The organism is Methylotenera sp. (assembly GCF_030684185.1).
In the GTDB taxonomy this organism is placed as follows: Bacteria; Pseudomonadota; Gammaproteobacteria; order Burkholderiales; family Methylophilaceae; genus Methylotenera.
Genome location: NZ_JAUXOY010000014.1, coordinates 573,378 through 631,048, shown reverse-complemented (window position 1 = coordinate 631,048; position 57,671 = coordinate 573,378). Strand labels below are relative to the sequence as shown.

The 57,671-nt window shown below is 43.0% G+C and carries 58 protein-coding genes and 1 pseudogene (2 of these 59 cut by a window edge); 23 read left to right on the top strand and 36 right to left on the bottom strand.

Annotation, left to right across the window (positions count from 1 at the left end; all coding sequences use genetic code 11):
* The 4 genes from Q8J82_RS05740 to Q8J82_RS05725 all read right to left on the bottom strand — a co-directional run.
* Positions 1 to 857, bottom strand: the 5' portion of a protein-coding gene (locus Q8J82_RS05740) for an AMP-binding protein (RefSeq protein WP_305327918.1). Its footprint begins 676 nt before the window's first position; the window shows 857 of its 1,533 coding nt (coding positions 1-857); its start codon is at positions 855 to 857; the stop codon falls past the left edge of the window.
* A gap of 15 nt (positions 858 to 872) precedes the next feature.
* Positions 873 to 1,517 carry a thermostable hemolysin gene (locus tag Q8J82_RS05735; RefSeq protein ID WP_304908946.1) on the bottom strand — a complete coding sequence of 215 codons (645 nt, stop codon included), beginning with the start codon at positions 1,515 to 1,517 and terminating at the stop codon, positions 873 to 875.
* 254 nt (positions 1,518 to 1,771) lie between these two features.
* Positions 1,772 to 2,251, bottom strand: a complete 480-nt coding sequence (locus Q8J82_RS05730) for a hypothetical protein (protein WP_305327917.1) — start codon at positions 2,249 to 2,251, stop codon at positions 1,772 to 1,774.
* A 16-nt stretch (positions 2,252 to 2,267) separates the two neighbouring features.
* Entirely contained in the window at positions 2,268 to 3,260 is a 993-nt protein-coding gene (locus Q8J82_RS05725; RefSeq protein WP_305327916.1) for a hypothetical protein, read from the bottom strand.
* Positions 3,261 to 3,388: 128 nt separating this feature from the next.
* On the opposite strand from Q8J82_RS05725, the gene Q8J82_RS05720 reads away from it, so the two are divergent.
* The 9 genes from Q8J82_RS05720 to ubiM all read left to right on the top strand — a co-directional run bounded on the left by Q8J82_RS05720 (position 3,389) and on the right by ubiM (position 13,208).
* Positions 3,389 to 5,077, top strand: coding sequence for a HAMP domain-containing sensor histidine kinase (locus Q8J82_RS05720; RefSeq protein ID WP_305327096.1), 1,689 nt, complete (start codon positions 3,389 to 3,391; stop codon positions 5,075 to 5,077).
* Positions 5,078 to 5,098: 21 nt separating this feature from the next.
* The gene (locus Q8J82_RS05715; protein WP_305327915.1) at positions 5,099 to 6,484 is read left to right on the top strand and encodes a sigma-54 dependent transcriptional regulator; all 1,386 of its coding nucleotides are present in this window, start codon (positions 5,099 to 5,101) and stop codon (positions 6,482 to 6,484) included.
* A 282-nt stretch (positions 6,485 to 6,766) separates the two neighbouring features.
* Positions 6,767 to 8,203 carry a cytochrome-c oxidase, cbb3-type subunit I gene (ccoN, locus tag Q8J82_RS05710; protein ID WP_304889996.1) on the top strand — a complete coding sequence of 479 codons (1,437 nt, stop codon included), beginning with the start codon at positions 6,767 to 6,769 and terminating at the stop codon, positions 8,201 to 8,203.
* A gap of 11 nt (positions 8,204 to 8,214) precedes the next feature.
* Positions 8,215 to 8,841, top strand: a complete 627-nt coding sequence (ccoO, locus tag Q8J82_RS05705; protein WP_304889997.1) for a cytochrome-c oxidase, cbb3-type subunit II — start codon at positions 8,215 to 8,217, stop codon at positions 8,839 to 8,841.
* A 32-nt stretch (positions 8,842 to 8,873) separates the two neighbouring features.
* On the top strand, positions 8,874 to 9,011 hold the full coding sequence (locus Q8J82_RS05700; protein WP_304889998.1) for a cbb3-type cytochrome c oxidase subunit 3: 138 nt from the start codon (positions 8,874 to 8,876) through the stop codon (positions 9,009 to 9,011).
* A 42-nt stretch (positions 9,012 to 9,053) separates the two neighbouring features.
* The gene (ccoP, locus tag Q8J82_RS05695) at positions 9,054 to 9,959 is read left to right on the top strand and encodes a cytochrome-c oxidase, cbb3-type subunit III (protein ID WP_304889999.1); all 906 of its coding nucleotides are present in this window, start codon (positions 9,054 to 9,056) and stop codon (positions 9,957 to 9,959) included.
* A 198-nt stretch (positions 9,960 to 10,157) separates the two neighbouring features.
* Entirely contained in the window at positions 10,158 to 11,684 is a 1,527-nt protein-coding gene (ccoG, locus tag Q8J82_RS05690; protein ID WP_305327914.1) for a cytochrome c oxidase accessory protein CcoG, read from the top strand.
* Between the two features lie 69 nt (positions 11,685 to 11,753).
* Positions 11,754 to 12,026 (top strand): FixH family protein, encoded by a 273-nt coding sequence (locus Q8J82_RS05685; RefSeq protein WP_304890001.1) that lies wholly within the window; start codon positions 11,754 to 11,756, stop codon positions 12,024 to 12,026.
* A gap of 3 nt (positions 12,027 to 12,029) precedes the next feature.
* A complete protein-coding gene (gene ubiM, locus Q8J82_RS05680) occupies positions 12,030 to 13,208 on the top strand; it encodes a 5-demethoxyubiquinol-8 5-hydroxylase UbiM (RefSeq protein ID WP_305327913.1) in 1,179 nt (392 codons plus the stop codon).
* On the opposite strand, the gene Q8J82_RS05675 is transcribed toward ubiM, so the two are convergent.
* Positions 13,205 to 14,080, bottom strand: coding sequence for a radical SAM protein (locus tag Q8J82_RS05675; protein ID WP_305327912.1), 876 nt, complete (start codon positions 14,078 to 14,080; stop codon positions 13,205 to 13,207). The genes ubiM and Q8J82_RS05675 overlap by 4 nt on opposite strands.
* 72 nt (positions 14,081 to 14,152) lie before the next feature.
* Complete coding sequence (gene fnr, locus Q8J82_RS05670; protein WP_304890004.1) at positions 14,153 to 14,884, bottom strand: fumarate/nitrate reduction transcriptional regulator Fnr; 732 nt, start codon at positions 14,882 to 14,884, stop codon at positions 14,153 to 14,155.
* A 271-nt stretch (positions 14,885 to 15,155) separates the two neighbouring features.
* Between fnr and hemN the strand changes: the two genes are divergently transcribed.
* Positions 15,156 to 16,544: an oxygen-independent coproporphyrinogen III oxidase gene (gene hemN / locus Q8J82_RS05665; RefSeq protein ID WP_305327966.1), complete on the top strand. Its 1,389-nt coding sequence runs from the start codon at positions 15,156 to 15,158 to the stop codon at positions 16,542 to 16,544.
* 209 nt (positions 16,545 to 16,753) lie between these two features.
* Here hemN and Q8J82_RS05660 read toward each other — a convergent pair whose 3' ends face one another.
* The 8 genes from Q8J82_RS05660 to Q8J82_RS05625 form a co-directional block, all read right to left on the bottom strand.
* A complete protein-coding gene (locus Q8J82_RS05660; RefSeq protein ID WP_305327911.1) occupies positions 16,754 to 17,449 on the bottom strand; it encodes an OmpW family protein in 696 nt (231 codons plus the stop codon).
* 281 nt (positions 17,450 to 17,730) lie between these two features.
* Positions 17,731 to 19,113 (bottom strand): 23S rRNA (uracil(1939)-C(5))-methyltransferase RlmD, encoded by a 1,383-nt coding sequence (gene rlmD / locus Q8J82_RS05655; protein ID WP_305327910.1) that lies wholly within the window; start codon positions 19,111 to 19,113, stop codon positions 17,731 to 17,733.
* A 189-nt stretch (positions 19,114 to 19,302) separates the two neighbouring features.
* Entirely contained in the window at positions 19,303 to 20,076 is a 774-nt protein-coding gene (locus Q8J82_RS05650; RefSeq protein WP_305327102.1) for a 3'-5' exonuclease, read from the bottom strand.
* Positions 20,077 to 20,098: 22 nt separating this feature from the next.
* Positions 20,099 to 20,515 carry a YdbL family protein gene (locus Q8J82_RS05645; protein ID WP_305252257.1) on the bottom strand — a complete coding sequence of 139 codons (417 nt, stop codon included), beginning with the start codon at positions 20,513 to 20,515 and terminating at the stop codon, positions 20,099 to 20,101.
* Between the two features lie 10 nt (positions 20,516 to 20,525).
* Complete coding sequence (locus tag Q8J82_RS05640; RefSeq protein WP_305327164.1) at positions 20,526 to 20,720, bottom strand: hypothetical protein; 195 nt, start codon at positions 20,718 to 20,720, stop codon at positions 20,526 to 20,528.
* A gap of 49 nt (positions 20,721 to 20,769) precedes the next feature.
* The gene (locus Q8J82_RS05635; protein WP_305327909.1) at positions 20,770 to 22,536 is read right to left on the bottom strand and encodes a hypothetical protein; all 1,767 of its coding nucleotides are present in this window, start codon (positions 22,534 to 22,536) and stop codon (positions 20,770 to 20,772) included.
* Between the two features lie 107 nt (positions 22,537 to 22,643).
* Entirely contained in the window at positions 22,644 to 23,543 is a 900-nt protein-coding gene (cysM, locus tag Q8J82_RS05630) for a cysteine synthase CysM (RefSeq protein ID WP_305327908.1), read from the bottom strand.
* Between the two features lie 11 nt (positions 23,544 to 23,554).
* Positions 23,555 to 24,055, bottom strand: coding sequence for a disulfide bond formation protein B (locus tag Q8J82_RS05625; RefSeq protein WP_304908477.1), 501 nt, complete (start codon positions 24,053 to 24,055; stop codon positions 23,555 to 23,557).
* A gap of 72 nt (positions 24,056 to 24,127) precedes the next feature.
* Between Q8J82_RS05625 and xseA the strand changes: the two genes are divergently transcribed.
* Entirely contained in the window at positions 24,128 to 25,369 is a 1,242-nt protein-coding gene (xseA, locus tag Q8J82_RS05620; RefSeq protein ID WP_305327907.1) for an exodeoxyribonuclease VII large subunit, read from the top strand.
* Positions 25,370 to 25,484: 115 nt separating this feature from the next.
* On the top strand, positions 25,485 to 25,976 hold the full coding sequence (locus Q8J82_RS05615) for a hypothetical protein (RefSeq protein ID WP_304908479.1): 492 nt from the start codon (positions 25,485 to 25,487) through the stop codon (positions 25,974 to 25,976).
* A gap of 394 nt (positions 25,977 to 26,370) precedes the next feature.
* Here the strand turns inward: Q8J82_RS05615 and Q8J82_RS05610 are convergent, their stop codons facing one another.
* Both Q8J82_RS05610 and Q8J82_RS05605 read right to left on the bottom strand, forming a co-directional pair.
* Positions 26,371 to 26,985, bottom strand: coding sequence for a cation diffusion facilitator family transporter (locus Q8J82_RS05610; protein ID WP_304890085.1), 615 nt, complete (start codon positions 26,983 to 26,985; stop codon positions 26,371 to 26,373).
* A gap of 99 nt (positions 26,986 to 27,084) precedes the next feature.
* Positions 27,085 to 27,312: pseudogene (locus Q8J82_RS05605) on the bottom strand (transposase); the annotation flags it as partial.
* 206 nt (positions 27,313 to 27,518) lie between these two features.
* On the opposite strand from Q8J82_RS05605, the gene Q8J82_RS05600 reads away from it, so the two are divergent.
* From Q8J82_RS05600 to Q8J82_RS05585, 4 genes are read left to right on the top strand one after another with little or no spacing between them, the layout of a single operon-like run.
* Positions 27,519 to 27,863, top strand: coding sequence for an ArsC family reductase (locus tag Q8J82_RS05600; RefSeq protein ID WP_304890084.1), 345 nt, complete (start codon positions 27,519 to 27,521; stop codon positions 27,861 to 27,863).
* Complete coding sequence (dapE, locus tag Q8J82_RS05595) at positions 27,860 to 29,017, top strand: succinyl-diaminopimelate desuccinylase (protein WP_305327906.1); 1,158 nt, start codon at positions 27,860 to 27,862, stop codon at positions 29,015 to 29,017. The genes Q8J82_RS05600 and dapE overlap by 4 nt, the downstream gene beginning before the upstream one ends.
* A gap of 9 nt (positions 29,018 to 29,026) precedes the next feature.
* Entirely contained in the window at positions 29,027 to 29,986 is a 960-nt protein-coding gene (gene prmB, locus Q8J82_RS05590) for a 50S ribosomal protein L3 N(5)-glutamine methyltransferase (RefSeq protein WP_304908481.1), read from the top strand.
* Positions 29,983 to 31,164, top strand: coding sequence for a class I SAM-dependent methyltransferase (locus Q8J82_RS05585; protein ID WP_305327905.1), 1,182 nt, complete (start codon positions 29,983 to 29,985; stop codon positions 31,162 to 31,164). Before prmB ends, Q8J82_RS05585 begins: the two co-directional genes overlap by 4 nt.
* 80 nt (positions 31,165 to 31,244) lie before the next feature.
* Here the strand turns inward: Q8J82_RS05585 and rluB are convergent, their stop codons facing one another.
* The 7 genes from rluB to Q8J82_RS05550 all read right to left on the bottom strand — a co-directional run bounded on the left by rluB (position 31,245) and on the right by Q8J82_RS05550 (position 37,264).
* Entirely contained in the window at positions 31,245 to 32,369 is a 1,125-nt protein-coding gene (gene rluB / locus Q8J82_RS05580) for a 23S rRNA pseudouridine(2605) synthase RluB (protein WP_305327904.1), read from the bottom strand.
* Between the two features lie 110 nt (positions 32,370 to 32,479).
* A complete protein-coding gene (scpB, locus tag Q8J82_RS05575; RefSeq protein WP_304890087.1) occupies positions 32,480 to 33,031 on the bottom strand; it encodes an SMC-Scp complex subunit ScpB in 552 nt (183 codons plus the stop codon).
* Between the two features lie 13 nt (positions 33,032 to 33,044).
* Positions 33,045 to 33,830, bottom strand: coding sequence for a ScpA family protein (locus Q8J82_RS05570; RefSeq protein ID WP_370653513.1), 786 nt, complete (start codon positions 33,828 to 33,830; stop codon positions 33,045 to 33,047).
* Between the two features lie 9 nt (positions 33,831 to 33,839).
* Positions 33,840 to 35,042 (bottom strand): tryptophan--tRNA ligase, encoded by a 1,203-nt coding sequence (locus Q8J82_RS05565; RefSeq protein ID WP_304890075.1) that lies wholly within the window; start codon positions 35,040 to 35,042, stop codon positions 33,840 to 33,842.
* A 49-nt stretch (positions 35,043 to 35,091) separates the two neighbouring features.
* The gene (locus Q8J82_RS05560) at positions 35,092 to 35,727 is read right to left on the bottom strand and encodes a site-2 protease family protein (RefSeq protein WP_305327903.1); all 636 of its coding nucleotides are present in this window, start codon (positions 35,725 to 35,727) and stop codon (positions 35,092 to 35,094) included.
* Between the two features lie 30 nt (positions 35,728 to 35,757).
* Positions 35,758 to 36,384 (bottom strand): L-threonylcarbamoyladenylate synthase, encoded by a 627-nt coding sequence (locus tag Q8J82_RS05555; protein ID WP_305327902.1) that lies wholly within the window; start codon positions 36,382 to 36,384, stop codon positions 35,758 to 35,760.
* Positions 36,385 to 36,418: 34 nt separating this feature from the next.
* Entirely contained in the window at positions 36,419 to 37,264 is an 846-nt protein-coding gene (locus tag Q8J82_RS05550; RefSeq protein WP_304908162.1) for a 3',5'-nucleoside bisphosphate phosphatase, read from the bottom strand.
* Positions 37,265 to 37,446: 182 nt separating this feature from the next.
* Between Q8J82_RS05550 and Q8J82_RS05545 the strand changes: the two genes are divergently transcribed.
* From Q8J82_RS05545 to feoB, 6 genes are all read left to right on the top strand, one after another.
* Positions 37,447 to 38,001 carry a septation protein A gene (locus Q8J82_RS05545; protein WP_304890071.1) on the top strand — a complete coding sequence of 185 codons (555 nt, stop codon included), beginning with the start codon at positions 37,447 to 37,449 and terminating at the stop codon, positions 37,999 to 38,001.
* Complete coding sequence (locus Q8J82_RS05540) at positions 38,001 to 38,303, top strand: YciI family protein (RefSeq protein ID WP_304908161.1); 303 nt, start codon at positions 38,001 to 38,003, stop codon at positions 38,301 to 38,303. The genes Q8J82_RS05545 and Q8J82_RS05540 overlap by 1 nt, the downstream gene beginning before the upstream one ends.
* Before the next feature lie 31 nt (positions 38,304 to 38,334).
* A complete protein-coding gene (locus tag Q8J82_RS05535) occupies positions 38,335 to 38,595 on the top strand; it encodes a BolA family transcriptional regulator (protein ID WP_304908160.1) in 261 nt (86 codons plus the stop codon).
* 61 nt (positions 38,596 to 38,656) lie between these two features.
* Complete coding sequence (locus Q8J82_RS05530) at positions 38,657 to 39,445, top strand: peptidylprolyl isomerase (protein ID WP_305327901.1); 789 nt, start codon at positions 38,657 to 38,659, stop codon at positions 39,443 to 39,445.
* A 158-nt stretch (positions 39,446 to 39,603) separates the two neighbouring features.
* Entirely contained in the window at positions 39,604 to 39,840 is a 237-nt protein-coding gene (locus Q8J82_RS05525; RefSeq protein ID WP_305327900.1) for a FeoA family protein, read from the top strand.
* 62 nt (positions 39,841 to 39,902) lie between these two features.
* Entirely contained in the window at positions 39,903 to 41,693 is a 1,791-nt protein-coding gene (gene feoB, locus Q8J82_RS05520; protein WP_304892058.1) for a ferrous iron transport protein B, read from the top strand.
* 69 nt (positions 41,694 to 41,762) lie between these two features.
* Here feoB and Q8J82_RS05515 read toward each other — a convergent pair whose 3' ends face one another.
* The 5 genes from Q8J82_RS05515 to sucC are packed head-to-tail and all read right to left on the bottom strand — an operon-like array spanning position 41,763 to position 46,862.
* On the bottom strand, positions 41,763 to 42,101 hold the full coding sequence (locus Q8J82_RS05515) for a P-II family nitrogen regulator (RefSeq protein ID WP_304892059.1): 339 nt from the start codon (positions 42,099 to 42,101) through the stop codon (positions 41,763 to 41,765).
* Between the two features lie 30 nt (positions 42,102 to 42,131).
* Positions 42,132 to 43,745 carry an NAD+ synthase gene (locus Q8J82_RS05510; RefSeq protein WP_305327899.1) on the bottom strand — a complete coding sequence of 538 codons (1,614 nt, stop codon included), beginning with the start codon at positions 43,743 to 43,745 and terminating at the stop codon, positions 42,132 to 42,134.
* Positions 43,746 to 43,791: 46 nt separating this feature from the next.
* The gene (locus tag Q8J82_RS05505; RefSeq protein WP_305327898.1) at positions 43,792 to 44,778 is read right to left on the bottom strand and encodes an ankyrin repeat domain-containing protein; all 987 of its coding nucleotides are present in this window, start codon (positions 44,776 to 44,778) and stop codon (positions 43,792 to 43,794) included.
* 45 nt (positions 44,779 to 44,823) lie between these two features.
* The gene (gene sucD / locus Q8J82_RS05500; protein ID WP_304890253.1) at positions 44,824 to 45,702 is read right to left on the bottom strand and encodes a succinate--CoA ligase subunit alpha; all 879 of its coding nucleotides are present in this window, start codon (positions 45,700 to 45,702) and stop codon (positions 44,824 to 44,826) included.
* On the bottom strand, positions 45,699 to 46,862 hold the full coding sequence (gene sucC / locus Q8J82_RS05495) for an ADP-forming succinate--CoA ligase subunit beta (protein WP_304890254.1): 1,164 nt from the start codon (positions 46,860 to 46,862) through the stop codon (positions 45,699 to 45,701). The genes sucD and sucC overlap by 4 nt, the downstream gene beginning before the upstream one ends.
* Positions 46,863 to 47,008: 146 nt before the next feature.
* Here sucC and serB point away from each other — a divergent pair, with 146 nt between their 5' ends.
* Positions 47,009 to 47,848, top strand: a complete 840-nt coding sequence (gene serB / locus Q8J82_RS05490) for a phosphoserine phosphatase SerB (RefSeq protein WP_304890255.1) — start codon at positions 47,009 to 47,011, stop codon at positions 47,846 to 47,848.
* Positions 47,849 to 47,862: 14 nt separating this feature from the next.
* Here the strand turns inward: serB and Q8J82_RS05485 are convergent, their stop codons facing one another.
* The 8 genes from Q8J82_RS05485 to purL all read right to left on the bottom strand — a co-directional run.
* Complete coding sequence (locus Q8J82_RS05485; RefSeq protein WP_304890257.1) at positions 47,863 to 48,678, bottom strand: ferritin-like domain-containing protein; 816 nt, start codon at positions 48,676 to 48,678, stop codon at positions 47,863 to 47,865.
* Positions 48,679 to 48,717: 39 nt separating this feature from the next.
* On the bottom strand, positions 48,718 to 49,602 hold the full coding sequence (locus Q8J82_RS05480) for an SMP-30/gluconolactonase/LRE family protein (RefSeq protein WP_304890258.1): 885 nt from the start codon (positions 49,600 to 49,602) through the stop codon (positions 48,718 to 48,720).
* Positions 49,603 to 49,649: 47 nt separating this feature from the next.
* Complete coding sequence (locus tag Q8J82_RS05475) at positions 49,650 to 50,219, bottom strand: hypothetical protein (RefSeq protein ID WP_304909191.1); 570 nt, start codon at positions 50,217 to 50,219, stop codon at positions 49,650 to 49,652.
* A gap of 39 nt (positions 50,220 to 50,258) precedes the next feature.
* The gene (locus Q8J82_RS05470; protein WP_304891868.1) at positions 50,259 to 51,506 is read right to left on the bottom strand and encodes a sorbosone dehydrogenase family protein; all 1,248 of its coding nucleotides are present in this window, start codon (positions 51,504 to 51,506) and stop codon (positions 50,259 to 50,261) included.
* Positions 51,507 to 51,538: 32 nt separating this feature from the next.
* A complete protein-coding gene (locus Q8J82_RS05465; protein ID WP_305327897.1) occupies positions 51,539 to 52,813 on the bottom strand; it encodes an NAD(P)/FAD-dependent oxidoreductase in 1,275 nt (424 codons plus the stop codon).
* Positions 52,806 to 53,222 carry a class I cytochrome c gene (locus Q8J82_RS05460; RefSeq protein WP_305327117.1) on the bottom strand — a complete coding sequence of 139 codons (417 nt, stop codon included), beginning with the start codon at positions 53,220 to 53,222 and terminating at the stop codon, positions 52,806 to 52,808. Before Q8J82_RS05460 ends, Q8J82_RS05465 begins: the two co-directional genes overlap by 8 nt.
* Before the next feature lie 87 nt (positions 53,223 to 53,309).
* Positions 53,310 to 53,807 carry an ankyrin repeat domain-containing protein gene (locus Q8J82_RS05455; RefSeq protein ID WP_304909193.1) on the bottom strand — a complete coding sequence of 166 codons (498 nt, stop codon included), beginning with the start codon at positions 53,805 to 53,807 and terminating at the stop codon, positions 53,310 to 53,312.
* A gap of 48 nt (positions 53,808 to 53,855) precedes the next feature.
* On the bottom strand, positions 53,856 to 57,671 hold the 3' portion of the coding sequence (purL, locus tag Q8J82_RS05450) for a phosphoribosylformylglycinamidine synthase (protein WP_305327896.1). It continues 132 nt past the right edge of the window; only the last 3,816 of its 3,948 coding nucleotides appear in the window; its start codon lies beyond the right edge, outside the window; the stop codon is at positions 53,856 to 53,858.

Here is a 57,671-nt window from a genome sequence, read left to right as displayed (position 1 = left end):
CCACCAACGGCAACAAACCTTAAATAAGGCGGTTTTGAATAGCCGGATTCTATCGCTGTTACCAACGCGGCAAGCAGCTCTGGAGTCAGCACTGTTGTTGTAGCTTTTGAAGCGTTTAATGCTTCCATCATAGTTGCAACATTCAAGCCCGTTGCACCAGTTAACCCCACCTGTGAGGATGGCATTAAAATGGCTGTTGCCCCCGCCAAAAGCGGTACATACAAGCCAGCAATATTTTCCAGCAAGGTAGATAGCGGCAATATATTTAAGTGCCGATCTGTTGGCCGTGCCTTAGTCACTTCTAATAATGAGTGTGATACCCGGTTCAATGCAGCCGCATCTAAACACACACCTTTTGGCTTACCGGTTGTGCCTGATGTGTAAGTGATTTTAGCCGTTCCTGCTGGAAGTTCACTTACCTTTTCTGAATCAAGAATAAGTTCTGTAAGTACCTTGTCCCCTATCAAATATTGCTTTTCCTGCAATATTTTTTTCCCGTACAAATCGAGCATTTGCTTAAATAAAATAGGCTGGTCACTCAATACTACATTGATGCCTGCGTCATCAATTGCATGAGCGGTCTGTTCTGCAGAAAAGAAATAAGGCAGCGGAACAACTGGTAAATTTAATTGCATAGCGGCTAAATCAACGATTGCCCATGCTGGGGAATTATCCATCGCAATGCCTAATACATTTGCATTAGCACGATTTAGCCTATATCTCGTCAATTCTATTGAAACTACCAAGTCCGCATACGTTAAGGTTTCTGTTGCCCTGCCTTGTAAAGCAATTTTATTGGGAGACTCTGCAGCAAACTGCGCTATCGCAGTCAGAGTGGATTGATATTGAGAATTCAAGATATTGAAACCTATTTATAAAGTAGGCTGCATACGGCGGATGGCCACCACTTGCGGACGTTCGTTGTAATAAGTCCCCCAAGCCGCGCGCTCTTGCTCTGGAATACGATGAATATTGGCTTCACCCAATAATTGCAAAGACATATTGAGCTTAATTAAGGAGTTGCGTAACACTGATATTCCGGTAAATACGGCCCATTCTGAATGTGTGCTATGTAAATACAGACTTATGCTGGCAAGTAAGCTTCGTACATTTACAGGGTCCGCAACTGCTAAATTCCCCACCTCTAAAACGGACTCGCGATCAATTGCAGTATGATTGTGCTGTGACAAAAGCGCTTCAATCGGGGCATCTAAATAAGTCTCTAAAAACAATTTTTCCTGATCGGCGTGTCGCAACCCGCAAACTGCCAGCAAATTACCTTTAGCATCACGAACACTTAATAGTTTAGGCATGAAGTGACTGATTTCTGCCTTGTGCGCACGCCTGAATATAGTGCGCACAAAATCTTCCAACTCTGCTCTGTCTGGCGCGTTTAGCCCTGAAATTGCGGTTACTACAGGTTGCGAACCATGCAAATGAATAGCGGCACTTTTACAGCCCGCAGTTGCCGTATCCATTGGGATAGTTAAATCATTTAATTGTTGTGCATACAACATAAAACACTCCTTTACGAATGCTTTAAATAGCTGCAAGGAGTATGCCACCTAAGGGATTAATTGATAATTTTAAAGATAAACCATTAAAAATCATCATGTTAATATATTTTTCACATAGATTAGTATTGCGTTATAACTTACTAAAAGCTGCAATTTTTGTAGACTTGCAGTGAAAATCGCGTGTCCACCCTGCAAATTTCGTAGGGTTTTCAAGTGCTTTTCATTAAATTACTTCTTAATAAATACAGTCACACCTATTCAGGACAGTTCAATTCCGGAGCGCTGCTTAATAGATTGCGACCAGCGCTAATCCAAGCAATCGGCTTAACTCGATCATCAAGCTTGCAAGCATCGATATATCCTATACCACCAGGTGAATCTGCCACAAATCTAAGCATAGCCTCTTGAGAGCTCACGACGTAAGGTGGTGAAATGCCATGGAAATATAATCCGTTCCAATAATCAGCTTGTGTTTCTGGCATACTTTTTAAAATAGCGAGTGAAAACTGAATCCTGATTGAGTTGTTTGAGGCGTAATTCAAAGTCTGTATGCGCTTTCCATCCGCCCAATATAATTTTTTACGCCAAAATATCAACGAAAGCTCGCTACTGCCTATCTGATGAATAGTTTGGTTATGCGGCACAATCACCGCAATCACATCTGCATTGGCTTTAACTACAAAGCCACATAGCAACAGAGTCGCAAACAATTTTAGAAATGGGAACTTGTGCATCAGCATCATTTACGCATTAAAATAAAATGGCAAACGAAGCTAGCAAGCCCTTAGGCGATTCCGCTCGTTCTTCATCGCCAGCCACATACTCTATCTTAAGTATTCTGCTAGGTGTCATACGCCATGCAGTGCCTAACAGCCAGCGCTCACTCGAACCTTCAACAGGATGCTTGAAACTTTCTACCCGCGCAACAGCAAACCACCGATTACCAAGTGGCGCAATTCCCTGCAAATAGACACCATTGCCGCCATCATTATCTTTATTGCTATAACGCTGAAAAGCCTCTCCACTAAATTCCCAGTCTTCATGCTTAACTAAGAAATCTAAGCCCACCATATGAAATTTAACGTTACTCGGAATTTTCTCGCTGAACTCCATTAGAGAAATTCCCCAATTTACTTTTCCGGAAAGGTTGAGGCGAACACCTTTGGTATCTTCAAAAGGAATTTCTCCTTTATCATTATCTTGATCTTTTAACACCTCGGCAAATACACTGTACTCAAGTGCATTACCAGTTAACGGCACCGCTCCGTAAAACATCAAGCCATTGCTAAATAATGGAAATAGCCGACTAGTGGCTAGCGGGCGCGAAGATGTCCAAACAAGGGGTGCTGCATGAAGTAGATTCCAGCGGCCTGTTGGGTTTAAGAATCGCCCGGCGCGAAGGTTAGCCTTTTCGGATAAGTTGTAGTCCACATATAGTCGCTCTAAATCGAAATAAAAATTTTTTCCAACAACGGTATGGTCATCATTAAAACTTAGCGGCCGCTCCAACTCAAGTTCAGTGAAAAAACGAAAACGGCTGCTATTTTCCCAGCTAACTATCAGGCTAATTTCATTCACTGCACCATCAGCTTTTCCTCCAGGGTGAACATTAACGCCTGCACTTGAATAACCACCTAGATTAAAATTATCCCATATTGATGAATCAATGGGTTCAGCCGCCTTAGCATGACCAACGGCTAAAACGATTATCAAACTGATAAAAAATAGCAGTGATTTACGCATAACTTCTCCATCTCTAAAAGCTAACATCGGTATATCATTCCAATTTACTCAATTAATTATTTGGTATAAATTACTTTGGCATACATTTTATTGCAACCTACCATGCTTTCATTCTCGCATTAAACCAGATGTTACGAAAAGCCTTACCAATACGCTTTATATTACTAGGTGCATTTTTGCTAGTAGGTTTGCTACCAACCATACTGGTAACAGGCATGGCTTTTTTTGAAGCACGTAGTGCATTAAAAACCGAAATTGATCATGACACCCAAACACGGGCGACAGCCACCGTAGATGAAATTGACCGTATCATGTTCGAACGTTTGCATAACACAGCGTCCTGGAGCCAGCTGGAAATCATGCAGGATATAAGAATTGGCGATGTCGACAAACGACTATCCAAGTTTTTGAGTGACTCAAAATACAGCTACCATGATATTTATCATGAGCTTTATGTGGTTGATAACAAGGGCATTGTCATTGCCTCCAGTAATGCAGAAAACATTGGTAAACAACAATCGACTGTCAGCGATTGGCTAAGTACAAAAATTCAGGGAAATGATGTGCGTATTGCACCGATTGAGAATGCACAACTACTGATTTCAGCTGAGATTAAAGATGCTTTTGAGGGTAATAAACTTGGTACATTAGTCACTGTTTTTAATTGGAAACAAATTAGCAATATTTTAGAAAGCGCAGTTACAGGAAGAAGCGGTGCCGCATTACTAGATAGCAATAACACTGTATTATCAATGACTAAGCGCTGGTCTGACATACAGTCCAAAGAAAAAATTTCGACAACTTCCAAATCCAAAGGTTACCAAGGTTATAACGGATTTGCCTGGCATGTAGTCATTGCACAATATCGTTTAGACGCATTAGCACCTATTCGGCAAATGGCCTATATTTTCATTGGCTTATTGATTGCGACTATCGTACTGGCAAGTTTAATCGCGGTTCCTGTAGCCACGGCATTAACCAAACCATTGGTAAAACTCACCGCTTTTGCAAATAATTTTATTCGTGAGCCAAGTAATGCACTACCTCCAAGCAATGGAAGTTTCATAGAGCCTTTAGAAATCACTGCGCTTTCAAGCGCATTCAGTAAAATGATTAGTGACCTTGAGCGCTCCAAAGAAAATCTGACCCGTGCTGCAAAACTGGCAGTTGTGGGTGAAATGGCAGCGGCAATGAGCCACGAAGTACGTACGCCTCTGGGAATTTTGCGCTCCTCAGCACAAGTGTTGTTACGTGAACCTGAAATTAGCGAAGAGGGTCGTGAAGTCTGCGGATTCATTATTAGCGAAACCGAGCGTTTAAATAAGCTAGTATCAGCACTCATTGACTCGGCCCGACCACGACTGCCAGAATTCAAACAAACCAATGTTGCAGAACTTGCAGAGCAATGTGTTGCGATGCTCCGCACGCAAGCTGAGAACAAACATATAGCGCTGATTTGTGAGACCGGCGAAAATCCAGTCGCGCTATGTGACACAGAACAGATTACGCAGGTTTTATTAAATTTACTGCTCAATGCTATTCAAGTATTACCGGACGGTGGCAATATTATACTGAAGGTTACGAGCACGATTGATCAAGTATTAGTCGTAGTTGCCGACAACGGCCCCGGTATTCCAGTTGAACTGCGTAGTCAAATATTCGAGCCATTTTTTACTAAACGTAGGGGTGGTATAGGCTTAGGTTTAGCTATTGTTAAACAAATTGTAATTGCAAATCATGGCAATATTAGCGTTCACCAAAGCTCTTTAGGTGGCGCAGAGTTTCGACTGCAATTACCAACTTATGCTACGGAATAAATTTATGGGATATATCAATCAATGAATCAGCAAAAACGTATTCTCGCGGTTGACGATGAACCCCACATGCGCCGTTTACTGGAAATTAGTTTACGTCAGGCTGGTTACCAGCCGATAGTGGCAGAAAATGGCCAGGAGGCACTCCGTATATTGCGAGATGACAATGTCGACCTGGTTGTAAGCGATTTACACATGCCGGTGATGGATGGCTTAAAACTGCTGGAAGCCATGCGAACTGAAAATATTGAGATTCCCGTTATTATTGTTACAGCACAAGGCGAAATTGCTTCCGCCGTGCAAGCAATGAAATTGGGCGCTTCGGATTATATTCTACGACCATTTGATTTAGAAACGCTTGAAATCGGCATTAGCCGTGCGCTTTCTATCACTCGATTAAAACTAGAAAATCAATTTCTGCGTGATGAAGCCAATCAAAGCGGAAAAAGCCTTACTAGCAAATGTCTTATTGGCGAAAGTCCAGGAATTTGCAAAGTGCATCATGCCATTTCGCAAGTAGCCGCAGAAAAAGTAACCGTAATGATTACAGGCGAAACAGGTACAGGCAAAGAACTGGTAGCCCGTGCAATTCATCAACAATCACCGAGAAAAAACTCGCTGTTTGTGGCGGTGAACTGCGCCGCCATTCCATCTGAAATGCTGGAGTCTGAATTGTTTGGCCACGAACGCGGCGCTTTTACCGGCGCAGTCAAAGAGCGCGTAGGTAAATTTGAATTGGCCGATGGCGGTACGTTGTTTTTAGATGAAATCACTGAAATGCCAATTTCCTTGCAAGCCAAGCTACTTCGGGCGCTTCAAGAAGGCACGATTGAACGACTTGGCAGCAACCGCCCATTGAGCGTGGATATCCGTGTCTTGGCTGCAACGAATCGCGACCCCATGCACGCCATTAAAGAGGGCAAGTTACGTGAAGACTTATATTACCGACTCAATGTTTTTCGTATTGACTTACCGCCATTGCGTGACCGGTTAAGTGACATTGAAATACTAGCCGCTCATTTTCTAAAAAAACGCAATATCAGTATTGACGATAGCGCGATACGCATGCTGCAATCTTATTCATGGCCGGGCAATGTGCGTGAGTTAGAAAATGTGTTGGAACGTGCTGCAATAGTCTGTGGAGGGCACACTATTCATGTCCAGCATTTACCTGCAGACATACATTCAAACAATGACATTCATCACAGCTTAAAATCCAAAATGCCTGAAGCAGCACAGCACACTGCGTCACTATCCCTTCCAGATGCAGTGCAATCACTTGAAATGCAAATGATTACAGAAGCACTTAATCAAGCTAATGACAATAAGAGCCGCGCAGCTAAGCTACTCAATATAAGCGAACGTACACTATGGTACAAATTAAGTCGTTACAATCTAACTAATCACTAGCTTGCCTAGTATTTGGTTAGATGCAAATGAGGATTCTGCATTTTTGTATGAAATTGGCATTAATTTTCCAATACCAGAATGGTATAAATCCTGTAAAATTACACTCTTTAGAGCAACTAATTCTGGTGCAGGCTATCAAATCACCTTAAATAGTCTGCATTAGAAAATATGCGCATTCTGCATACCTGTTGATATAAATCAATTGGGCTTTTGGCTTGGTGCGACAAAATGTCACGTGTGAAACTCACAAAGAATTATCAATAAGTGCTATGGGGGAACCAAATGCAAGATCTAAAAACTCAATCAACCACGTATAGCGATGGTGTTATACGGCAATTTTCAATCATGGCCGTGGTTTGGGGCGTGGTGGGTATGCTGGTCGGCGTCATTATCGCCGCTCAGCTTGTCTGGCCAGAACTCAATCTCGGTTTACCGTGGACAAGTTTCGGCCGCTTACGTCCACTTCATACTAATGCAGTGATTTTTGCATTTGGCGGATGTACTTTATTTGCTACGTCTTACTATATCGTGCAGCGTACCTGCCAAACCAGCCTGTTTATGCCAAAACTCGCCTCATTTACCTTTTGGGGTTGGCAACTGGTGATTCTCTCTGCAGCAGTTTCATTACCTTTGGGCTTTACGCAAGGTAAAGAGTACGCTGAATTAGAATGGCCAATCGATTTGCTTATTGCTGTAGTTTGGGTGTCTTATGCAGTCGTGTTCTTTGGCACTATCGCCAAGCGTAATGTTAAACACATTTATGTAGCTAACTGGTTCTTAGGTGCATTTATCCTTACAGTAGCCTTGCTACACATCGTAAACAGTGCTGCAATCCCTGCTGGCTACATGAAGTCTTACTCCGCTTACGCTGGCGTACAAGATGCCATGGTGCAATGGTGGTATGGTCATAACGCGGTTGGTTTCTTCCTTACTGCTGGTTTCCTGGGCATGATGTACTACTTTGTACCTAAACAAGCTGGTCGTCCTGTTTATTCATATAGCTTGTCTATTGTGCACTTTTGGGCATTAATTTTCACCTACATGTGGGCGGGTCCTCACCACTTACATTACACAGCATTACCTGACTGGACTCAGTCTTTAGGTATGGTGTTCTCGCTGATTTTATTAGCACCAAGCTGGGGCGGTATGATCAACGGTATCATGACAATGTCTGGTGCATGGCACAAATTGCGTACTGACCCTATCTTACGCTTCTTGATTGTTTCATTGTCTTTCTACGGTATGAGTACGTTTGAAGGCCCAATGATGGCGATTAAAACCGTAAACTCACTCTCACACTACACTGACTGGACGGTAGGTCACGTGCACTCTGGCGCTTTAGGCTGGGTGGGCTTGGTTTCTATGGGTTCACTTTACTTTATGGTGCCGCGCTTGTTTGGTCAAAAACAAATGCATAGCATCAAAGCCATTGAGTTGCATTTCTGGTTAGCAACGATTGGTATTGTGTTGTATATATCTGCATTATGGATTTCAGGTGTGATGGAAGGCTTAATGTGGCGCGCTATCAACGCTGACGGCACACTGACTTATACATTTGTAGAAAGCGTTAAAGCTAAACAACCGTACTACATCATCCGTACCTTAGGTGGTCTGCTTTACCTAAGCGGTATGATTATTATGTTGTGGAATGTGATTAAAACGGCAACAAGCGGTAAAGCTGCTGTTGTTGCGATTCCACCTGTTGCTGCCCACGCTTAAGGAAAAACATCATGTCAAATGAAGATAAAAAAAGTGGGTTCAGCCACGATAAAATTGAGACCAATAGTTTTTTAATGGTTGTGTTGATTTTAATTACAGTAGCTTTTGGCGGACTAGTGGAAATCGTGCCACTGTTTTTCCAAAAATCCACTACTGAACCAATCAAAGGGTTGATGCCTTATACGTCGTTACAATTAGCAGGGCGTGATATCTACACGCGTGAAGGTTGCTACAACTGCCATTCACAAATGATTCGTCCGTTCCGTGCTGAAACACTACGTTATGGTCACTATTCTGTAGCTGGCGAGTTTGTTTACGACCACCCATTCCAATGGGGTAGTAAACGTACTGGCCCAGACTTACATCGTGTAGGTGGGAAATACAGTGATGAATGGCAACGCATTCACTTAATTAACCCGCGCGACCTTGTACCTGAGTCCATTATGCCAGCCTACCCATGGTTAGAAACTAATCTAGTCGATGCTGATGCAATGCCTTCACACATGAAAGCATTGCGTAAAGTAGGTGTGCCTTATACCGATGCTGATATTGCGGGTGCAGCAGAAGAAGTAAAAGGTAAAACTGAGATGGATGCAATGATTGCGTATCTGCAGGTTTTAGGCATTCACTTAAAGTAACCTAAACTTCAGAAATTAACAGAGAACTCAAAATGGATATTAATACACTTCGAATCTTGGCGACCATTGTTAGTTTTATTGTGTTTATTGGCATCCTGGTCTGGGTTTGGCGGCGTCGAAACACTTCAGACTTTAAAGATGCAGCCAACCTGCCTTTTAAAGAAGATTAAGGTTAAGAAAACTTCACATGATGAAGAATAAAGGAAAATAAAATGAGTGACTTTACAAGTAGTTTTTGGCCTATGTTCATTACAGTCATTGCACTAGGTGGTATTTTTGGCTGTGCGCTGTTGTTGTGGCTAACCAGCAAAATTAAGGTAGTAAGTGCAAGCGGTGACAATACCAGTGGCCATGTGTGGGATGAGGATATTCGTGAAATGAATAATTCACTACCCCGCTGGTGGGTTTGGATGTTTATCATCACTATCATCTTTTCTCTGTTCTATTTAGCTGCATATCCTGGCTTAGGCAGTTTTGCCGGCAAGTTAGGCTGGACACAAAACAATCAGTATGACAAGGAAGTTGCTAAAGCAAACAAGGCGTTAGAACCTTTATACGCCAAGTTTGCAGCTATGCCAGTAGAAGAGCTATCAAAAAACCCAGAGGCTCATGCCATTGGTGAACGTTTATTTATGAATAACTGTTCACAATGTCATGGTTCAGATGCTCGTGGTAGCCGTGGCTTCCCAAATCTGACCGATAACGACTGGATACATGGTGGTAGTCCTGAAAAAATACATGAAACGATTGTTGCTGGTCGCAATGCTATGATGCCACCTTTAGCAGCAGCGTTAGGTACTCAGGATGATGTGAAAAACGTTGCCAATTATGTGCTTAGTTTATCAGGCAGTATGTTTGACTCAGGCCGTGCAGGATTAGGTAAAGAAAAGTTTGCTGTATGTGCTGCATGTCATGGTGCGGATGGAAAAGGGAATCAAGCGATAGGTGCACCTAATCTGACGGATAATGTTTGGTTACATGGTGCAGGTGAAGCGGCCATTATCAAACGTATTAATGAAGGTGTCATAAACCACATGCCTGCACAGGAAGGTAAATTTACGCCTGCACAAATACAAGTTTTAACAGCTTATGTTTGGGGTTTTTCAAATAATAAATAATGCCGGATATCGGCAATGTATTAAGGGCATCTCTATAAATACAAGTTTCTAAATTAGACAAGGCGTGAACAAAAAATAGCGACGCGGTATATAGTTGATATATAAGGAGTTATTTTTTGTTCGCAACGCCGTATAATAACGAAAATTGTATTTATAGAGGTGCCCTTAAGTCGTAATTGGTTAATGAAAGTAGGATGAATGAAAGAAACACCTGGCGCTAAATCAGCGGAAAAAACGATTCCCTTAAACGAAGTCGTCATTTCGCTGTACGAAGCGCAAGATAAGGTTTATCCACGTAGTGTTTCTGGATTCTTTACCAAGTGGCGCTGGGTCATGATTTGGCTGACCCAGCTGTTTTTTTATGGTGTACCCTGGCTAGACTGGGGTAGTCGCCAAGCCTTATTATTTAACTTGGAAACCAAGCGCTTTTATATCTTCAACTTGGTGCTATATCCGCAAGACCTGATTTACCTCACGGCAATTCTAATCATCTCAGCACTTTCGCTCTTTTTATTTACCGCCATTGCTGGGCGTTTATGGTGTGGCTATGCCTGCCCTCAGACGGTATATACTGAAATATTCCTTTGGATAGAGAGAAAGATTGAAGGCGACCGTGCTGCACGCATGCGACTAGATGCAGCTGACATGTCTTCCAAAAAATTTAGCAGAAAAGCTGCCAAGCACTTTGTTTGGATTGCCTTTGCGTTATGGACTGGCTTTACCTTTGTCGGCTACTTCACCCCTATACGTGAACTTAGCCAATCAGTGTTGAGCTTAAATCTAGGCCCATGGGAAACCTTTTGGATATGCTTTTACGGTTTTGCTACTTATGGCAATGCTGGATTTATGCGCGAGCAAGTCTGTAAATACATGTGTCCTTACGCACGCTTTCAAAGTGCAATGTTTGATGATGACACGCTAATCGTCACCTACGATGAAGCACGCGGTGAACCGCGCGGTGGCAGATCACGTAAAGTAGAAGTAAATTCCAAAGAATTGGGTTCCTGTATTGATTGCAACCTATGTGTACAGGTTTGTCCAACTGGAATTGATATTCGCAAAGGTTTGCAATATGAGTGCATTGGTTGTGGTGCTTGCGCCGACGTATGTGATACCGTGATGGATAAAATGGGCTATGAGCGCGGTTTAGTCAAATACTCTACACAGAATGCAGTCGACAATAAATGGACACACAAACAAATGTTGCAACGTATTTTAAGACCACGTGTCCTAATTTACTCAGCTGTGCTTATCTTGCTAATTGTGAGCTTACTGGCAAGTTTGTGGTTGAGAACACCGTTTAGAGTTAACGTGGTACGTGATGGTGTAATTGCGCGTATGACCGATGATGGAATGATTGAAAATGTCTATCGTTTACAAATCATGAATGGCACTGAGAGCACACAACACTTCAAGCTCAATGTCAGTGGTCTTAAAGACTTGGAAATTGAAACTAAAGTTGCAAAAAATAAAAAACCCGCTAAAGATTCCAAAGATATGAATCAGGCATTAAAGTCAGAGGATTCAAAAAATATCGAAGATGAAGAAAATGAAAATAAGGCAATTTTAGTAAAGCCAGCCGAGTCTCGTTGGATTATTGTAGATTTGAAAATCCCTGATGGAACAGAAAAATCAGGTTCACATAAAATCATGTTTGAAATACAGGCACTTGAAAGCAAGGAAACTATTACAGAAAAATCGGTATTCCTGGTTCCAAGGCAATAGTCATTTAAACAATAAGTACATATAGTTAATCAGTAACATATAACCAAATACAAATTTAAGGAGTACACAATGGAAACACTAGATACCAAACCCTGGTGGAATTATGGCTACGTCTGGTTCCTCATTTCCGGGCCGCTGTTAGTCATTATCGCTGGCTTTATTACCTTGTATCTAGCCGTCAGTAGACCAGACCCTGTAATTGATGATGATTATTATCGCAAAGGCATAGAAATCAATAAAACACTGAATGAACAACGCGATGAATTTGCGCCAGCAGGTCAGGCTCGCAACCATGCCGCTACCGGGCTTAAGCCAATACAAGACAGGTCAGTTAAACCCTAAGCCATGATGACCATAGCCGATGTTGCAATCATTGGAGCTGGGCCAGCAGGTTTATGCCTCGCTAAATCACTCGCTGAAACTGGTTTAAAAATTGTTGTACTCGAACGCCAAGCTGAAACCTCATTGTCATCGCCTGCTTTTGATGGTCGCGAGATAGCGTTAACGCATCACTCAGCAAAACTAATGCGCGAGTTAGGTTTATGGGCGCATATTGAACCGCAGGCAATTTCTCCCTTGCGGGATGCACGTGTTTTCAATGGTTCCTCACCCTTCTCATTAAATATCGGCCATCGGGATACCAAGCAAACTGAGCTCGGTTATTTGATTTCAAACCACCTCATACGCAAGGCCGCATACGAAGCGATTAAACAATCACCTGCCATTGCACTTAAAACAGAAGTACAAGTAACAAACATTCAGACAAATTCGAATAGTGCTGAAATTACGCTTGATGACGGAGAAGTCATTCAGGCAAAATTATTGATTGGTGCAGACAGCCGTTTCTCCGAAACACGTCGTGCAATGGGCATTGCAGCAGATATGCATGATTTTGGAAAAACAATGATGGTGTGCGTCATGGAGCACCCTGTTTCGCACGAGCATACTGCTTGGGAATGGTTTGACTACGGACAAACTTTAGCACTTTTACCCATGAATGGGTCGCGCTCATCTGTCGTCATTACACTAGCGCCAGATGAAATGAATCGCCTGATGAAAATGCACGAAGATGATTTTAACCGTGAGGTTTCGGCGCGATTCAAACATAGACTTGGGGCAATGCGCCTTATCTCCACGCGCCACGCATACCCATTAGTTACCGTATATTCCAAGCGTTTAATAGGTGAGCGTTTTGCATTAGTCGGTGACGCCGCCGTTGGTATGCATCCGGTCACTGCGCATGGCTTTAATTTTGGCTTAAAAGGGATTGCCACCTTGTCAGCCGAAATAAAAGTAGCTATTGCATCAGATAAAGATATCGCTTCGCATAGCCTTCTGCTACGTTATGAACAAGCGCATCGGCGCGATACACGTCCGCTATTTATTGCTACCCATGCGATTGCTAAAATTTACGGGGGTAATAGCCCGCCGGCCAGACTACTACGCGCTGGGGCACTCCGCATAGGTAATCGCATCACGCCGTTTAAACGTGCTGTAGCAGGGTTTTTAGCAGACGCCCGTTAAGGATTGACGTATACGTCAAGACCTAACTGACGTATACGCTCTGCAACGCCCTCCAGCCACTCAACTGACAATCGGCTAAGTCTCGGGGCTTCAGCCTGATAAGATGGCCGGGCCAACCCGTACAAATGCACCCCTTGAACAACGTCCTTAACCTGACTAATCAGCGTCAGATACGCTGAAATATCACTCTCTGATGGCGGCTGACCATCCAATGCAAACATGCAGGTTTGAATAAAAGTCGGGCATGCTTTTGCACAGTTTTTAAGGCGTTGTAGATGACTTTGCGGATTCAGGTTCACATCGTTGATGCGTACAATACCTTCTTTAGTACCTGCATCAATCTTAAACCACACCTCTCCATTGCACTTAGCTAGGTGACTAATGCTAGCCAGTATTGCTGGCTTATCCATCAAGCTTCCATTGGTAATTACCCTGATTTTGATGGGATTTATTTGCTTGGTATTCAATGAATCACCAAGCAAATTGAAATCAGTCAGTACTTTTTCAACTAAAAGCACCACTTCAGGAAATTCTTTAGCGCTCGTAGGCTCACCATTGCCAGAAAATGCAATGTCTTTAATATGCCTATCGCCAACAGCCACATAACGCTCCATAAAGTCACCATGCAGCGCATAGCTCAAAAATGTGCGTAACTCCCGCTCTAACACATCCAACTCAATTGGCGGCGGAGTGCCTCGCGTGAGATTCGGCACTTGGCAATAAACACAACGCCAATTGCAGGCATTATTGATATTGAGATTAATACCGATTGAAACACCGCCTGCGCGACGTGAAACAACAGGATAAATATACTTCATGCCGCCTACATCGCGGTTATGATCAGATACTGTAAGGAAGTTTTGTATGGTCATACAATGAGTAGCGAATGATTACTATAGAACAGAAAAACAAGATTTAAGTAACAAGATTTAAGTATCAAAATACTAAATGCACGCCTGTGGATTAAATATCTTTTTCAGTGCATCAGGTTTTAAAATATGTACATAGCGCTGCTTAACTTCAATGATACCTTCATCACTAAATTTTGAAAAAGCGCGACTAACGGTTTCAAGCTTCATGCCAAGATAACTGCCGATTTCTTCGCGCGACATTCTTAGCGTAAGTTCAGACTGTGAAAACCCGCGGGCATGCAAGCGTTGTACCAGATTCAATAAAAATGCCGCAAGCCGCTCTTCCGCACGCATATTACCTAATAACATCATGACGCTGTTTTCACGAACAATCTCACGGCTCATAATTTTATGCACATGGCGCTGCAATAACGGAAACTCACGCGATAAATCTTCCACTTTAGCAAATGGCATCACGCAAACATCAGCATCTTCTAAAGCAACAGCGTTACAACTATGATGATCACTCACAATACCGTCTAACCCAATGATTTCACCAGCCATTTGAAAGCCAGTCACTTGTTCACGTCCATCTTCGGTAGAAACGCAGGTTTTAAAAAAGCCTGTTCTAATCGCATAAAGTGAAGTGAATTTATCACCATTACCAAAAAGTAAATCGCCCTGCTTGATTCGACGGCGCGTAGCAACCACTTCATCGAGTTTTTTCATATCTTCTTTATCAAAGCCGATGGGCATGCAAAGCTCGCGCAAATTACAGTTGGAGCAGGCCACTTTAATGGTTTCTGGGGTAAGGGCTAGGTTCATATTCTACTAATGCTTTAGGTATGGTCATAAGCATACCGCTTTCGCCTAATAGTTGCTAGAGATTACATGTGGCAATTTTAAATTCACGCAATATTTTGTAGCTATTGACACACTAGCCAGTGCGTCATCATTTGATATGAATCAAGGAGGTTTAATAGCAAAACTGGCATAGTCTTATCCTGAACGAAATAGTAGGAGTATCACGATGACCACTAAAAGCCTTTTAAAAAACCCCGCAAACAAAGTAATCAATATTGCTCCAGCGGCAAACATGAGCTACATCATGCCTGGCGTAACAACAGAAATGTTGCAGAAATATGATGTTTCCGGTCCTCGTTACACCTCTTACCCAACTGCGGATAGGTTCGTAGAGGCTTTTACAGAAGAATCCTACAAGTTGGCGTTGGAGCAAAGACGAGTCGCCGGAGCTGCGCTACCTTTATCAATTTACGTACACATTCCATTTTGTGAATCACTTTGCTTTTTCTGTGCATGCAACAAAATAGTCACTAAGCATCATGAGCGTAGCGTGGAGTATTTACGCTATCTTAGCCGTGAAATTGATTTGCATGTAGAGCACTTAGGTACTGGTCAAACGATCTCTCAGCTGCATTTAGGTGGCGGCTCTCCGACTTTTTTCTCAGATGACGAGTTGTTTGAGTTGATGACCATGCTCAAACGTAACTTTGTGTTTGCCCCTAACGGTGAATATTCAATCGAAGTTGATCCACGTACCGTCAATGAAGCACGTCTGCAACATTTATCCGAACTAGGTTTTAACCGCCTGAGCTTCGGCGTGCAAGACTTTGACCCAGAAGTACAAAAAGCCGTACACCGCATTCAGCCTGCAGAACAGGTATTTTCATTAGTTGAAGCAGCAAGACGTTTGAAGTTTGAATCTGTGAATGTAGATTTAATCTATGGTTTACCCATGCAAACGCCAGAATCGTTTACCCGCACATTAGCGCAGGTGGTAGAACTCAGGCCTAACAGAATTGCGCTTTATGGTTATGCGCATTTGCCAGAGCGATTCAAACCACAACGCCGTATCAGCGAGTATGAACTGCCGGCCGCACAAGATAAAATCACCATGCTATCTAATGCATTATCTGCATTTATGAACGCTGGCTATGTATACGTGGGTATGGACCACTTTGCCCTGCCAGACGATGACCTGGCAATCGCCAAACGGCAAGGCAGGTTGCATCGTAATTTTCAAGGCTATAGTACACAACCAGATTGCGATTTAATCAGTCTGGGCGTTTCAGCAATAGGCCGGGTAGGTTCAACTTACAGCCAAAATGCTAAAACTATTGAAGAATATTATGATTATCTAAATCAAGGTCGCTTTCCAGTCGTGCGCGGATTGGCATTATCGCTGGATGATTTAGTACGACGCGCAGTGATTATGGCCATAATGTGCCAGGGTGCGCTGCAATATGAATCTATCGAGCTGGCGTATATGATAGATTTTAAAAGCTACTTTGCTAAAGAGTTGGAACTGCTTAAAGAGCAAGAAGCCACTGGCATGGTAGAACTGGATGATACAGGCTTGCAAGTGACTGACACCGGCTGGTTTTTTGTACGTGCTGTTGCCATGCTGTTTGACAGATACTTGCAAACTGACCGCAATCGCGCACGTTTTTCTAAAATCATCTAACTACAAAGCAATTTTTAAACCCTCAGGCATTCGCGCATCCCCTTCGACAAGCTCAGGGAGCAAAAAAGTTGTTCCCTGAGCTTGTCGAAGGGATGTCGAAGGAGATTACCTGCCCTAATATCCAAACTAACCTCCATAAAAAAAGCCCCTACCGAAAACGATAGAGGCTAAGGTGGAGCTTTGAAATCTTTTATATTAAATTCTAATTCTTAGAATTTTTTACCAATACCAATACTTACAACCCATGGATCGATATGTAAGTTATCAATTTTTTGGAAGCCTGCTCCAGCGTCTAAAGTAACATCAGTTTTAACCCAAACTTTTTTCACATCAAAGTTCACTAACCATTTATCTTGCAGGTTAATATCGAAACCGCCTTGAAGCACAGCACCAAAGTTGCTTCTTTCAATACGAATTGGTAGCGCATTCGGTCCAACTTGCGCAGTCAAACTACGATCCATACCAAGCACGAAGGCAGCACCCGCACCTACATACGGATCAAACATAGTATCTGGCATAAAGTGCCACTGTGCAGTTAATGTTGGCGGCAACAAATTAACGCTACCCAAGTTAGCGGCAACGGCACCAGTACCAGGAGTAATACTTACATCATGACGTGTACCTACAGCCAAAATCAATTCAGCAGCAATATTCTTAGTAATGTAGTAAGAAAAATCAATCTCGGGAATTGTATTGTTGCCTACTTTTAACTCAGCGTTAGGGCTACCATAAAGGACAGCTGCTGGTAAACCAGCAGCTGTTGTTGTTGATCCTAAACTACTACTCTCACTTGGTGAAACATTTGTTGCACGTAAACGCACAACAATATCACCTGCCTCTGCCATTGCAAAAGAAGGTGCGGCAGTGACTGCTGCTAAAGCTAATACTAATAACGATTTTTTCATTTTAAAACTCTCCACTTAGAAATATAACTTTGAAATAAAACTTAGAAATAAATTAATTTGATAGGTGAATTTTACGAGGTGCAATGATGATGCAATTTGATATGTATCAATTAGACACATGAAAGTAGTTGAGAGTTGTTTTTTTACAACAGAAATACTTGTTAATTTTAACTTTCTGAAAAAGCGGCACTTCTAGCTAAAATGTAGGAGTGGTCTTTGACCACGAAAAGATTGATTCGCGGTCAAAGACCGCTCCTACAAGAGTTTACAACCAAATATTATCAAAAATCATACTTTTCAAACAAGGCAATAGACTCCACATGCGCGGTATGCGGAAACATATTAATCACCCCTGCCGCACTTAAAATGTAGCCCTTTTCATTGACTAACACACCTGCATCACGTGCCAAAGTCGCCGGGTTACATGATACATACACGATGCGCAGGGGGCTGTTGCTCTCATCCAGCGATTTAATTAACTCAAAAGCACCATCGCGCGGTGGGTCAACCAGCCATTTATCAAAACGGCCTAAATTCGTTAAGGCTTCTGGTGTCATTTTAAACAAATCAGCCACGCCAAAATTTGTATTGTTAATCTGATTTAAAGCTGCACTTTCGTTAGCCCTATCCACCAAATTAGCCAAACCTTCAAGCCCCAAAACCTGTGCGCCACTGCGGGCGATAGGTAATGTGAAATTGCCGATACCACAGAAGAAATCCGCGATTTTTTCATTGCTTTGAGGCGCCAATAACTGCATCGCGCGGCGTATCATCACTCGATTGATTTGCGGATTCACCTGCGTAAATTCATTCGGCTTAAACGGATAAGTTAAATTGAACTCAGGCAGGCTGTATTTGAGCTGTGGCGAGGACTGTGGATAAAACGGCTTAATCGTATCCGGGCCTTTGGTTTGCGTCCAAATCTGCACGGCATGGTCATCAGCAAATAATTTAAGTAGCGCTTCATCTTCCAAAGTAGGCGTAGCCATAATGCGCAAAATTAGCACTATGACGGGCTTATTATCTTCAGCCTCGACCTCAGTTTTTTCACCCACTGCAAGTTCTATTTGCGGTAGTTTATCCCGCAAACTGAGTTGAGCAATCATCTGTTGCAAAGGCGCAATTAAAGCCGAAACTTCTGGCACAAGCACTTCGCAACTGTTCATATCTGCCACGTAGCGTGTTGCTTTTTCATTAAAACCAACTAAGACGCGCTGTTTTTTCTCTACATACTTAACACTCAAGCGCGCTTTATGGCGGTAACCCCAAGTCGGGCCATACAAAGGCGGTAACATATTTTCAGCTTTAACTTTGCCAATATGCCATAAGTCATTTTCGAGTAATCTTTGTTTAGCTGCCACTTGTGCGGCAAAGTCTAAATGCTGCAGTTTGCACCCGCCACATAAGCCAAAGTGCGGGCATTTTGGTGTTACGCGTTGATTGGATTGCTTTAGCACCTCAACCACATTGGCGACTTCATAGCCAGGCTTAATCCGAATCGATTGAAAGGTGACTTTTTCATTCGGCAATGCGCCATCCACAAAAATGGTTTTACCGTCAACATGTGTGACGCCACGTCCTTCTTGGTCTAGCGACTCAATGACGGCGTATTTAATTTCCTGGATTGGTGGGGGTTGATTACGATTTCGAGAACGACGTGCCATGGGAAAACCTGTGATACTTAAATGAGGTGTGATTTTAACGCATTATTTAAAAGTACAATGATATATGTAGGAGCGACGCCTCGTTCACTCAGAATAATGCGCTTTAGCGCATATATTATGTGGGGAAGCCAAATACTGGCTCGCGATTGCTACATTGCCTTCGCGACGAGGCGTCGCTCCTACAAAAAACTACTTCCAAGCCGCTAAAAACTCTACCCAATGCGGAGCGCTGTAGCTGGTTAATGTGTCACGTACCAACTTAATCTCAGCATCATAGGTTGCTGGCGTTAGATGACCACGCATAAGTTGAAAACGTAAAAATACCAGATGCGTATTAGCAACGTCAGTTTCGCAATAATTACGAATTTCTTCAATACCGCCTGCCTTATAGGCATCCCATACTTTGCTGCCATCCATACCCAACTTACCTGGAAAGCCGCACAGCTTGGCCAAATCATCTAATGGCGCATTGGCACGCGCGTTGAACATCGCCATTACATCCATTAAATCCAAGTGGCGCGTGTGGTAACGGCTAATGTAATTGTTCCATTTAAACTCTTTATCATCCTCGCCTAAATCCCAATAACGGCTAGCATTGATGCCGTGTATCAGCCCGCGATAATGCAACACTGGCAAATCAAAGCCGCCACCATTCCATGAGATTATTTGCGGGGTGAATTTATCGATACCATCAAAAAAACGTTGAATGATTTCAGCTTCGCTTGAGTCCGCATCGCCAAGCGTCCAGACTTTAAAATTACCCCCTTCACGCAATGCACATGAGATTGCGCAGATACGGTGTTGATGCAAAGGAAGAAAGTCCGTGCCATTTTGCTGGCGGCGTTTATGCAAAGCGATATTAGCGACATCATCAGCTGAAATTTCTTGCGGAAGATCATACAAAATACGAAGACCATCCGTATCAGGGATGGTCTCGATATCAAATACCAGCGTAGGCGTCATGATGTGAATCTAAAAATTAAAATTAGCGTTTTGTCCAACCGCTGGCATCTTGATACCACCAGCCACTTTGCGCTTTTTGCACCCATCTTTGTGCAAAGGTACTGCGTATCTCTGCTTCCCACTCTGCATGGCCATTAGCATTAGCAATCTCTTTATATAGCGCATTTCTATCACCATTTTCAGCCGAGACTAAACCATTGAGACTCTGCCGATCTTTTAATGCAACCAAATTCGCATCTTTTACTGCAATCAATCCATCTTTTGTAAGACCAACTGCACCGCTATTGTAATGTGCAGCCAACTGCCCATGTCGAGTTTGCATGCTGGCTTTAAGTGCAGAAATGGCTGGCGTATTCACTTCCAGGTCAGCGGCAGCAAGCGCTATCTGACTGATGAAAAATCCTGCAAGCACTAGTAATCCAAATAAAATTTTCTTCATGATAATCTCCTTATTTTGCTGGCACTGGATTTGCAGCAGGTTCAACTGTATTAACAGTGGGTTTCTCGCCATTTTTAAGCTGCCAGACTTCGTCGATAATTTTATCTGCCGCTTTTTCTGCCGCAGCGGCCGGGAAATAAATGTTGATAGTGACGCACGCTGGTAGCATGCACGCCAAGGCTAATCCGAACATCCAATTTTTCATCATAAATCCTTTTATTAGAAACTATTTTTCTATTATTAAACTGTTTGCTTTACTTAACAATCGCTGTGCTATTGCCATCTGTCACGCGTTTAATACGTGCCAGCAATTCACTCCAACCCACGGTTCGATTGTAACCTAATACCGTAATAGCTGGTATGACACTTCCTTTAACGATGACATAGCCCCCATTCGTTGACTCAATGCCGTCCATTTGACAAATATCATTATGAAGCTTGCAACTTAACCCTATTTTTCCATAATTGAATTGCTTAAAGAAACGTAAAAAACTGCGCTGTACTGCGGCGGCGGCACCGCCTCCACCCAAAGCTGAGATGTTTTCTACTGCGCGTTGCGATATTTTTTTAGGGTACTTGCCAGGGCTACTTTGTACCGCCGCATCAAATTTAACGGGCTTCCAGTTTTGCATCTCCAACCCTTTAATATCACCGTCTAGCTTACCTTCAATCGCACCGAATGAAAAAGTACGCGTTAAATCACCTAAATCTAAATTGCGCAACGCAATCTCTGCATTCAGTTTTGGTGTACTACCTAGCGGGTCTATCATTGTCAGTTGCGTTACCGTTGCAGTACCATCAAATACGGTCAATACCACGTTGCCATCGGTAGTGAGAATGCCGCCACTATAAGTCACTAGAGGGATGTCTGCCGAAGCGGCACCTTGCATGTGCGGTAGCTTAAGACTAGTACTAAGATCTGCCATCGAGATAGGCTCAAGCTTGGCGCGTAAGTGCCAATGCCATTTTGGCCCAATGCGCGCAGCAGAAATATCAGACAAGTTCAATGCGCCATCTAAAATAGGCAGTCTAATATTAGGTGTTGTAAGCGCAAAACGATTCACTTCGGCTTTAATGTTGGTGTTCCCTAAAGGCAGATTCAATAACTCGCCACTTTCATAACCAAAACTTACATTTTTTGGCTCATCATAGCTCCACGGGATATTGGCATTAAGCTTATAAAATGCAAATTTCTGATTTTTATCAGCAATGTCTACATTGTTTAAGCGCATTTCAAATGACTTTAACTCTGAATTTTTTATTTCAAGTTTCAGCGCAGCCTTACCTTCTATATCGGCATTATTAAAAGCTGTATGCTCTAAAAATGGTTTGAATAAAAGAGGATAAGCAGTAGCTAAATCTAAGCTAGGCAAGTCACCATTAAAATTAAGCAGCTTAAAATCATTTAGGCGCATCTGGCCATTAAAACTAAGTTCACCGACGTTTTTAATCTTTAAGTTCGCATGATCAAAACTCAGTAAATCATCTTCCAACTTGCCGTTGGCAACAATTTGATGTCCACCATTCGCGATATAAAACGGCTGCCAGAATACTTCTCCTGCCTGCCAGTCAACATCCATTTGCCATATCCAATTATTGCCTGCTTGTTTTGCCCCAAGCTTGAGTTTTCCAGTAAATTTTTCTGCAGCGTGTAAACCAGCTTCATCACTGAAACTTGCATCTTTTACATTTAGCTCTGCACTGATATCCGGAATACCTTTAACCAATAGACGATTGATTACAATGCTGAAAGGCACATTAATATGTGCAGATTTAACGGAGCCCTGCGCGCAATCCCAGTGCCCTGCTTGAATATCTTTAGGAACATTGCAACTTAGGCTGACCTGCGACCAGTCTTTATCAGTTTTTTGCTTGAGTGAAGATTTTAAGCTTAATGTTGGCGAAGGCTTGCCAAGATCTAGCCTAAGAGATGCATTTTGCACATTGCCCAGAGGGTGTTCAATATGTTCTGCTTTGATTGAAATTTCGGTGATTGCATGCGCGGCCAGACTAAATGCCATGATGCAAAAAATGGCTGCAAGCCTGATTGCTTTCAAGTAAAACATAATGTTAAGTGAAGACCAGATGCCAAAAATTCAATCATCATGTTGTATTGCAGCATTATTTATCAGGATGGAAATACACCCGTAGAAAGATATCTATCTCCGCGATCGCAAACTATAGTCACAATCACGGCATTCTCTACTTCTTTAGATATCTGCAAAGCGGTATATAAAGCACCCCCACTGGAAATTCCTGCAAAAACACCCTCCTCTGAGGCTAGTTTTCTGGTGACATTCTCGGCATTTTTTTGACTGACGTAGCGTAGTTCATCCACACGTTTAGCCTCATAAATCTTTGGCAGATATTCCACTGGCCACTTGCGAATACCGGGGATTTGACTGCCCTCCTCTGGCTGCACCCCAATAATTTGTATGTTCGGATTTTGCTCTTTCAAATACCGCGACACGCCCATAATAGTACCTGTAGTGCCCATGCTTGAAACAAAATGCGTCACTTTGCCAGCAGTATCACGCCAAATTTCCGGGCCTGTACCTTCATAATGTGCAAGCGGGTTATCTGAATTACCAAACTGGTCCAACACGATGCCTTCGCCCTCCGCTTGCAATTTCATCGCCACATCACGCGCGAGTTCCATACTGCCGTCTTTAGGCGTTAAAACCAGTTCTGCGCCGTAGGCTTTCATGCTTTGGCGGCGTTCTATGCTTTGATTTTCTGGCATGACCAATATCATTTTATAACCGCGCATCGCCGCCACCATCGCCAGTGCGATGCCTGTATTGCCACTGGTGGCTTCAATCAGCGTATCACCAGGTTTAATATCACCGCGCGCTTCTGCCCGCGTAATCATGCTGTATGCAGGCCTGTCTTTAACTGACCCGGCGGGGTTGTTACCTTCCAGCTTGAGTAAAATAGTGTTGGTGGTATTGCCCGAAGCATTTTTGCCTAGCCGCTGCAATTTAACTAGCGGGGTGTTGCCGACAAAATCGTCTAATGTTTTATACATAATGAGTTTCTTTATTGTTTATTTAGATTTGCAAGATAGATCGCATATATGCCAAAGCTAACAAAGGCAATCAACCCCAGTTGCGGCAAACTTAACCCTAAAAACGTCCAATCAATCGCGGCGCAATCGCCCGTACCACGAAACACCAAAGTCAGGGCTTTTTTTAATGGAAAATTTTCAAACATATAATCAAAACCTACCCCGCAATCCGCAATCATCGTATCTTTATGAGCTTGTAGCCACCAATGACGAATCGCCACCCCAGCGCCACCTATAGCGGTTAACACTTGTAACAATGTGAATATTTTGTTGAGTATGGTATTGGGGTTAATGAATGCCGCGATTAAAAACAGCACCCCCAAGCCCATAAACACCATGCGTTGCGATATGCACAACGGACAAGGGTTTAATTGGTAATGTGTTTGTATCACCAGCGCCAAACCTACCAAACCAAAACAGGCAACAAAACCTAGCAAATAGCCAGTTTTGCCGCTGAGTAATTTATTTATCATGTCTACAGCCTTCATTGTGTTGAATGTACGCTTATAATTGAATCAAATAAACATTGTAATAGATAACGCCAGATGACTGAACCTACTTTGTATACCGAGAAGCAAATCCGAACCACCAAAATTCTGACTGCCAAGATTCTGACTGTAAGTGAGCTAAATCGTTTAGCCAATCAGGTGTTAACACAAAGTTTTCCATTATTTTGGATTTCTGGCGAAGTTTCAAATCTAACGCGTGCGGCTAGTGGACATTGGTATTTTTCACTTAAAGACGCTGGCGCACAAGTGCGTTGTGTCATGTTCAAAGGCCGAAATAGCTATTTAGACTGGTCGCCAAAAGAAGGCGATAAAGTAGAAGCGCGTTGCACAGTAACGCTATATGAAGCGCGCGGTGACTTTCAGCTTACCATTGAGTTTTTGCAACGTGCGGGCATGGGTGTTCTATTTGAAGCATTTGAAAAACTTAAAGCCAAGCTGCAGCAAGAGGGTTTATTTGATGCCGCGCTTAAAAAACCACTGCCTACGCATCCAAAAAAAATCGGCATTGTCACCTCCCCTGATGCCGCAGCACTAAGAGACGTGCTCACTACCCTCAAACGACGTATGCCGAGTATTCCGATTGTAATTTACCCGACACCAGTGCAAGGCAAAGGCGTTGCCATCCAAATTGCAGATGCGATTCAGTTGGCAAATGAACGGGCTGAATGTGATGTGCTGATTATTTGTCGCGGCGGTGGCAGCATTGAAGACCTGTGGCAATTCAATGAAGAAATTGTCGCAAGAGCGATTGCAGAATGTGCAATCGCTACTATCAGCGGTGTAGGTCACGAAACCGATTTTACCATTTGTGACTTTGTCGCAGACGTGCGCGCTGCTACACCTACGGCAGCGGCAGAACTGGTTACGCCATCTCGCGACAATTTATTAAACGTGCTTAATCAGCTAAAACAACAGTTAGCCAGAAACATGCAATATCTGCTAAACCAGCGTGAGCAGACACTGGATTACTTGGCACGCAGGTTAACTTCACCGCTACAACTCATTGAGCAACAAAAAACGCAGCTTACTCAAATGGCCTATCGGCTAAATACTTTTATAAATCAACAACTACAAGTCAAACAACAAAATTTGTTGCGCTTGAATCAAAACTTAACACACCTTAATCCGCAAGCCGTACTCACTCGAGGTTATGCATTTGTGCAAAATAAAACAGGTGTGATTATTACATCAAGCAAACAGTTACAAACTGGTGATGAGGTAAAGCTGACATTTGGCGTGGGTTCTGCTGATGCAACGATTGATAAAACCAGTCAGTAGCGCTGAATAATACTTTCCTTAAAATCTGTGCTATATAAAATTCACAAAATCCACGTATACTCATGAGTAACGGATAAGTTCAAAAATATTTCGAACACTACGTAAAAGGTAAACTATGTTAGTACACGGCCAAGCGATAAAGGAATTGGCGCCTGCCGATTACCTCATGATTGAAAATGAACATAAATTGCTGGAAAAGTACTTGGATAACCTTCGTGATGCCTGTGCTTGTAGTAATTTAGATAATCTGCCCGACTGCCAACGCTGCGACCGTGAACAGCAGACTTCGTGTCAGGGTCGATTACCTTCGTTCTTATTTCACATTATTGATTTAGCCGGCAAGCATTTTGCTCATGAAGAGGCCATCATGTTAAGCCGACCTCACGTAACGACAGACTACGAATATTTTCGAATTCACCAGCAAGCGCACGCAGACGTTATGCAAAAATTATATGCGCTATCAGAAGAGTGTTTATTGCTGAGAGATCAGAACAACACCGCTGAAATTTACAGCCAATTCTATGAAAAGCTTTCCAGTATTTTTGATGAGCATGATCGCAATTTTGATGACCCTTTTATTGAATCGACCATCGCTCAATCAACCTAGTTAAAAGTTATATACATGGATTGTAATTGGCAGGAATTGAGTGTATAAATTAACTGTAGTAAAAAAGTTTGGAAAGTTCACCTTAAATTAGGAGACGTCTATCGAAACTTCATTGATTGTTCAGCTGTAGCAAATCTCATAGCCAGCGATTGGTGACTGGTCAAATCGGCATCCCATAAGCCGAAACATAATGCCGCGTTAATGCGGCATTATTATTTTCAGATATTTAGTGATTGATTTTGAAAATCAACTCAAACACTAGACTACCCGACGGAAGCCCACCCGCAATCAGCACGAATAACTCAAGCTGACATTTAAGCAACCCATTACCGATTCAGAAACCGGATACCTAAATATCTATTACGCTTAACAATTTGAACACTGACTGGTTTAACTACAAGTTTCTCAGTTCAGAGACTGCCCCTCTTATAACTTTTACAGAGGATTTTAAGAATAGTAGCGCCAGCAATAATCCAACAAGAATGTCAGGCCATCCAGAGTGCGTTAACCAAACACCGCCAGCCGCCACAAAAACTGAAATATTGGAAGCAACGTCATTGCGAGAGCACTCCCAGACAGAACTCATGTTGATGTCTTCCTCGTGATGTTTCCAGAGCAATGCAAGACAAGTGCCGTTTGCAAGTAATGCCAATAAGCTAATAAGCCCCATAGTTTCATAAATTGGAACAATTGGAACTATGATTCGATACACAACCTGAGAGAAAACGAATAATCCTGCTATCAGTATCAAAATACCTTTAAACAAGGCGATCTTAGCCTTTGAACGTGGGGCGCTGGCAATAGCGTAGAGGCTTAAACCATAAGTTATAGCATCGCCTAGATTGTCGAGTGAGTCTGATAATAAGGCAGTTGAACCTGACATGATTCCTGCGACAATTTCAACCAAAAACATCACAACATTAATACACAGCACAACCTTTAAGGTCGAACTTTGTCGAACTCTCAGTGCATCAATCGCACAGGATTTGTTCTCGCAACAATCAGCCATGTAGAAATAATTGTTAATATAATTGAGAAACAATCATGGCAGAAAATAGTTAATTTGACTATTAATCAAATAGGCATACATTATATTTTTTTATGGTAATAGTGTCTTTCGGCTTTTACCGTTGCGAGCATTGCCAGTGTTGTTGGTCACTGGTTCATACATGTCGTGCCCAAGGCGCTCAGCCATTTCGGCTTGCAGCGCACGTTCAACCAGTGCTTTGGTGAGTTGTTTGAGAAGACCATTCTCGCCAATAAGTTCTTCTGGCTTTCGATAATTGGCTAATAACCCATCAATTAAATCGTTGGGTAGTGCTTTTAGTGTCGTCATTTTTAATCCATTTCTGAAAATAGCAGTTTCCTGCAAAATGACGTTTACACAAAATTATTTACACCCCCTATTTAACTCAAAAAGGCTTTTAACCAATTCACTTCAGTTAGATTAAGTACAAGCTCGCCAGCATAATTTCTGCACTTCCCTGTAATGCTGTTAAAATGTATGTTTAATATAAAACGTTTATTTTAAACACCATTCCCATGCGGCTATTCGGCATTCCTAATTGTAATACGGTTAAAAAAGCCCGTGACTGGCTCACCGGTCATGGCATTACATACGAATTTCATGACTTCAAAAAAAATGGTGTTAGCCAAGCGTTGCTTGAAAGCTGGTTAACCCAATTCCCTTGGGAAAAACTAGTAAATAGAGCAGGTATGACATGGCGCAAGCTATCAGATGCTGAAAAATCAGCGGTGATAGATGCAAATACAGCGCTAAACTTAATGCTGGAAAAACCCTCTGTTATTAAACGCCCGGTATTAGTAAAAGACGGAAAAATCCTATGTTTAGGATTTACAGAAGCACCCTATAAAGAACTACTATGACCAAATCAATGACGATCAATAATACATCTGACAGCAAAACGTTAAGCCTGGCGATTGACTTACTCACACGCCGCTCAAACACGCCAGAAGATGCAGGTTGCCAGAAACTGATGATTTCTCGCTTGGAGCCGCTAGGCTTCAAAATTGAGCGTATGCGCTTTGGTAACGTAGATAATTTTTATGCGCGCCGCGGCACTGTTGGCCCGTTATTGATATTTGCCGGCCATACAGACGTTGTACCTACTGGCCCATTAGATAAATGGCATACACCGCCATTTGAGCCCACTATTAAAGACGGCATGCTTTATGCGCGCGGCGCAGCAGACATGAAAACTTCGCTCGCCGCATTTATTACCAGCATAGAAGAATTTATCGCTGAAAATCCAAACCACTCAGGCTCAATAGGTTTATTGATTACCTCTGATGAGGAAGGCGTTGCGGTAGATGGTACAGTTAAAGTGGTTGAAGCCTTAAAAGCACGCGGCGAATTGATTGATTACTGCATCGTTGGCGAACCTACCAGCAATAAAGTGGTAGGCGATATGATTAAAAATGGTCGTCGTGGTTCACTCTCAGGCAAGCTTGTCGTTAAGGGCATACAAGGCCATATCGCCTATCCGCATTTAGTGAAAAACCCAATTCACATGGTTGCTCCAGCCATTAAAGATATGGTTGAAACTGTTTGGGATACGGGTAACGAATACTTTCCGCCTACTTCATGGCAAATATCGAACATGAATGGCGGCACTGGCGCGACCAATGTGGTACCTGGTGAAGTAGAGATTTTATTTAACTTTAGATTCAGCACTGCTAGTACAGAACAAAACCTGAAAGAACGTGTGTATGCCATTCTGGATAAGCATGCACTCAACTATGATTTAGAGTGGGAATACTCGCCGCCGTACATTACACCACGCGGCAATTTGGTAGAAGCGATTACAGAAGCTATTCAGCAGTCATACGGCGTAACACCAGAATTATCGACTACGGGTGGCACATCTGATGGACGTTTTATTGCCGATATATGCAAGCAAGTCATTGAGTTTGGCCCACTGAATGCAACGATACACAAACTGAATGAATGCGTGGGCGTGGCCGATATTGAGCCGCTAAAAGAAACTTACAAATTAACGCTACAAAAATTACTCTCATAGAAAAACGTGATGACAAATAACAACGCCCAAAACCATATTGTGCATAGCGAGCTATTTACCGTTCGCGACTGGATACGCTTTGCTGTAAGCCAGTTTGAAGCCTCAGACATCTTCTACGGTCACGGTACTGATAACGCCTATGATGAAGCTGTTTGGCTTATCATGAGCGGACTTCACCTGCCTATGGATACACTTAATAACTTTTTAGATGCGCGGCTAATACCAACCGAGCGCAACAAACTGGCCGCTTTTATAGAACAGCGCATTAGCAAACACACGCCAACTGCTTACCTTTTAAAAGAGGCTTGGTTACAAGGCCTTAAGTTTTATGTGGATGAGCGCGTTCTTATTCCACGCTCGTTTATTGCAGAACTACTGGCTAATGGTTTAAGCACTGGAGATTTAAGTCCTTGGATTGAGTTTCCTGAAATGATAGAAAGCGCTGCAGACATTTGTACTGGCAGCGGCTGTTTAGGTGTGTTACTTGCCAGCGTTTTCCCCAATGCAGCAATTGATGTCATTGACATTTCACAGGATGCTATTGATGTCGCTAATATCAATATTGCTAACTATGGCTTGCAAGAACAGGTCACGGCAATTAAATCTGACATGTTCAGCGCGTTAAAAGGCCCAGATAACAAACCTAAGTTATATGATTTAATCATCAGCAACCCACCGTATGTAGATGCTCCATCCATGGCTGCATTGCCGCAAGAGTATCAAAACGAGCCACAACTTGCATTAGGTAGCGGCATTGCAGGGCTGGATCACACGCACACTATTCTGCGCGAGGCCGCAAATTACCTAAACGATGATGGCATATTGATTGTTGAAATCGGCCATAATCGTGAAGCTTTAGAAGCGGCCTATCCAAACATTATTTTTAACTGGCTAGAAGTTTCGTCAGGGAATGAATTTGTATTTTTACTCACTAAGTCACAGCTTACATTAGGTCACACTCCACTTTGAACACCGCTAAAAACCTCAATCAAACCAATAATCAAACTATCAGCTGGCAAGAAGCCAACAAAACCAAAACGGGCATCTGGCATTCTGAAAACGCCGCACCTGTCCCTAAGCGCGTACAAATAGCTGACGACACCACCAAAGCAGACGATGCATATAAACTTTGTTGTGAAGGCACTGCCCTACTGTGGCGCGGTGACTTTCAAAATGCCAAGATGCTGATGCAAGCCCTATCACGCCGAATAGACCGCCCTGGTAAAAAACCCAAAAAGCCTGCAAGCACCATGCTGGAGGCATTTCATTTGCATCGCCAGTCACAATCACAAAAAGCACGTATTTTAGGCATGTTAGTCATTGAGTTAAACGTGGGCTACAACATCAACTTACGTCGAGCACCTGATGTAAAAGCCGCATGTGAACATGCTTACGGTAAAAGCACGCAAACTATCGTGGTGTCATTACGTGAAATTTTAGGCCTAGTTGGCGCTTACGAATGGAGCAAAAATGGTGTCGACATTCCCGTCATCAACAATAAAATTTACCCAAGCTATGGCGTATTTTCACCGATTCGCGGTGAATACCTGGATTTAGTTGATGTGACTCCATTACCTGTACCATGCAATCTGGCCTTTGACATAGGCACTGGCACAGGTGTATTAGCCGCCATACTTGCTAACCGTGGGGTCACGAAAATAATCGCTACTGATAATTCGCACCGCGCCTTGGATTGCGCATTAAAAAATGTGAATCTATTAGGGTTAAAAAACAATGTGTCATTGATTGAAGCCGACTTATTTCCAAAAGCCAAAGATGGTAAAGATGAGTACGGAAAAGCAGATTTAATCGTCTGTAACCCGCCTTGGTTACCTGCGCACCCAAGCTCAGCACTTGAATCTGCAATATACGATGAAAAAAGTAAAATGCTTAAAGGCTTTTTAAATGGCTTAGCTGCTCATTTAAGTAGCCATGGCGAAGGTTGGCTTGTACTTTCTGACTTTGCAGAACATTTGGGCTTAAGAACACGCGAAGAATTGCTAGGCTGGATAGCCGCAGCAGGCTTAAAAGTGCTTGAAAGAACCGACACCAAAGCAAGACATAGCAAAACGCTTGATGCAAGCGACCCGCTACATGCGGCACGTAAGGCTGAAGTAACTTCGTTATGGCGGTTGGGTAAACTTTAGTATTTATTATGTGCTAACAGTTAAGTTGATTATTTTATAAAACAGATCAAATAACTTTTGATCTGTTTTATCAGCACAATTTAGCCCCGCCCTCTATTCCTATCACTCTTTTTTTGCATGGCTGGAGCCGCCAAGTCGCTAGTCTGTCGCACGCGGCGATTCTCATTTTTTCTAGGTGCTGGTTTTTTAGTGGCAGGATTATTACGTGCAGCATCTGTTTTGCCGCGATACGGTCTTGCTTCACCATCGGCAGCATCACGTGGCGGTCTATCTAATGCACTTATCCTTTGTTTACGTACTTTTGGCATAAACACAGTGGTGGCTTTTAATTTTTCGCGTTGCGTGAGTTGTCTGAGCGGTGCACTTGGTACTGGCAAATCAGCCCACTCCAACAAACCAACCACTTCTTTTTGCTCAAGCTTAAGCATTTGGCCGCGTTTAACGCGTGGCGGCAAATTAACAGGTCCGAAACGTACGCGCATCAAGCGGCTGACTGGCAACTGAAACGCCTCAAATAGTCTTCGTACTTCTCGGTTACGGCCTTCGCGCAGAATCACTTGATACCAGTGGTTCGCACCCTCACCACCTTGCGCGCTAATGCTATCAAAGTTGGCCGGGCCATCTTCCAGCTCAATGCCTTCTGTAAGTTGCTTCATTTGACCTTCAGTCAATTCACCAAAGATACGCACCGCGTATTCGCGCTCAACCTCATAACGTGGATGCATGAAACGATTAGCCAACTCGCCTGAAGTGGTAAATATCAGCAAGCCACTAGTATTCATATCTAAACGGCCAATGGCAATCCATTTGGCATTTTTAACTTTTGGCAGTTTATCAAACACACTCGCGCGACCTTCAGGGTCATCTTGACTGACGATTTCACCTTCTGGTTTATGGTAGATCAACACTTGTGGTAGCTCTGCTACGAACGGCAACTTTAACGGACGGCTATCTAAACGCACAACATCGTATTGTGTAACGCCCTGGCCTACTGCAGCTGGCGCGCCATTTACAGTCACTCGACCACTAGCAATAAGTAATTCCATATCGCGACGTGAGCCTAAGCCAGCTAATGCCAATAACTTATGCAGCCTTTGTGTGGGTTCTGGCGGTGCGTTTTCGTCAACCGCTAATTTAGTGAAACTGGTTTTTGGGCGGCGAGGCGTTGCCTGCGGGTCGCGTTGAGTTTTAAAGGGACGTGCCATGATTGATAACTAATTGATTGTAATAGCGCATTTTACCGCAGTTACAGCTAATCTCAGCAGAATAAAAATGTTTCTTGCTTCTCTGACATTCCAAGGCAACTCAGAATCTGCTATAAATCCAGCTGAACCTCAGATTTCACAAAGTCTTCCATTGCAGGTAACTCTGCGAGTGACTTCAAATTAAGGTCATCTAAAAAGTGTTTGGTGGTCGCATATAATGAAGGCCGGCCGGGCACCTCCCGCTGCCCAACGACGTCAACCCAATCACGCTCTTGCAACTGTCGCATCACGTTCGGGTTGACTGCAACACCGCGAATCTCCTCAATGTCGCCCCGCGTCACGGGTTGCCTATACGCAATAATCGCTAATGTTTCCATCACCGCACGTGAATATTTTGGCTGCTTTTCAGGATTCAACCGGGCTAAAAAGGTTGTATATTCAGGTCGAGCCTGAAAACGATAGCCCGTTGCTACTTGCACTAACTCCATAGTGCGGGCGTCCCAGTCCTGCTTAAGCTCATCCAGCAACATACGCAAAGTGGTGCGTTCCATACGGTCAGAAAATAATTTTTGCATATCATCTAAGCTAAGTGGCTGTGAAGATGTCAGCAATGCAACCTCTAGCACTTGTTTCATTTGCGTGGTGTTTTCAGGTTCTTTCATCATTCATTAAACATCATTCGCGAGAATTCAACTGCACATAGATAGGTGAAAAAGGCGCTTGTTGTGTCATGCGTAGCAAGCCTTCACGCGCCAACTCTAAAACCGCTAAAAAGCATACTACTAATTTTGGAATACCGTCTTGCACCACATCAAACAATTGTGAAAACTCTAATATATGATCAGTTTTTAATCGACGTAATATGATGCTCATATGCTCACGCACGGAAAGCTCAGCCTTGCCTATTTTGTGGTGTTTATATTGACTGGCTCGCTTAAGCACATTACGCCACGCTTCTGTTAAGTCATCCAAGCTGACTTCAGGCGGCTTAATGTCGCTAATATGCTGATAATAAGCGCTGGCAACGGCAATATCCCCGCCCACTTTAGGCATTTCATCAATGCGTTGTGCGGCAAGTTTAATGGCTTCATACTCCATTAAACGGCGCACCAATGCAGCCCTAGGATCATCCTCAGATTCAATTTCAGCAGGCTTTGGAAGCAACATGCGGGATTTAATCTCTATCAGCATGGCCGACATTAGCAAATAGTCACCTGCCAATTCAAGCTTAATCGCATGCATTTTTTCTACATATTCCATATATTGGCGCGTTAAATCCGCCATCGGAATATCTAAAATATCGAGATTGTGTTTTCGGATTAAGTACAACAGTAAATCTAGCGGGCCTTCAAATGCCTCTAAATAAACCTCCAGCGCATCAGGCGGAATATAAAGATCTTGTGGAAGCTGAGTAAAAGCTTCCCCTTTGATTTTTGCACTGAGAGGAGTTTCAATCAAAATATTTAAGATTTAACTATAATTTAAACCCATCGCATCACGAACATCGCGCATGGTTTCACGGGCGAGTTTACGGGCTTTTTCACAACCTTCAGCGACGATATTTTTAACTAGCGTAGGATCTTCAGCATATTGCGCCGCGCGCTCTTGTATTGGTTTTAGTTCAGCTAACACGCCCTCAATTACAGGGCCTTTACACTCGATACAACCGATTGAAGCATTTTTACAGCCCTGCTGCACCCACTCCTGCGTAGCCTGGCTTGAATAGATTTCATGCAATTGCCATACTGGGCATTTTGCAGGGTTGCCCGGATCTGTGCGACGCACGCGCGCCGGGTCAGTCGGCATAGTTTTGATTTTTTTTGCAATTGCATCTGGATTTTCACGCAACGAAATAGTGTTGTTGTACGACTTGGACATTTTATGACCATCCAACCCCGGCATTTTTGAGGCTGGCGTGAGTTTGTATTCCGGTTCAAGCAAAATCATTTTGCCGCCACCTTCCAGATAACCTAACAAACGCTCTTTATCACCCATGCTCATGCCTTGTTGCTCTTCAATCAGGGAACGGGCTGAATCAAGCGCTTCTTCATCACCGCTTTGCTGATAGGCATTGCGCATTTCTTCGTACAAAGCACCACGCTTGCTGCCTAGCTTTTTAATAGCAGCTTCGGCTTTTTCTTCAAAACCTTTTTCTTTGCCATAGATATGGTTAAATCTACGCGCAATTTCACGGGTGAACTCTATATGCGGAATTTGGTCTTCGCCCACTGGCACTTGTGTAGCTTTGTAAATGAGAATATCCGCGCTTTGCAACAGTGGGTAGCCCAAGAAGCCGTAAGTAGATAAATCTTTGCTAGATAATTTTTCCTGCTGGTCTTTATAGGTTGGCACACGTTCTAGCCAGCTCAGTGGCGTAATCATGCTCAATAGCGTAAATAGTTCGGCATGTTCAGGCACTCGCGATTGTATAAAAATCGTCGCATTGGCAGGATCAACGCCAGCTGCCAGCCAGTCGATAACCATCTCCCACACACTTTCTTCAATGATTTCTGGCGTATCGTAATGCGTAGTGAGCGCATGCCAATCTGCTACAAAAAATAAGCATTCATGCTCGTGCTGTAACTTAATCCAGTTTTTAAGTACACCGTTGTAATGCCCTAGATGCAAATTGCCTGTAGGGCGCATGCCTGATAAAACGCGTTCGATTGCCATCTGCTAAAAACCTTAAATTTATTATGTTGCTATTATACAAACAAGCTTATTAAATTAAGCTTTTTATTAAGCCATCTACTACATTGATAAGTGGAGTTAAAATTCTGCTTAATACGCCAGTAAACAAGAGCGCAATCAGAATGATGAATCCAAAACGCTCTATTTGTGCAAATGGCCGTGCCAAATTCATAGGCAGCAAACTAACCGCGATACGTCCGCCGTCTAATGGAGGCAAGGGCAATAAATTCAACACCATCAATACAATGTTGATAGCAATACCTGCTTTAGCCATCATTGCTAATGGGTATGCGATAGCTTCTGGCGCCCCTGCAGAAAATTTAATGACTAATGCCCAAAAAATGGCCATCACAAAATTTGAAGCTGGCCCAGCCGCCGCGACCCATAACATATCCTTTTTAGGGTTGCGTAAGCGGCTAAAATCTACAGGTACAGGCTTTGCCCAGCCAAACAAAATACCGCCTAGCAATATCGTTATTGCTGGCAACAGAATAGTTCCGAATGGGTCGATGTGCTTAATGGGATTTAAAGTAATTCGTCCGGCATTAAAGGCAGTCATATCACCAAAGTATTTTGCCGCATAACCATGCGCCGCTTCATGTACTGTAATGGCAAATATAATAGGTGGCGCATAAATAACAATCTTTTGTATGAGTGACAATTCCATTGATTACTCTTTTTAGTAAATAAATTAGTACTAGCTTAACCCAAATGGAGCCAAATCACCCAAACCTTCACGTATTAGCACAGGCGCATCATCAGTTAAATTAATGACGGAGGTTGCCCCAGCTACACAATGCCCAGCGTCAATCACTAAATCAACATTATGTTCAAGCTTCTCGCGAATCTCCCAAGCCTCACAGAGTGATGAATCATCATCGGGAAAGTACAGCGTCATACTTAACAAAGGAGCATCTATCGCTTCCAGTATAGCTTGCACGATGGCATGCTGCGGCACTCGAAGCCCTACGGTGTTGCGTTTTGGGTGCTGTAGTTTGCGCGGCACTTCGCGCGTGGCATTCAAAATAAAGGTATAAGGGCCGGGGGTGTTGGCTTTAAGCAGGCGAAACTGACTGTTACTCACAATTGCGTAATTGCCCAGCTCACTTAGATTGCGGCACACTAGGGTAAACAAGTGCTTATCATCCACCCCGCGAATTTGACGAATTCTAGCTTGAGCATCGCCATGGCCTATCATGCAGCCTAAGGCATAGCCCGAATCGGTTGGGTAAGCTATTACACCACCGCCTCGCAGAATGTCTGCCGTTTGCACAATAAGTCGATGTTGCGGATTATCAACATTAATATTAAAAAATTGGGACATATTTTTATTCGTTATACCTTTAAAGCGTATTGTTTTACAGTAAGGCCTCTGGCCAATCGTGCCAAACAGGCACGCAATTACTAGGCAGCATAGGCAAACGTCCCATTTCCATAAAACTAAGACCCTTACCGTGATAATCAGAACCTTGCGAGGACTTTAAGCCAAATAGTTGGGCGTATTTTGCATATTCCACATATTGCGCGCCGGTATGACTGCCCGTCACCACCTCTATAGCCGCACCACCTAACGCTCTAAATTCGTTTAATAACAATAACATATTGATACGGCCTAAATCATATCGTCCTGGGTGTGCAAGCACAGCCACCCCACCGCTACCAACAATCCAATTCACCGCATCTTCCAAGCTTGCCCACTGATGTTCAAAATAACCCGGCTTGCCTTTTACCAAATATTTTTTAAAAACAGATTTAGTATCTTTTGAAATGCCGCTATCCACTAAAAACCTTGCAAAATGAATACGACCGATAATGCCTTCAGTTGCATACTGGTAAGCGCCTTCTAAACTACCCTTAATGCCTACCTTTTCTAAGCCAGCCGCCATTCCAGCTGCTCTTGTATGACGACCTGCACGGATAGATTCCAAACCGAATTTTAATGGTGGATGCTGAGGATCAATTTTTAATCCAACAATATGTAATGTGCGTTTTTTCCAGGTAACAGAAATTTCAACACCATTAATAAACTGCAAACCCAAACGCTTAGCCTCACTTGCTGCAACTTCTAAACCGCCAGTATCATCATGATCTGTCAACGCCAACACATCAACATTATGCATTGCGGCATGCTCAACTAGTTCAGCAGGGCTTAATAGACCGTCTGAAATATTAGAATGCGAATGTAAATCAAAGATTAATGACATGAATTACGCTTCTTGAAAGTTAAGAAAACACAAAAATACGTGGTTATTACTGAAAAACTGCTTGAAAATTAACCCTTGTGGCACAACATCAATCATAGCAAAATAACGACTTATGCTAAAGCATTGTTAATGTGTGAATTATTTTAAGCAACCCCTTCTTTGAAAGCGACTAGTCCCAAGCCATGAATAAGTTTTTATTCGATTTATTTCCTGTTATTTTGTTTTTTATCGCATTCAAGTTTTTCGATATTTACACTGCAACTGCCGTTGCCATTATTGCGACCATCGCACAAATTATTTACAGCAAGATTCGTCATGGCAAAATTGAAAAAATGCTGATTATCAGTGGCGTCCTGATCACCGTATTTGGCGGTGCCACCTTGCTTCTTCATGATCCAAAATTTATTCTATGGAAACCCACCATTTTATATTGGCTGTTTTCGTTAAGCTTAGTAGGCGCGCAGCTAATCTTCAAAAAAAACCTTATCCGCAATATGATGGAAAAACAAATTAGCTTACCCGATACCATTTGGTCAAACTTAAATCTAGCTTGGGCGGCCTTGTTTTTAGCACTTGGTTTTTTAAATCTCTACGTGGCCTTTAATTACTCAGAAAATACTTGGGTGAACTTCAAACTATTTGGCATTACTGGCATCATGTTTGTTTTTATTATTCTGCAAACATTATTGCTTAGCAAATACTTGCCTAAGGAAGATTCTAATGGGGATGCTGAGTAATGTGGTACGCGATCATGGCAGAGGATGCTCCTGATAGCTTAGACAAGCGTTTGGCTGCTAGACCTGAACATTTAAAGCGTCTGCAAAACTTGCAGGATGCCGGACGCCTGCTACTTGCAGGTCCGTTTCCTGCCATTGACAGCACAGACCCTGGCCCTGCTGGATTTACAGGTAGTTTAATAGTGGCCGAATTCGCTAGCTTAGCTGAAGCAAAAGAATGGGCAAATAATGATCCATTTGTCATCTTAAATGTGTATAAGCACGTTACAGTGAAACCTTTTAGAAAAACACTACCAAATTAAGATTTTTATTCCCTGCTTAATACATCATCCCATGACCCTAGTTGAAGAAATTACCAGCAGATTGCAAACTTTAGCACCTCAAGCACTTGAGATAAATGACGAAAGCGCCATGCATGCCGGACATTCAGGTAATACTGGCGGTGGTCATTTCAAACTCAAAATAACAAGCTCGCATTTTTTTAAAAAATCACCGATAATGCGACATCGCATTATTTATCAATTACTTGCCGACCTTATTCCTACTAAGATTCATGCTTTGAGCATTAACGCTCTTGCGCCAGATGAACTTTAAACAACCCAAATAAAACAAACTTTTTAATCAATCACCCATTCTTAACCATGAGGATTTTTGCATGAAATTCACCCAAACCATAATCGCTTTAGCCATTCTGTCATTAGCACCGTCTGCCTTCGCGGGCGACACCGTAGCGACAGTCAACGGCAAACCAATCAAGCAATCTGTATATGACTACATTGCTAAAGATGCTACTGCGCGCGGTCAAAAAGTTGACGATCAAGTCAAAGGTGCAATCACTAATAAACTGATCGACTCTGAAATTGTGTACCAGGAAGCCCAAAAACTTGGTTTAGATAAACAGCCAGATTATATTGCACGTGAAGAACTTTCACGCCGCGAATTATTAACTTCTGCTTATTTACAAGATTTCGTGAAGAAAAACCCTATTTCAGATGCTGATTCAAAAGCCGCTTACGAAGAGTACAAAAAAGCATATGGTGATAAAGAGTATAGTGCCCGTCATATTTTAGTAAAAACAGAAACTGAAGCCCAAGAAATCATTGCTAAACTTGGTAAAGGTGGCGATTTTGCAAAAATCGCTAAAGAAAAATCATTGGATCCTGGCTCTAAAGAAAAAGGTGGTGATTTAGGCTGGTTTTCTCCTGCTACCATGGTAAAACCATTCAGCGATGCGGTTGCAACCCTAAAAAAAGGCGGGATTACAAGCGCACCGATACAAACTCAGTTTGGCTGGCATGTGATTAAACTTGTCGATACTCGTGCTTCACAGCCGCTTGCTTACGATAAAGTAAAAGAAGGTTTACAAAAAAACCTTCAACAGCGTAACCTAGAAAAAATGATGACTGAGTTACGTGCTAAAGCTAAAGTAGATGTTGCGAAATAATCTCTTTAAATAAATTAGCAATAGAAATAGGCGCTTCCATGCGCCTTTTTCTATTGTAATAACTGAACACTATTTTCATCTTGAAGAACGCACATCATATTAAATTTATGCGATAATAAGAATTATTATCATTCATGATTTAATTTGTAAGTGACTACATGCAACTTTTATCTCAACTAAAAATAGGTCAGCCAGCTACAATTTCTGCAATTGAGGCTGAAGAGCTTTTATTTCACCGTCTGTCCGCGCTTGGTTTTCGAATAGGTAAGCCGCTCAGTATTATTCGCCGAGCCAACTTTAATGGTCCGCTACAGGTGCGTTTAGGCACAACTGATGTGATTTTACGTGACACTGAGGCCGCGCATATTCGAATAAACACCCATCCAATCAACTAACTCCTGATTAAGTTAAACTTAGCCATACTAACCCACTCCACTAGCGCCTAAAATAACAGCTTATGAAACGTATCGCATTATTAGGCATGCCAAATACTGGCAAATCCACATTATTCAACCGCATCAGCGGTGCATCAGCCAGGGTAGGTAACTGGCCGGGCATTACCGTAGATTTAATGAGTGCAAAGATTCTTATTGGCGGGCATATTGCAGAACTCATTGACTTACCCGGTATTTATGATATTCACGGGTTTTCTGAAGACGAGCAGGTTGTGCGGCACTTCCTGTCAAACAACGCTGTCGATTTAGTGATTGTATTATTAAATAGCTCACAAATTGACCGCCAGCTTTCTTTAGTCTTACAAATTAAAAAGTTGAAAATTCCTGCGGTGCTTGCCTTGAATATGGCCGATGAAGCGCGGCAATCGGGCATTACCATTGATGCCGATAATTTAGCTAAAGAATTAGAAATGCCAGTACTGCAAATCAGCGCTAAATATGGCGATGGCTTGCCAAAAGCATTACAAGCAGCAACACAAATCATCAATCAAAATCAACCAGCTACTGATCCACAAGTGATTGCTCAATTTTTGCAGGAAGATAATCAAATTGAACATGAGATGGAAGATTTGATTCAGCATCATGTGCAAATGCCAACCACTTTCACAGACAACACCACCGATAAAATCGATAGAGTTTTGCTGCATAAATGGTTTGGTTTACCTATATTTTTTGCCGCGATGTTTGTGTTATTTCAATTTATTTTCACGGTTGGAAAACCACTGCAGGACGGTTTGGCTTGGGCCTTAAGTGTACTCAGATCAGGCTTATTAGAACCTATTTTTGCATCTAGCCCCGCATGGCTTAGTGGTCTGATGCTGGATGGAATTTATAATGGTGTAGCTACAGTAGCCGCATTTGTGCCTATCATCGTATTGTTCTTCTTAGTGATGTCCATGGTTGAAGATAGTGGTTATTTGTCACGTGCAGCTTTTCTCATGGATGCGCTGATGGCTAAAATGGGCTTAGATGGCCGCGGGTTTGTTATGATGCTCATGGGCTTTGGCTGTAACGTACCAGCACTGATGGGCACACGCATCATGCGTTCTCGTCCTATGCGCTTACTAACGATGCTGGTAATTCCATTGTCATTATGCTCGGCCAGGTTGCAAGTGTTTATATTTATGATTACTGCGCTATTTGCCGCCAAGCATGCGCCATTAGTTTTATTTTCCCTCTATGTCATGAGCTTTTTAACGATGTTTTTAACGGCGGTGCTATTTCAAGGCCAATATAAAAATGCTGAGCCTTTTATTTTAGAATTGCCCCCTTACCGTTTTCCGACATTGCGTCAAATTGTATTGCGTGGCTGGCATGAGGTAAAACACTTTCTTGTTCGTGCCAGTAAATTCATTGTCATTGGCGTAGTGCTGGTTTGGGCATTAACCAACTTTCCGAGCAATGTTCCGCCTGCAAGTGCAGGTACTTATGCAGGCCAAATCGGTGCTTTATTTGCCCCTTTTCTAGACCCTATTGGCATCAATAGTCAACTGGCTATCGCTTTGATATTTGGCTTTGTCGCTAAAGAAATTGTAGTGGGTGCACTCGCAGTAATTTACGGTATGCAGGGCGATGCTCTGATGTCACAAATTGCTATGCAAATTGACTGGGTTCAAGCCATGAGTTTTATGTTATTTACACTAATCTACACACCATGCTTATCAACTATTGCCACCATCAGGAGCGAATCAAAAAGTAGCGGATTTATGTGGCTATCTATTGCTTGGTCACTAGGATTAGCTTGGGTTGTGAGTTTTATGTTTTACCAAGGTGCACGTTGGCTTGGTTATTGATAGAGAGGGTGCCTTAGCCGTAATTAAGACTGCTAAAACAAGATGATAGACATCCTCCGTATGATGTAACTACACCGCAGATTCGCCAGTTTCACCAGTTCTAATTCGTATCACTTGCTCTACTGAAGTCACAAAAATCTTACCATCACCAATCTTACCTGTGTGTGCGGCCTTAATAATAGCATCCACAGCAGAATCAACGATGCCATCAGCTACCACAAGCTCTAATTTGATTTTAGGTAAAAAATCAACCACATATTCAGCACCGCGATAAAGCTCAGTATGGCCTTTTTGGCGACCAAAACCCTTAACTTCCGTCACTGTTAAGCCATTAACGCCGATACTTGATAGTGATTCACGTACTTCATCTAACTTAAATGGTTTAATGACTGCTTCAATTTTTTTCATACTAGCCTAGCTCCAAAATAGTTTTTATAATTAGTTTAAGTGTATATCAAAATCCAGTTTGACTGTAATCGGGTGGCGTCTATCTTTACCAAAACCCTTATGGGTAATGCGTACGCCAACGGGTGACTGTCGCCGTTTATATTCATTTCTGTCAATTAAGGTAATAACACGGTTTACATCTGTTACCGCGTAGCCCATCTCAACAATATCTTTGCTACTTAAATCATCTTCCACATAAGCTTCAATAATACCATCCAGCACATCATAAGGCGGCAGACTGTCTTGATCCACCTGATTGGCGCGAAGCTCGGCTGATGGCGGGCGCGTAATAATGCGTTGCGGAATAGCTTTTGATAAGCTGTTTCGATAATGGCATAACTTATATACCAAAGTTTTCGGTACGTCTTTCAGTAAAGCAAAACCACCCGCCATATCACCATATAGCGTGCAGTATCCGACAGCCATTTCACTCTTATTACCTGTAGTAACGACAATACTGCCAAATTTATTTGATAGTGCCATCAGCAACGTACCGCGAATACGCGCTTGTAAATTTTCTTCAGTAGTATCAAAAGGCATGCCTGCAAACTCATTAGAAAGCGCACTTCTAAAACTCTCAAAAAGAGTGCTGATAGGAATCAAGCTGTATCTTACACCTAGCAAATTCGCCATTTCAATCGCGTCATCTACACTCATATTGGCAGTAAATTCCGACGACATCAGCACAGCATGTACATTTTCTGCGCCAAGCGCATCAACAGCAATTGCAAGCGTCAAGGCAGAGTCAACACCGCCCGACAAGCCCAACACAACTCCAGGAAAGCGGTTTTTATGCACGTAATCCTGCAAGCCTAGCTTTAAAGCATGATAAACCGAGGCTTCAATACTTAAATGCGGCGCAATAGTCGTGTGTTTTGGATGTACTCCAGTGAACTCAACTATTTCCAAAGCAGATTCAAATGCAGGTAACTGATGCGTCAGTTTGCCGCCTGCGTTCAGCACAAATGATCCGCCATCAAACACCAACTCATCTTGCCCGCCGACCATATTGGTGTAAATAATAGGCAGTTGCGTTTCAAATACACGCTGACGCAATATATCCAAACGGGTCGATTGTTTTTCCATATGAAAAGGCGAAGCATTTAATGCAACAAGCATCTGGGCACCAGCCTCTTTAGCCAATAAAGCGGGCTTAGGTTCCCACACGTCTGCACATATAAGCACCCCTAATTTAATGCCACAATGCATGAATACTAAGGCTTTACTACCTGGTGTAAAGTAGCGTTTCTCATCAAATACACTGTAATTTGGCAAAGCGTGCTTATGATAGGTTGCAAAAACTTTACCATCTTGCAACACTGATGCCGCATTAAAGCATTTATCGTCCAGCCGCTGCGGATGTCCTACAATGACTGTAATGCCTGATAAGGCAGCGCTTAGTTTATTTAATGCAATATCGCACGCTTGTAAAAAATCTGCGCGTAACAACAGGTCTTCTGGCGGGTATCCACATAGTGAAAGCTCAGGAGTAACAAGCAGGGTTGCACCTTGCGCTTTTGCTTGTTTAGCATTGTCAATTATTTTAGCTACGTTGCCTGCAATATCACCCACCATGCAGTTCATTTGCGCAATTGCGATTTTCATGGATTCAGGGTTATTCTTTAAAAAAATGATGTCAAGAATGGGCTGACTAATAACTACCGCCAGCGTCTTTAATCAATTTAACAATTTCTGTGTGCTGGCCTTTTAGTGCATAGACCAAAGCAGTTAAACCATATTTGTCTTTAGCTTTTATTTTAGCGTTATTATCGAGCAACAACTGAACCATGTCAGTCTTCCCGTTATTGACGGCAATATGCAGCAATGGTGTACCTTCATCATCCAAGCTATTCACATCGGCTCCTGCTAAGACCAGTGCTTTTGCAGCCTCATATTGGGATTTTTTCACGGCCCAGGTGAGCGCAGTCCATTTCGCATTATCTTTTTGATTTACTAGGTCCTTTTGATTTACGAGGTCTTTCTGGTTAACGCTTGTAACATATTTTGACAACAACTCCACCGCTGCAACATGCCCTTGTCGCGCCGCAATCATTAGCGCTGTTAACCCCAATTTATCTTGCGACTGGATATCCGCTTTATTATCCAGCAACGTTGTTATTGTAGGAATATCACCACTTTTGGCCGCGTGCATCAACACCGTTCTACCATCATCACTTTTAGTGTTTACATCCACACCATGTTTCAGCAAAAGCGCAACGGTCCTTGAATAACCTGCTACAGCGGCTATGCCAAACGCACTCCAGCCATAAGGGTCGCGCACTTTGGTATCTGCACCATTTTTCAACAACACTTCAACTGTTGCAATGTGGTCTTTTTTTGCGGCATACATGAGTGGCGTCCATCCGCCCTTATCCTTAGCGTTTACATCCGCTCCCTTGCTTATCAGCCTGGCGGCTACTTCAGCTTGATCCTTACGTGCGGCATACATCAAAGCTGTCACGCCATCAACATCTTTTGTATTAGCACTTGCACCGCTTGCCAGCATGGCGTTAACTGTGGCCACATCGCCTTTAGATGCTGCAGTAAGTAAGTAGGAAAGGTCTTCTGCTACTGCAGGAAATGCCACAGAGAACATGATGAATAACGTAACTAAAAAACTTTTGAATAGAATATACATATGATCTTTAAAGAATTGATTTCCTATAATTCAATTAACGGCGCATTACTTTTTATTACTAATGGCGGCAAGCACAGCCTCACCCAGCCCCGCAGGTGAACTAGCAACAACCGCACCAGCCAATTCAAGCGCACGTATTTTATCTACAGCCTTACCGCTACCGCCTGAAATAATGGCGCCTGCATGTCCCATACGCTTACCAGCAGGCGCTGTTTGCCCGGCAATATAGGCTGCAACGGGTTTTGTGACATTACTCTTAATAAATTCAGCAGCCGCTTCTTCGTCTGAACCGCCAATTTCACCCACCATAATAATAGCTTCTGTTTCGCTATCAGCTTCAAACATTTGTAAGCACTCAATAAAATTAAGCCCCTTAATCGGGTCACCGCCAATGCCCACGCATGTGCTTTGCCCTAACTTTAGCGCAGTGGTTTGATGCACAGCTTCGTAAGTCAGCGTTCCAGAGCGTGAAACAATACCAACTTTGCCACGTAAGTGAATGCTACCTGGCATAATGCCAATCTTACATTCATCTGGTGTGATGACGCCTGGGCAATTTGGCCCAATCAATTTAGTGCCATTTGCCTTTAGTGCAGCTTTTACATTGAGCATATCTAATACTGGTATACCTTCAGTAATACAGATAATCAGGTCTATACCAGCATCACAAGCTTCTAAAATCGAATCTGCCGCAAACGCAGGCGGTACGTAAATCACGCTGGCATTAGCTCCTGTTTCGCGCACGGCATCTCGCATAGTATTAAACACTGGCAAACCTAAATGCACCAAGCTACCTTTGCCTGGAGTCACGCCGCCAACCATTTTTGTGCCGTATGCAAGCGCCTGTTCCGAGTGAAATGTGCCTTGCTTGCCAGTAAAGCCCTGACAAAGCACTTTGGTGTTTTTATTGACTAATATACTCATACTGCTACCGCCTTCACAGCTTGCACAGCAGCATCTGTTAAGTCATTCGCTGAAATAATATTCAATCCGCTTGTTTGTAACATTTGTTTACCCAGATCCACATTGGTACCTTCTAAACGCACGATGACCGGAATTTGCATACCGACATCTTTTACCGCAGTAATGATACCTTCTGCAATGATGTCACAACGCATAATTCCGCCGAAGATATTCACTAAAATAGCTTTGACGTTATTATCGGCCAGAATGATTTTGAATGCTTTAGTCACAGTTTCAGCTGTCGCACCGCCGCCTACATCTAAAAAGTTAGCGGGTGTACCACCATGTAGTTTGATTAAATCCATCGTTGCCATGGCAAGCCCGGCACCATTCACCATACAACCAATATTGCCGTTAAGCGCAATGTAATTTAGCCCTGCATGGTGCGCAATAGCTTCTTTACTATCCTCTTGCGACCAATCACGTTGCTCTGCCAAAGATTTTTGGCGATATAACGCATTGTCATCAATACTCATTTTGCAGTCGAGCGCGAACAATTTGCCATCTGTCGTCACCACTAGCGGGTTAATTTCCAGTAGAGCCAAATCATTTTCTTTGAATAAGCGATACAAACCTTTAAGTATCTTAGTAAACGCGCTGATTTGGTCGCCTGCTAAATCCAGTTTAAAAGCTAAATTACGCGCCTGAAAATCCACCAAACCATTCAATGGGTCGCAGATTTCCTCCAGGATTTTTTCCGGACTTGTTTGTGCGATTTCTTCAATATCCATTCCACCTGCACTTGAAGCTATCACCACTACCCGCTCAAGCGTTCTATCAACTAACATAGACAAATAAAGCTCACGCGCAATGGGTAATGTTTCTTCTATCAACACCTGATTGACAGGCTGCCCATCTGGCGCATTTTGATAAGTCACCAGTGTTTTTCCTAACAACTCACTCGCTACTATTTGCGCCTCTTTAGCCGACTTAACAACTTTAACGCCACCTGCCTTACCACGCCCTCCAGCATGAACCTGGGCTTTGACAACCCAGCCATCACTGGCGATTTCTGTAGTAACGGCGACAGTCTCTTTAGCAACAGCAATTACTTGCCCCCGTGGCACTGGAATGCCGTATTTTTGCAGTAAAGTTTTAGCCTGATATTCATGCAAATTCATAAAATAATATTCATATTAAAAGTAATGCACATTTTCGCCCAATTCAGCTAAATGCGCCAGTCTAGATGCTTGATATTCTATGGCTTTTACTCAAACACGGAATACGCAAAGTGTATAATTGCATTTTTAACAAAATTTCAAAACTTATGCGTCTAGTTATTCAAGGTTCGACTATTTCTTATTCACATTTAGCGCATATTCACCAGCTATGTGCTACCAGTGTGCAATTTGTACAAATCGCTCAACACGCTTATTACCTGGCAAACCAAGCCACCCCGCTTGCATCAGTACAACTGTTTTGTACCGAACAAAAGATTGATTGTGCCTATGTACAAGACAAACACATAGTAAAAAATTATGGGCTTTGTGTAATGGATATGGACTCAACGCTCATCAGCATAGAATGTATTGATGAAATTGCTGACATAGTTGGTATAAAGCCGCAAATTGCTGCAATCACTGAGCGCGCGATGCTTGGCGAGTTAGACTTTGCGCAAAGCCTGCGTGAACGTGTGGCTTTGCTCAAGGGCTTAAAAGAATCTGATTTGATGCGTGTGCTGAATGAGCGGCTATCGCTCAACCCAGGTGCAACAGAGTGGATAGCTGCCTGTAAAGCTAACAACATTGCGACTTTGCTAGTTTCTGGTGGATTTACATTTTTTGCAGATCGCGTAAAAGCAATGCTAAACTTAGATTATGCAGTTTCAAATACTCTAGAAATTATTGGCGGAAAACTAACTGGCAAGGTGTTAGGCGATATTGTGGACGCACAAACCAAGGCTGATGAATTAATTAAATTACGTGAAAAATTGGGATTAACCTCAGCACAAACCATTGCCATTGGCGATGGGGCAAATGACCTAAAAATGATGGCAGCCGCAGGCATTGGTATTGCTTATCATGCAAAACCAATCGTGCAGGCACAGGCGACTTATGCGCTTAATTTTGTTGGATTAAATGGCGTGACTGGGTTACTTACGACCTAAGACAAGTTGGCCTATTAACTTTCAGTTAAATAGGCTAGTTCGAGCTCACTAAACCCAGCCTGCCGCCTGGCACCTAGATTAAACGGCGGCCGTAGCTTAGGCGCAGCATACTCATTGCATAATTGCTGAAATGTGCCCAAAGACTCCAAGCCGCTTTCTTTGCATAGCCAGTTAAACCAATGATTACCAATCGCTACATGCCCGATCTCATCGCGCAATATAATATCCAGAATTTCTGCTGCAGCCATATCCCCCGCTTGTGCGAGCTTTGCTCTTAGCTGCGGTGAGGCATCTAAGCCACGTGCTTCCATAGTGCGTGGCACCAAGGCAATACGTGCCAGCACACTATTTTTTGTTTTTTCTGCCATTTCCCACAAACTATTATGCGCATCAAAATCACCGTAACTAAAACCTAAATGCTGTAAATGCGCATTAAGCAAACCAAAATGATAGGCTTCCTCATCAGCCACTTTTAGCCAGTCTATATAAAACTGTGCAGGCATATGATTAAAACGCCAAATAACATCTAACGCCAAGTTGATCGCATTAAATTCAATGTGCGCGAGCGCATGAATCAAAGCAGCACGGCCATCTGGTGTGTTCATTGCTCGGTGTTTAAGTAGTCTGGGGGCAATAAGTTGAGGTTTTTCAGGACGCCCTGGAATAGGCATTTGGTCAACAATAATTTTGTTAACTTCTAAAGCAATCCTGCCTTCATGCCAGTCGCTGGCAAGCTGACGCACAGCATTTGCTTTTACAATGGCTTCAGATTCGGCCAAGCAAGCTAATGCTGCTTGGCGAAGCTCTAATGATGCGAATTCAGAAACCATTTAGGAAAAGTTACAACCATTTGATAGTTACATGAAAAACTACTGAACTGGAACGAAATCCAGTTCACCTGCTTTCATGTCCGGCACCATGATATATTTTTCATTTTTAGTGATCGCTATATCAGCGGCTGATTGATAACCACTTTTCAACACTGCAACATCGCCTTTGGTATTTACACTAAAAACTTTACCATTTTTCCAGTCACTCACATACATAGTGCCGTTAGAGTGATGCACTACACCATCACCACCGCCAAAACCTTCTGCAATATCAGTTAATTTATTAGTTTGTGTATTCAGGCTATACAACACACCAGATGCGAAATCCAATATGATTAAAACATGACCTGTGTTATCTGCTAATAAGCCATTGGGAGCTTTAATACGAGCATCTTGCGTGTCATTAATCAGCAGTTGCACCTTGCCCTGTGAGTTAATTTTGTACACTGCCCCACCTTTATTGGTATTAAATAAATCGCCACTATCACTCACATACAAATTACCTTGCGGATCAGCCTCTAAATCATTCAGAAATAATGGTGTGACAGGAAATTCACTTGCAGGCACAAACACCTTTACATTGCCATTCACATCAATTTTCAATATTTTGGTTTTATCTGCTACGTACAGGGTTTGACCGATGATAGCCAAACCTTTAGGGTCATCTAAGCCCGTTGCAAATACACGCTGCTTGCCGTCTTCAATTACAGTAATTTGCCCATCACCATCTTTACCAAACTCATTAATTTCAGATACGTAAATTTTTCCATTATTTGCCTGCACTACAGACTCCGGGGTTTTTAAACCCGTGATTTTTTGCATATCGCCTTGATTAGTTTTAACTTCGGTTGCACAACCAGCTCCTAACAGGGCCAACATTAACGCACTTGCTAATAATTTTTTATCTAAAAAGTTTTTTTGCATGATTATTCCTATTGATTTCTAATTTTTCAAAATGCCATAAACGACTATTAATAAAAATTGATTTTGGGTTGTTCTTGCGCGCCAATCAAACCACATGGCAACTTATTTTCAGCCTTTACATTTTCAGGCAATGGTTTAACTTCTAGTTTAGCCGTTAAATCTTGCATCGCTAATGTATACACCTTATTAATGTGATAGTTAGTGCCGTTATCAACGCTAATGAAGCCTTGCTGTTGCGCTTGACCGACATAGGTACCCATAACACTGCCTCCGCCTGAGTATACAGTGGCTACAATTTTACTGTGATACACACGCATCTGCGGGTTATAAAAAAGGTTTGGTTTTATGCGAATAATCGTATCAGCGGTTTCATTTGCAGTACAAATACTTACCTCACCATATTTTATATTTAATGCCTTTAATGCTATAGGCTCTACAATTGGCCCCTGCTCAAACCAATAGTCATAATAGGGGTGCAACAAACGTACGCTGTATTGATAATCATTCGGGCTAATATATAACAAAGTACCTGCTTTCGACTCAGCAGCACTTGCACTCGCCATCACATTTATAAGCACAATAAAAGTAATGGCAGTTTTTTGAATAACACTTTTCATAAACCGTCTCCTAATTATCATTCAGTAGCCAATTTACTGCTACTTTGCACCTGGCATGTAAGTAATGCGGTAAATCGCTCCAGCCTTATCATCAGACACATATAAAGCATGATCTGTTCCTACCATCACATCTACAGGCCTGCCCCATACGGCGCCATCTTGTAGCCAGCCCGTTGCAAAGTCTTTAACTTCAACTGGCTGATTGTTTTTAAACTTAATACGTACCAGTTTATATCCATAGGGCTGCTTGCGATTCCACGAGCCATGCATTGCCACAATTGCATCCTGTTTGTAGTCCGCAGACCAATTTGTTTTCTCTAAAAAAGTAATGCCTATCGGCGTTGCGTGCGCCTTAAACGTAATCGCAGGGGCTTGAGTAGTTTTGCAAAACCCAGGTTCGGCTGTAAAGTTAGGATCTTCAACCTGAGCTTTCAAATTATTTGGATCGCCCCAGCAATATGGCCATCCGTAATGTTTAGCTGCTTCAATCTTATTAAGATGTTCTGGCGGCAGTTCATCATTTACAGCTCCGTTTTTTGTATCAGAGCGCATATCAGCACCGTTATTAGTGGCAAACATATCGCCTGTTTTTGGGTGCCAGGCAAAGCCTTGCGAATTGCGTAATCCGCGCGCCCATACCGCCGACTGTTGGTGACGTCCTAATGTGACTAGCGCACCTGCTGGTTTACCATCAAGTGTGTAACGCAAGATGGTTGCACGCCTCGGGTCACTTTCAACGCAAACATTACAACTGGAACCAATATTTAAATATAAATACCCATCAGGCCCAAGCTTAATGTTTTTAAGGGTATGCCCACCTGAGGGCAAGTCACTGATAAAAGGTTTAGCATTAGCTGACCATCCGCCATTTGAAATATTATCAGCATCTTTTTCTAACTTTACGACACCATCCTGATTTGCAATCAAAAGTACATCGCCAACAAAAGCCAAACCTTGCGGTGCATTCAGGTTACCAGCTACTAAAACAACCTCATCAGCAACACCGTCTTTATTGCTATCTGGCAACATGACCACCCTGTCACCCTCGGCCGAAGAAACGTAAAGATTGCCACTAGCGTCAAATGCCATAAATCTTGCACCAGCTAAATAATTACCCTGCTTGGTTTTAGAATCAGCATATATTGATATCTTAAAGCCAGCAGGTAATTTAATCCCAGACAAGTCAGGTTTAGCGTTGGCTGTTTGAATGTTAAAAATAGCTAAAGAAACAAGTAATGTAAAAATAGTGAAGCGTAATAATTTCTGCATTTTATTTTCTAAAACCATTTTAATTCCTAAAACGTAAGTTCATTTAAAACTTAAGTAAGGGTATCCGCCCAAATATTCTGCGCCCATGCAGCGGCATATTCACCCTCTTTTTCACTTGGGCTCATTGATACACCGCCGCCCTCAGCCGATACCATGATTTTTTTACCTTCATCGTAGCGGTACACATTCGCCACGTGCATGGCTGATTTAGCAGTCACATAACTATAGCAAGTGTTGGCAAATACTGGTGCAGGGTCTGGCGCTTGGCCTGCCATCAGTTGCACAATGGCGTTGGCGCAAACTTTGGCCTGGTTGCTTGCCATGTGAGCAGACTTTGGTAAACCTGCCGCAACGCTATCACCTAGCACATGAACACTTGGTACTAACTTGGACTCATAGGTTAAGAAATTAACGTCACACCACGGGTAATCACTCTCTGTTAAATTCGCTATTTGTGCAATCTTCCCCGCACGCTGTGGCGGAATAACATTCAGCACCTCTGCTTTAATTTTATCAAAATCGGTTGTAATCGTTTTAGTAGCTACATCCACACCTGTAATCACGTTATCAGGACGGTAATCTACAATACCTGCGTATGTTTCATTGAAAACTTTAGCGAATAAGCCTTTTTTAGAAATAATTTCTGCGTTGGCATCAAGCACAATAATTTTGCTTTTCGGTTTATGTGCTTTGAAATAACTCGCCACTTGGCATACTCGTTCATACGGCCCTGGCGGGCAACGGTAAGGTGCTTTTGGTATGGTCATCACAAACACACCGCCATCTGGCATGGCTTCTAACTGCTTGCGTAAATTAACCGTTTGCCAGCCAGCCTTCCATGCATGCGGGATTTGGCTTTGCGCCTCTGCGCTGGCCAGCATTGGCAGTCCGTCATAAATAAAATCGACACCCGGTGCAACAACCAGCCTATCGTAGCTAAGCTCACCACGCAACATGGTTACTTTTTTTGCAGTGGAATCAATCGCTGTCACCGTGTCTTGCACCCATTTAATGCCATGATTTGCTTTAAGCGCATCGTAGCCGAAGGTCAAGTCATTGATACTTTTACTACCACCCAATACCAAGTTGCTTAATGGACATGATACGAACTGCTTATTTGGCTCTACTACAATGACTTCAATAGCTCCGAGGCTCCACATACGAAGATACTTGGCCGCAGTAGCACCCGCATAGCCACCACCTATCACCACCACGCGGCCCATAGGCGGCTTAGTCGCACGGGCAAAACTATTGTTGCCAATAAGCAATGCCCCGGCAGCACCTGCTGCCTTAATAAAGTCACGTCGATTAAGATGATCAGTCATGTTCGGCCTTTAATATTTCTGATTTGACGGGTGATTTAGTGACACGTTTTTGCTGTGAAAAATGCACGGCAAGCTGGTTGATTTCATCCACGTTCAACCCTCTAGCATGATGATGCATCACAGTCGCTTTGCGGCTACCATCTTTAAACCCAAGCATTTTATTGGTAAATTCGGCAGGGTCTATGCCAGCGAGAACAGCATTTGCGCTACTCGTATCTGTAGCGCTGTTGTTTCCAACACTGTTACCTAAAGTCCCGTGACACGCTGCACATGAAGCAGCCAAAGCACGTATATGTGTATTTTGCTCAGCTGAAAAAACAGAAACCTCAGTCGCATTACCAATCGTTGGTAAGCAGACTGAGGTTATAAGTAATACAGAAATAAACCAAAAAGTATGTAATTTTTTCATGGTGTTTTGAGTGTTGCTACGTTAAATTCAAAACACCATTCTAAATGGTTTTTAGTATATTTGCGTGACTCTAGTCACATAGAAAAATTAGTTAGATTCATCAAAACACTTAGCATCGTTACAGCCTTCTTCACTAACGCCTAACCCCTTTAAAAATTCAATCATACTGTTATTTTCAGCATCTCTGAACGGGCGAATCAGCGAAACATTTGCTTTAAGCTTAATATTTACATCAGCCCCGCTCTTCGCAAGCAAAGTGAGCATATCTCTAAAACCACCAAATGCTGCAAGATGAAATGCCGTGTTTTTTGATAAAGGGTGGGTATAATTCATATCTGCGCCTTTGCTTAACAAATATTTTGCCACCTCGATTTGGCCTTTATTTGCCGCCATTTGCAGTGGTGTCCAGGCAAATGACATCTCGTTTACGTTTTTAGGGTCAGCCTCAACATATTTTTTTACCATCTTCAAATTACCGCTTGTGATGGCCTCTACATACTCTAAAGACTCATCATCCGTAAGCGCCATTGCATTGATAGAAAAACTTAAAACGAGTGCAGCCAACAGTGTACTAATGAATTTCATCTTACTTTTCTCCATGGTTATTATTTAACTTTTATACAGTTTAAAAACTTACGCAATATTACGTCTTGCATTACGGAACATTCTAATCCAAGCACTATCTTCAACATCATCACAACGCTGCCAGGTATTTTGTACGTTGCGAATAACACGTTCAGGGTGTGGCATCATAATACTAAAACGTCCATCTGTGCTGGTTAATCCAGTAACGCCTTGCGGTGAACCGTTTGGATTAAACGGATAAACCTCAGTTGGTGTTGACGTGTGATCGATAAATCTCATCGTTACCAACTTTTTAGCCAGCAATTCATTGACTGCAGAAGTTGCAGAAGGTTCTATAGAAAACTCTGCAAAACCTTCGCCGTGAGCAACTGCAATTGGCATTTTGCTGCCAGCCATACCTTTAAAAAATAATGAAGGTGAGTCTAAAACCTCTACCATGGCTAGCCTGGCCTCAAACTGCTCTGATTTGTTTCGTACAAAATGTGGCCAGTGAGCAGCGCCAGGGATGAGCTCACGCAAATTACTCATCATTTGGCAGCCATTGCACACCCCTAACGCAAAGCTGTCACTACGTTCAAAAAAGGCTGTAAATTCATCACGCGCACGTGCATTAAATAAAATCGATTTAGCCCAGCCCTCACCCGCACCGAGTACATCGCCATAAGAAAATCCGCCACAGGCAACAAACCCGGCAAACTCCTTAAGTGACACACGGCCTGCAATAATGTCGCTCATATGTACGTCAAAAGTAGCAAAGCCTGCGCGGTCAAACGAGGCCGCCATCTCTACGTGACCATTCACGCCTTGTTCACGCAAGATTGCCATTTTTGGACGCACACCAGAGTTAATATATGGCGCGGCGATATTTTCACTAGGGTCAAAGGTTAACTCAGAAAATAAACCTCGATTACTATCATCTAAAATACGATCATATTCTTGTTGAGCGCAAACTGGGTTATCACGCAGCTTTTGCATTTGATAAGTAGTTTCAGACCACATACGATGTAAGTTGATGCGCGTATCACTAAAAACCACTTTGCCGTGCTGTGTGATTTCAATGCTGTTGCCAGCAACTACGTCGCCAATAATGTGCGCCAAGCCGTTAAATTGCGTTGCGATTGCGTCTGCATCATTTGCCGCCACTTGTATCACCGCGCCAAGCTCTTCGTTATATAAAGCACTGACCACATCACCTTGCAAGCTGCTTAAATCGACATTTAAACCGCAATGTCCTGCGAATGCCATTTCAACCAAGGTGGTAAATAAGCCGCCGTCTGAGCGGTCATGGTAGGCTGAAATTCTCCCTGCCTTATTCAATTGCTGAATGGTGTTGAAGAAATGTTTCAGCTGGTTTGCATCGTCTACATCAGGCGCTACATTGCCCACCGCAGCGTATACCTGCGCCAAGCTAGAGCCGCCCATGCGGTTTTTGCCTGCGCCTAAGTCAATCAAAATTAGTTTACTTGGTGCATCCATTTGCAATTGTGGCGTAAGAGTTTTACGTGCATCCGGGGTGGTTGCAAAAGCCGTCACCACCAATGAAATAGGTGATGTCACAGCCTTACTGATTACTTTATTATCGGCACCGTCTTCATTCCACACGGTTTTCATCGACATTGAATCTTTACCCACTGGAATACTGATGCCTAGTTGAGGGCAAAGCTCCATACCAACGGCTTTCACGGTGGCGTACATTGCCGCATCTTCGCCTGCGTGGCCTGCTGGTGCCATCCAATTGGCAGATAGCTTCAACACACTTAAATCATCAATGAGACAAGCAGCGATATTGGTAATCGCCTCACCAATCGCCATGCGGCCAGATGCAGGCGCATTCACCAGTGCCAACGGCGCTTTTTCACCAATGGCAAAGGCTTCGCCTACATAGGTTTCGTAGCCTGCCAAGGTCACAGCAACATCGGCCACAGGCACTTGCCATGGGCCCACCATTTGCTCACGCGCAACTAAACCAGTCACAGAACGGTCGCCAATCGTAATCAAAAAAGTTTTATCGGCTACGCCTGGTAATCTCAACACGCGCGCTGCAGCATCTTTTAAATCAATCTTGCTGGTGTCAAACGCTGGTAATTGTTTAGCCACACTTTTCACATCACGTGTCATTTTTGGTGGCTTGCCGAGCAATACGGACATTTCCATATCAACAGGATTATTACCAAAATGGCTGTCTTCCACGGTTAAATGACGCTCCTCGGTAGCAATGCCCACCACTGCAAACGGGCAACGTTCGCGCTCACAAATCGCCTTGAAGCGCGGCAAATCTTCTTGCGCAATCGCCATCACATAACGCTCTTGCGCCTCATTACTCCATAGTTCGCGTGGCGACATGCCCGGCTCTTCATTATGCACATCACGCAACTGGAACACCGCACCTACACCCGCATCGTTAACTAATTCCGGAAAGGCATTTGAAATACCGCCTGCACCTACATCATGGATGCTCAAAATTGGGTTAGCATCACCTAGTTGCCAGCAACGGTCTATCACCTCTTGTGCCCTGCGCTCTAACTCTGGGTTGCCTCGTTGCACTGAATCAAAGTCTAAATTCTCAACGTTAGAACCTGTATCCATACTCGATGCCGCACTACCACCAAGCCCAATCAACATCGCCGGGCCGCCTAATTGCACTAAAGCCGCACCTGCTGGAATCGGGTTTTTTTTTGAATGTTTGGCAGAAATATTGCCCAAGCCACCCGCCAGCATAATTGGTTTATGGTAACCGCGCACTTCGTCATTACTCTCTAACTCAAACGTACGGAAATAGCCCGCAATATTTGGACGACCAAACTCGTTGTTATAGGCCGCGCCACCTAATGGACCATCAATCATAATCTGTAGCGGTGAAGCGATACGGCTAGGGCGGCCGTAATCATTGAGTTCCCATGGTTGCTCAAAATTTGGAATATTTAAATTCGACACTGAAAAACCCGTCAACCCCGCTTTTGGTTTAGAGCCACTACCCGTGGCACCTTCATCACGAATCTCGCCACCAGCACCTGTAGCTGCGCCGGCAAACGGTGAGATAGCAGTTGGGTGATTATGCGTTTCCACCTTCATTAAATAGTGCATTTCTTCTTCGATAAAGCTATAGGCACCATGTTCACGCGGGTAAAAGCGCTTGGTTTTTTCACCTGCGTTTTGGCCTTCAACAATCGATGAGTTATCCGAATACGCCACCACCGTGTTGCCGGGGTTGAGTTTGTGCGTATTGCGTATCATGCCGAAGAGTGAAAACTCTTGGCTAGCACCATCAATCACCCAATCGGCATTGAAGATTTTGTGGCGGCAGTGTTCAGAGTTCGCTTGCGCGAACATCATCAACTCTACATCGGTAGGATTGCGTTTAATCTTAGTAAAGTTTTCAAACAAATAATCCACTTCATCGGGAGACAACGCCAAGCCCATTTCGCTATTGGCCTGCACCAATGCAGCTTTGCCACCTTGCAAAACATCTACGGTGCTTAAGGGTTTGGGCGTATCCGTGTGGTACAACTGAGCTGCGTCATCCAAACTGACAATCACAGTTTCAGTCATGCGGTCATGAATCAACGGCAATAATTGCTTACGCTCTTCCAGCGTTAATTTTCCGCCATTCTTAGTTTGCACAAAATAAGCAATGCCACGCTCTACGCGCTGCACAGTTTCTAAACCACAGTGTTTAACAATGTCAGTTGCGCGCGATGCCCAAGGTGAAATAGTGCCAATGCGCGGAATCACCACAAGTAATTCACCTTGCGGATCTTCTGCCTGCAGAGTTGGGCCGTAAGTTAAAATCTGTTTTAAAGTCTCTTGTTGCGTAGCACTTAAGGCAACATCCACACCGTCATTTTCAACCCAGATAAAATGTCG

Coding starts and splice junctions, on each gene's coding strand:
- Q8J82_RS05735 (WP_304908946.1), bottom strand. CDS start 1,517: ATGTTGTATGCACAACAATTAAATGATTTAACTATCCCAATGGATACG.
- Q8J82_RS05730 (WP_305327917.1), bottom strand. CDS start 2,251: ATGCACAAGTTCCCATTTCTAAAATTGTTTGCGACTCTGTTGCTATGT.
- Q8J82_RS05725 (WP_305327916.1), bottom strand. CDS start 3,260: ATGCGTAAATCACTGCTATTTTTTATCAGTTTGATAATCGTTTTAGCC.
- Q8J82_RS05720 (WP_305327096.1), top strand. CDS start 3,389: ATGTTACGAAAAGCCTTACCAATACGCTTTATATTACTAGGTGCATTT.
- Q8J82_RS05715 (WP_305327915.1), top strand. CDS start 5,099: ATGAATCAGCAAAAACGTATTCTCGCGGTTGACGATGAACCCCACATG.
- ccoN (WP_304889996.1), top strand. CDS start 6,767: ATGCAAGATCTAAAAACTCAATCAACCACGTATAGCGATGGTGTTATA.
- ccoO (WP_304889997.1), top strand. CDS start 8,215: ATGTCAAATGAAGATAAAAAAAGTGGGTTCAGCCACGATAAAATTGAG.
- Q8J82_RS05700 (WP_304889998.1), top strand. CDS start 8,874: ATGGATATTAATACACTTCGAATCTTGGCGACCATTGTTAGTTTTATT.
- ccoP (WP_304889999.1), top strand. CDS start 9,054: ATGAGTGACTTTACAAGTAGTTTTTGGCCTATGTTCATTACAGTCATT.
- ccoG (WP_305327914.1), top strand. CDS start 10,158: ATGAAAGAAACACCTGGCGCTAAATCAGCGGAAAAAACGATTCCCTTA.
- Q8J82_RS05685 (WP_304890001.1), top strand. CDS start 11,754: ATGGAAACACTAGATACCAAACCCTGGTGGAATTATGGCTACGTCTGG.
- ubiM (WP_305327913.1), top strand. CDS start 12,030: ATGATGACCATAGCCGATGTTGCAATCATTGGAGCTGGGCCAGCAGGT.
- Q8J82_RS05675 (WP_305327912.1), bottom strand. CDS start 14,080: ATGACCATACAAAACTTCCTTACAGTATCTGATCATAACCGCGATGTA.
- fnr (WP_304890004.1), bottom strand. CDS start 14,884: ATGAACCTAGCCCTTACCCCAGAAACCATTAAAGTGGCCTGCTCCAAC.
- hemN (WP_305327966.1), top strand. CDS start 15,156: ATGAGCTACATCATGCCTGGCGTAACAACAGAAATGTTGCAGAAATAT.
- Q8J82_RS05660 (WP_305327911.1), bottom strand. CDS start 17,449: ATGAAAAAATCGTTATTAGTATTAGCTTTAGCAGCAGTCACTGCCGCA.
- rlmD (WP_305327910.1), bottom strand. CDS start 19,113: ATGGCACGTCGTTCTCGAAATCGTAATCAACCCCCACCAATCCAGGAA.
- Q8J82_RS05650 (WP_305327102.1), bottom strand. CDS start 20,076: ATGACGCCTACGCTGGTATTTGATATCGAGACCATCCCTGATACGGAT.
- Q8J82_RS05645 (WP_305252257.1), bottom strand. CDS start 20,515: ATGAAGAAAATTTTATTTGGATTACTAGTGCTTGCAGGATTTTTCATC.
- Q8J82_RS05640 (WP_305327164.1), bottom strand. CDS start 20,720: ATGAAAAATTGGATGTTCGGATTAGCCTTGGCGTGCATGCTACCAGCG.
- Q8J82_RS05635 (WP_305327909.1), bottom strand. CDS start 22,536: ATGGCATTTAGTCTGGCCGCGCATGCAATCACCGAAATTTCAATCAAA.
- cysM (WP_305327908.1), bottom strand. CDS start 23,543: ATGTATAAAACATTAGACGATTTTGTCGGCAACACCCCGCTAGTTAAA.
- Q8J82_RS05625 (WP_304908477.1), bottom strand. CDS start 24,055: ATGATAAATAAATTACTCAGCGGCAAAACTGGCTATTTGCTAGGTTTT.
- xseA (WP_305327907.1), top strand. CDS start 24,128: ATGACTGAACCTACTTTGTATACCGAGAAGCAAATCCGAACCACCAAA.
- Q8J82_RS05615 (WP_304908479.1), top strand. CDS start 25,485: ATGTTAGTACACGGCCAAGCGATAAAGGAATTGGCGCCTGCCGATTAC.
- Q8J82_RS05610 (WP_304890085.1), bottom strand. CDS start 26,985: ATGGCTGATTGTTGCGAGAACAAATCCTGTGCGATTGATGCACTGAGA.
- Q8J82_RS05600 (WP_304890084.1), top strand. CDS start 27,519: ATGCGGCTATTCGGCATTCCTAATTGTAATACGGTTAAAAAAGCCCGT.
- dapE (WP_305327906.1), top strand. CDS start 27,860: ATGACCAAATCAATGACGATCAATAATACATCTGACAGCAAAACGTTA.
- prmB (WP_304908481.1), top strand. CDS start 29,027: ATGACAAATAACAACGCCCAAAACCATATTGTGCATAGCGAGCTATTT.
- rluB (WP_305327904.1), bottom strand. CDS start 32,369: ATGGCACGTCCCTTTAAAACTCAACGCGACCCGCAGGCAACGCCTCGC.
- scpB (WP_304890087.1), bottom strand. CDS start 33,031: ATGAAAGAACCTGAAAACACCACGCAAATGAAACAAGTGCTAGAGGTT.
- Q8J82_RS05565 (WP_304890075.1), bottom strand. CDS start 35,042: ATGGCAATCGAACGCGTTTTATCAGGCATGCGCCCTACAGGCAATTTG.
- Q8J82_RS05560 (WP_305327903.1), bottom strand. CDS start 35,727: ATGGAATTGTCACTCATACAAAAGATTGTTATTTATGCGCCACCTATT.
- Q8J82_RS05555 (WP_305327902.1), bottom strand. CDS start 36,384: ATGTCCCAATTTTTTAATATTAATGTTGATAATCCGCAACATCGACTT.
- Q8J82_RS05550 (WP_304908162.1), bottom strand. CDS start 37,264: ATGTCATTAATCTTTGATTTACATTCGCATTCTAATATTTCAGACGGT.
- Q8J82_RS05545 (WP_304890071.1), top strand. CDS start 37,447: ATGAATAAGTTTTTATTCGATTTATTTCCTGTTATTTTGTTTTTTATC.
- Q8J82_RS05540 (WP_304908161.1), top strand. CDS start 38,001: ATGTGGTACGCGATCATGGCAGAGGATGCTCCTGATAGCTTAGACAAG.
- Q8J82_RS05535 (WP_304908160.1), top strand. CDS start 38,335: ATGACCCTAGTTGAAGAAATTACCAGCAGATTGCAAACTTTAGCACCT.
- Q8J82_RS05530 (WP_305327901.1), top strand. CDS start 38,657: ATGAAATTCACCCAAACCATAATCGCTTTAGCCATTCTGTCATTAGCA.
- Q8J82_RS05525 (WP_305327900.1), top strand. CDS start 39,604: ATGCAACTTTTATCTCAACTAAAAATAGGTCAGCCAGCTACAATTTCT.
- feoB (WP_304892058.1), top strand. CDS start 39,903: ATGAAACGTATCGCATTATTAGGCATGCCAAATACTGGCAAATCCACA.
- Q8J82_RS05515 (WP_304892059.1), bottom strand. CDS start 42,101: ATGAAAAAAATTGAAGCAGTCATTAAACCATTTAAGTTAGATGAAGTA.
- Q8J82_RS05510 (WP_305327899.1), bottom strand. CDS start 43,745: ATGAAAATCGCAATTGCGCAAATGAACTGCATGGTGGGTGATATTGCA.
- Q8J82_RS05505 (WP_305327898.1), bottom strand. CDS start 44,778: ATGTATATTCTATTCAAAAGTTTTTTAGTTACGTTATTCATCATGTTC.
- sucD (WP_304890253.1), bottom strand. CDS start 45,702: ATGAGTATATTAGTCAATAAAAACACCAAAGTGCTTTGTCAGGGCTTT.
- sucC (WP_304890254.1), bottom strand. CDS start 46,862: ATGAATTTGCATGAATATCAGGCTAAAACTTTACTGCAAAAATACGGC.
- serB (WP_304890255.1), top strand. CDS start 47,009: ATGCGTCTAGTTATTCAAGGTTCGACTATTTCTTATTCACATTTAGCG.
- Q8J82_RS05485 (WP_304890257.1), bottom strand. CDS start 48,678: ATGGTTTCTGAATTCGCATCATTAGAGCTTCGCCAAGCAGCATTAGCT.
- Q8J82_RS05480 (WP_304890258.1), bottom strand. CDS start 49,602: ATGCAAAAAAACTTTTTAGATAAAAAATTATTAGCAAGTGCGTTAATG.
- Q8J82_RS05475 (WP_304909191.1), bottom strand. CDS start 50,219: ATGAAAAGTGTTATTCAAAAAACTGCCATTACTTTTATTGTGCTTATA.
- Q8J82_RS05470 (WP_304891868.1), bottom strand. CDS start 51,506: ATGGTTTTAGAAAATAAAATGCAGAAATTATTACGCTTCACTATTTTT.
- Q8J82_RS05465 (WP_305327897.1), bottom strand. CDS start 52,813: ATGACTGATCATCTTAATCGACGTGACTTTATTAAGGCAGCAGGTGCT.
- Q8J82_RS05460 (WP_305327117.1), bottom strand. CDS start 53,222: ATGAAAAAATTACATACTTTTTGGTTTATTTCTGTATTACTTATAACC.
- Q8J82_RS05455 (WP_304909193.1), bottom strand. CDS start 53,807: ATGAAATTCATTAGTACACTGTTGGCTGCACTCGTTTTAAGTTTTTCT.